This window comes from Methanoregula sp., assembly GCF_041645475.1.
Taxonomy (GTDB): Archaea; Halobacteriota; Methanomicrobia; order Methanomicrobiales; family Methanospirillaceae; genus Methanoregula.
This window is the reverse complement of the sequence record NZ_JBAZQA010000019.1, coordinates 1-57671: the sequence shown is the minus strand read 5'-3', so window position 1 is coordinate 57671 and position 57671 is coordinate 1. Positions and strand designations below refer to the sequence as shown.

General features: G+C 55.6%; 57 protein-coding genes, 1 tRNA gene and 1 pseudogene (1 of these 59 running past the window's edge). 39 read left to right on the top strand and 20 right to left on the bottom strand.

Annotated features, from left to right (window positions below):
* From WC598_RS13400 to WC598_RS13390, 3 genes are all read left to right on the top strand, one after another.
* Positions 1–153: the final stretch of a substrate-binding domain-containing protein gene (locus tag WC598_RS13400; RefSeq protein WP_372962009.1), read on the top strand. It extends 918 nt beyond the left edge of the window; the window shows 153 of its 1071 coding nt (coding positions 919–1071); the start codon falls outside the window, past its left edge; its stop codon occupies positions 151–153.
* A gap of 197 nt (positions 154–350) precedes the next feature.
* Positions 351–1079: an ABC transporter permease gene (locus tag WC598_RS13395; protein WP_372962008.1), complete on the top strand. Its 729-nt coding sequence runs from the start codon at positions 351–353 to the stop codon at positions 1077–1079.
* Complete coding sequence (locus WC598_RS13390; RefSeq protein WP_372962007.1) at positions 1076–2176, top strand: ABC transporter ATP-binding protein; 1101 nt, start codon at positions 1076–1078, stop codon at positions 2174–2176. Before WC598_RS13395 ends, WC598_RS13390 begins: the two co-directional genes overlap by 4 nt.
* A 59-nt stretch (positions 2177–2235) precedes the next feature.
* Here the strand turns inward: WC598_RS13390 and WC598_RS13385 are convergent, their stop codons facing one another.
* Positions 2236–2883 (bottom strand): hypothetical protein, encoded by a 648-nt coding sequence (locus tag WC598_RS13385; RefSeq protein ID WP_372962006.1) that lies wholly within the window; start codon positions 2881–2883, stop codon positions 2236–2238.
* Between the two features lie 199 nt (positions 2884–3082).
* Here WC598_RS13385 and fdhF point away from each other — a divergent pair, with 199 nt between their 5' ends.
* The gene (fdhF, locus tag WC598_RS13380; RefSeq protein ID WP_372962005.1) at positions 3083–5143 is read left to right on the top strand and encodes a formate dehydrogenase subunit alpha; all 2061 of its coding nucleotides are present in this window, start codon (positions 3083–3085) and stop codon (positions 5141–5143) included.
* 1 nt (position 5144) lies between these two features.
* Positions 5145–6398, top strand: a complete 1254-nt coding sequence (locus tag WC598_RS13375; RefSeq protein ID WP_372962004.1) for a Coenzyme F420 hydrogenase/dehydrogenase, beta subunit C-terminal domain — start codon at positions 5145–5147, stop codon at positions 6396–6398.
* Between the two features lie 296 nt (positions 6399–6694).
* Here the strand turns inward: WC598_RS13375 and WC598_RS13370 are convergent, their stop codons facing one another.
* Both WC598_RS13370 and WC598_RS13365 read right to left on the bottom strand, forming a co-directional pair.
* On the bottom strand, positions 6695–6880 hold the full coding sequence (locus tag WC598_RS13370; protein ID WP_372962003.1) for a hypothetical protein: 186 nt from the start codon (positions 6878–6880) through the stop codon (positions 6695–6697).
* Positions 6881–6965: 85 nt separating this feature from the next.
* Positions 6966–7136, bottom strand: coding sequence for a hypothetical protein (locus tag WC598_RS13365; protein WP_372962002.1), 171 nt, complete (start codon positions 7134–7136; stop codon positions 6966–6968).
* A 305-nt stretch (positions 7137–7441) separates the two neighbouring features.
* Here WC598_RS13365 and WC598_RS13360 point away from each other — a divergent pair, with 305 nt between their 5' ends.
* The 6 genes from WC598_RS13360 to WC598_RS13335 all read left to right on the top strand — a co-directional run bounded on the left by WC598_RS13360 (position 7442) and on the right by WC598_RS13335 (position 14232).
* A complete protein-coding gene (locus WC598_RS13360; protein WP_372962001.1) occupies positions 7442–9295 on the top strand; it encodes a molybdopterin biosynthesis protein in 1854 nt (617 codons plus the stop codon).
* A gap of 403 nt (positions 9296–9698) precedes the next feature.
* The gene (locus WC598_RS13355; RefSeq protein ID WP_372962000.1) at positions 9699–9959 is read left to right on the top strand and encodes a 4Fe-4S binding protein; all 261 of its coding nucleotides are present in this window, start codon (positions 9699–9701) and stop codon (positions 9957–9959) included.
* Positions 9960–9988: 29 nt separating this feature from the next.
* Positions 9989–10396, top strand: coding sequence for a molybdopterin dinucleotide binding domain-containing protein (locus WC598_RS13350; RefSeq protein ID WP_372961999.1), 408 nt, complete (start codon positions 9989–9991; stop codon positions 10394–10396).
* Positions 10393–11709: a formylmethanofuran dehydrogenase subunit B gene (locus WC598_RS13345; RefSeq protein ID WP_372961998.1), complete on the top strand. Its 1317-nt coding sequence runs from the start codon at positions 10393–10395 to the stop codon at positions 11707–11709. The genes WC598_RS13350 and WC598_RS13345 overlap by 4 nt, the downstream gene beginning before the upstream one ends.
* Position 11710: 1 nt before the next feature.
* Positions 11711–13420, top strand: coding sequence for a formylmethanofuran dehydrogenase subunit A (locus WC598_RS13340; RefSeq protein ID WP_372961997.1), 1710 nt, complete (start codon positions 11711–11713; stop codon positions 13418–13420).
* An 11-nt stretch (positions 13421–13431) separates the two neighbouring features.
* Positions 13432–14232 (top strand): formylmethanofuran dehydrogenase subunit C, encoded by an 801-nt coding sequence (locus tag WC598_RS13335; protein ID WP_372961996.1) that lies wholly within the window; start codon positions 13432–13434, stop codon positions 14230–14232.
* A gap of 459 nt (positions 14233–14691) precedes the next feature.
* Here the strand turns inward: WC598_RS13335 and WC598_RS13330 are convergent, their stop codons facing one another.
* Complete coding sequence (locus WC598_RS13330) at positions 14692–15606, bottom strand: 4Fe-4S binding protein (RefSeq protein WP_372961995.1); 915 nt, start codon at positions 15604–15606, stop codon at positions 14692–14694.
* Between the two features lie 69 nt (positions 15607–15675).
* Positions 15676–16812, bottom strand: a complete 1137-nt coding sequence (locus tag WC598_RS13325) for a putative sulfate/molybdate transporter (protein WP_372961994.1) — start codon at positions 16810–16812, stop codon at positions 15676–15678.
* Positions 16813–17090: 278 nt separating this feature from the next.
* Here WC598_RS13325 and WC598_RS13320 point away from each other — a divergent pair, with 278 nt between their 5' ends.
* The 4 genes from WC598_RS13320 to WC598_RS13305 all read left to right on the top strand — a co-directional run bounded on the left by WC598_RS13320 (position 17091) and on the right by WC598_RS13305 (position 20167).
* The gene (locus WC598_RS13320) at positions 17091–17279 is read left to right on the top strand and encodes a hypothetical protein (protein WP_372961993.1); all 189 of its coding nucleotides are present in this window, start codon (positions 17091–17093) and stop codon (positions 17277–17279) included.
* 15 nt (positions 17280–17294) lie between these two features.
* Positions 17295–17480: a hypothetical protein gene (locus WC598_RS13315; RefSeq protein ID WP_372961992.1), complete on the top strand. Its 186-nt coding sequence runs from the start codon at positions 17295–17297 to the stop codon at positions 17478–17480.
* A 123-nt stretch (positions 17481–17603) separates the two neighbouring features.
* Positions 17604–18392 (top strand): MBL fold metallo-hydrolase, encoded by a 789-nt coding sequence (locus WC598_RS13310; protein ID WP_372961991.1) that lies wholly within the window; start codon positions 17604–17606, stop codon positions 18390–18392.
* A gap of 122 nt (positions 18393–18514) precedes the next feature.
* Positions 18515–20167, top strand: coding sequence for an ATP-dependent DNA ligase (locus tag WC598_RS13305; RefSeq protein WP_372962017.1), 1653 nt, complete (start codon positions 18515–18517; stop codon positions 20165–20167).
* Here WC598_RS13305 and WC598_RS13300 read toward each other — a convergent pair.
* The 4 genes from WC598_RS13300 to WC598_RS13285 form a co-directional block, all read right to left on the bottom strand.
* Entirely contained in the window at positions 20158–21303 is a 1146-nt protein-coding gene (locus tag WC598_RS13300; RefSeq protein ID WP_372961990.1) for a hypothetical protein, read from the bottom strand. The genes WC598_RS13305 and WC598_RS13300 overlap by 10 nt on opposite strands.
* 55 nt (positions 21304–21358) lie before the next feature.
* Complete coding sequence (locus WC598_RS13295; protein ID WP_372961989.1) at positions 21359–21628, bottom strand: hypothetical protein; 270 nt, start codon at positions 21626–21628, stop codon at positions 21359–21361.
* 43 nt (positions 21629–21671) lie between these two features.
* Positions 21672–22772: a glycosyltransferase family protein gene (locus WC598_RS13290; RefSeq protein ID WP_372961988.1), complete on the bottom strand. Its 1101-nt coding sequence runs from the start codon at positions 22770–22772 to the stop codon at positions 21672–21674.
* A gap of 63 nt (positions 22773–22835) precedes the next feature.
* Positions 22836–23042 carry a PspC domain-containing protein gene (locus tag WC598_RS13285; RefSeq protein ID WP_372961987.1) on the bottom strand — a complete coding sequence of 69 codons (207 nt, stop codon included), beginning with the start codon at positions 23040–23042 and terminating at the stop codon, positions 22836–22838.
* Positions 23043–23146: 104 nt separating this feature from the next.
* Here WC598_RS13285 and msrA point away from each other — a divergent pair, with 104 nt between their 5' ends.
* Positions 23147–23635 carry a peptide-methionine (S)-S-oxide reductase MsrA gene (msrA, locus tag WC598_RS13280; protein WP_372961986.1) on the top strand — a complete coding sequence of 163 codons (489 nt, stop codon included), beginning with the start codon at positions 23147–23149 and terminating at the stop codon, positions 23633–23635.
* Between the two features lie 63 nt (positions 23636–23698).
* A complete protein-coding gene (locus WC598_RS13275) occupies positions 23699–23962 on the top strand; it encodes a hypothetical protein (RefSeq protein WP_372961985.1) in 264 nt (87 codons plus the stop codon).
* A 68-nt stretch (positions 23963–24030) separates the two neighbouring features.
* Here WC598_RS13275 and WC598_RS13270 read toward each other — a convergent pair whose 3' ends face one another.
* Both WC598_RS13270 and WC598_RS13265 read right to left on the bottom strand, forming a co-directional pair.
* Entirely contained in the window at positions 24031–24660 is a 630-nt protein-coding gene (locus WC598_RS13270; protein WP_372961984.1) for a small multi-drug export protein, read from the bottom strand.
* A 51-nt stretch (positions 24661–24711) separates the two neighbouring features.
* Positions 24712–26526 (bottom strand): KUP/HAK/KT family potassium transporter, encoded by a 1815-nt coding sequence (locus WC598_RS13265; protein ID WP_372961983.1) that lies wholly within the window; start codon positions 26524–26526, stop codon positions 24712–24714.
* Positions 26527–26871: 345 nt separating this feature from the next.
* Between WC598_RS13265 and WC598_RS13260 the strand changes: the two genes are divergently transcribed.
* Entirely contained in the window at positions 26872–27822 is a 951-nt protein-coding gene (locus WC598_RS13260; RefSeq protein ID WP_372961982.1) for a magnesium transporter CorA family protein, read from the top strand.
* 230 nt (positions 27823–28052) lie between these two features.
* On the opposite strand, the gene WC598_RS13255 is transcribed toward WC598_RS13260, so the two are convergent.
* Positions 28053–28126, bottom strand: a tRNA-Val gene (locus WC598_RS13255).
* 152 nt (positions 28127–28278) lie between these two features.
* Between WC598_RS13255 and WC598_RS13250 the strand changes: the two genes are divergently transcribed.
* Positions 28279–28593, top strand: coding sequence for a DUF4389 domain-containing protein (locus tag WC598_RS13250; RefSeq protein WP_372961981.1), 315 nt, complete (start codon positions 28279–28281; stop codon positions 28591–28593).
* 76 nt (positions 28594–28669) lie between these two features.
* On the opposite strand, the gene WC598_RS13245 is transcribed toward WC598_RS13250, so the two are convergent.
* On the bottom strand, positions 28670–28897 hold the full coding sequence (locus WC598_RS13245; RefSeq protein WP_372961980.1) for a ferredoxin: 228 nt from the start codon (positions 28895–28897) through the stop codon (positions 28670–28672).
* A gap of 512 nt (positions 28898–29409) precedes the next feature.
* Positions 29410–31014: a phosphoglycerate dehydrogenase gene (serA, locus tag WC598_RS13240; protein WP_372961979.1), complete on the bottom strand. Its 1605-nt coding sequence runs from the start codon at positions 31012–31014 to the stop codon at positions 29410–29412.
* A gap of 175 nt (positions 31015–31189) precedes the next feature.
* Between serA and ppsA the strand changes: the two genes are divergently transcribed.
* Genes ppsA through WC598_RS13205 form a run of 7 tightly spaced genes read left to right on the top strand, consistent with a single transcriptional unit; the run spans position 31190 to position 38075 of the window.
* Entirely contained in the window at positions 31190–33481 is a 2292-nt protein-coding gene (ppsA, locus tag WC598_RS13235; protein WP_372962016.1) for a phosphoenolpyruvate synthase, read from the top strand.
* Positions 33471–34577, top strand: a complete 1107-nt coding sequence (gene mfnA, locus WC598_RS13230; protein ID WP_372961978.1) for a tyrosine decarboxylase MfnA — start codon at positions 33471–33473, stop codon at positions 34575–34577. Before ppsA ends, mfnA begins: the two co-directional genes overlap by 11 nt.
* Positions 34570–35118, top strand: coding sequence for a hypoxanthine/guanine phosphoribosyltransferase (gene hpt, locus WC598_RS13225; protein ID WP_372961977.1), 549 nt, complete (start codon positions 34570–34572; stop codon positions 35116–35118). The genes mfnA and hpt overlap by 8 nt, the downstream gene beginning before the upstream one ends.
* On the top strand, positions 35084–36043 hold the full coding sequence (gene dph2, locus WC598_RS13220; RefSeq protein ID WP_372961976.1) for a diphthamide biosynthesis enzyme Dph2: 960 nt from the start codon (positions 35084–35086) through the stop codon (positions 36041–36043). The genes hpt and dph2 overlap by 35 nt, the downstream gene beginning before the upstream one ends.
* Entirely contained in the window at positions 36040–36654 is a 615-nt protein-coding gene (locus WC598_RS13215) for an METTL5 family protein (protein ID WP_372961975.1), read from the top strand. The genes dph2 and WC598_RS13215 overlap by 4 nt, the downstream gene beginning before the upstream one ends.
* Positions 36655–36671: 17 nt before the next feature.
* A complete protein-coding gene (locus WC598_RS13210) occupies positions 36672–37844 on the top strand; it encodes an MFS transporter (RefSeq protein WP_372961974.1) in 1173 nt (390 codons plus the stop codon).
* A 51-nt stretch (positions 37845–37895) separates the two neighbouring features.
* Positions 37896–38075 (top strand): hypothetical protein, encoded by a 180-nt coding sequence (locus tag WC598_RS13205; protein WP_372961973.1) that lies wholly within the window; start codon positions 37896–37898, stop codon positions 38073–38075.
* Between the two features lie 45 nt (positions 38076–38120).
* Here WC598_RS13205 and WC598_RS13200 read toward each other — a convergent pair whose 3' ends face one another.
* From WC598_RS13200 to WC598_RS13180, 5 genes are all read right to left on the bottom strand, one after another.
* Positions 38121–38864, bottom strand: a complete 744-nt coding sequence (locus WC598_RS13200) for a TylF/MycF/NovP-related O-methyltransferase (RefSeq protein ID WP_372961972.1) — start codon at positions 38862–38864, stop codon at positions 38121–38123.
* A gap of 68 nt (positions 38865–38932) precedes the next feature.
* The gene (locus tag WC598_RS13195; protein WP_372961971.1) at positions 38933–39373 is read right to left on the bottom strand and encodes a hypothetical protein; all 441 of its coding nucleotides are present in this window, start codon (positions 39371–39373) and stop codon (positions 38933–38935) included.
* A gap of 327 nt (positions 39374–39700) precedes the next feature.
* Positions 39701–40552, bottom strand: a complete 852-nt coding sequence (locus tag WC598_RS13190) for a DUF6159 family protein (RefSeq protein WP_372961970.1) — start codon at positions 40550–40552, stop codon at positions 39701–39703.
* Between the two features lie 88 nt (positions 40553–40640).
* Positions 40641–41279: a hypothetical protein gene (locus WC598_RS13185; RefSeq protein ID WP_372961969.1), complete on the bottom strand. Its 639-nt coding sequence runs from the start codon at positions 41277–41279 to the stop codon at positions 40641–40643.
* 59 nt (positions 41280–41338) lie between these two features.
* Positions 41339–42244, bottom strand: coding sequence for an alpha/beta hydrolase (locus WC598_RS13180; protein ID WP_372961968.1), 906 nt, complete (start codon positions 42242–42244; stop codon positions 41339–41341).
* Between the two features lie 231 nt (positions 42245–42475).
* Between WC598_RS13180 and WC598_RS13175 the strand changes: the two genes are divergently transcribed.
* The 10 genes and pseudogenes from WC598_RS13175 (at position 42476) to WC598_RS13130 (ending at position 52988) form a co-directional block, all read left to right on the top strand.
* Positions 42476–43117: a hypothetical protein gene (locus WC598_RS13175; RefSeq protein ID WP_372961967.1), complete on the top strand. Its 642-nt coding sequence runs from the start codon at positions 42476–42478 to the stop codon at positions 43115–43117.
* Positions 43114–43893, top strand: a complete 780-nt coding sequence (locus WC598_RS13170) for an SdpI family protein (RefSeq protein WP_372961966.1) — start codon at positions 43114–43116, stop codon at positions 43891–43893. Before WC598_RS13175 ends, WC598_RS13170 begins: the two co-directional genes overlap by 4 nt.
* A 102-nt stretch (positions 43894–43995) precedes the next feature.
* On the top strand, positions 43996–44445 hold the full coding sequence (locus WC598_RS13165; RefSeq protein WP_372961965.1) for a hypothetical protein: 450 nt from the start codon (positions 43996–43998) through the stop codon (positions 44443–44445).
* Positions 44442–45575 (top strand): hypothetical protein, encoded by a 1134-nt coding sequence (locus tag WC598_RS13160; RefSeq protein ID WP_372961964.1) that lies wholly within the window; start codon positions 44442–44444, stop codon positions 45573–45575. Before WC598_RS13165 ends, WC598_RS13160 begins: the two co-directional genes overlap by 4 nt.
* Positions 45575–46639: a hypothetical protein gene (locus WC598_RS13155; protein ID WP_372961963.1), complete on the top strand. Its 1065-nt coding sequence runs from the start codon at positions 45575–45577 to the stop codon at positions 46637–46639. Before WC598_RS13160 ends, WC598_RS13155 begins: the two co-directional genes overlap by 1 nt.
* Positions 46639–48069, top strand: a complete 1431-nt coding sequence (locus WC598_RS13150) for a hypothetical protein (protein ID WP_372961962.1) — start codon at positions 46639–46641, stop codon at positions 48067–48069. The genes WC598_RS13155 and WC598_RS13150 overlap by 1 nt, the downstream gene beginning before the upstream one ends.
* Positions 48070–48399: 330 nt before the next feature.
* Complete coding sequence (locus WC598_RS13145) at positions 48400–50217, top strand: hypothetical protein (RefSeq protein ID WP_372961961.1); 1818 nt, start codon at positions 48400–48402, stop codon at positions 50215–50217.
* 794 nt (positions 50218–51011) lie between these two features.
* A pseudogene (locus WC598_RS13140) lies at positions 51012–51296 on the top strand (PQQ-binding-like beta-propeller repeat protein); the annotation flags it as partial.
* Between the two features lie 289 nt (positions 51297–51585).
* Positions 51586–52680, top strand: coding sequence for a hypothetical protein (locus WC598_RS13135; RefSeq protein ID WP_372961960.1), 1095 nt, complete (start codon positions 51586–51588; stop codon positions 52678–52680).
* 50 nt (positions 52681–52730) lie between these two features.
* On the top strand, positions 52731–52988 hold the full coding sequence (locus WC598_RS13130) for a hypothetical protein (RefSeq protein WP_372961959.1): 258 nt from the start codon (positions 52731–52733) through the stop codon (positions 52986–52988).
* Positions 52989–53058: 70 nt separating this feature from the next.
* Here WC598_RS13130 and WC598_RS13125 read toward each other — a convergent pair whose 3' ends face one another.
* Positions 53059–53739, bottom strand: a complete 681-nt coding sequence (locus WC598_RS13125) for a dihydrofolate reductase family protein (protein WP_372961958.1) — start codon at positions 53737–53739, stop codon at positions 53059–53061.
* A gap of 460 nt (positions 53740–54199) precedes the next feature.
* Between WC598_RS13125 and WC598_RS13120 the strand changes: the two genes are divergently transcribed.
* The 3 genes from WC598_RS13120 to WC598_RS13110 all read left to right on the top strand — a co-directional run.
* The gene (locus WC598_RS13120; protein ID WP_372961957.1) at positions 54200–55630 is read left to right on the top strand and encodes a PAS domain S-box protein; all 1431 of its coding nucleotides are present in this window, start codon (positions 54200–54202) and stop codon (positions 55628–55630) included.
* A 424-nt stretch (positions 55631–56054) separates the two neighbouring features.
* The gene (locus tag WC598_RS13115) at positions 56055–56897 is read left to right on the top strand and encodes an alpha/beta fold hydrolase (RefSeq protein ID WP_372961956.1); all 843 of its coding nucleotides are present in this window, start codon (positions 56055–56057) and stop codon (positions 56895–56897) included.
* A 55-nt stretch (positions 56898–56952) separates the two neighbouring features.
* A partial coding sequence (locus WC598_RS13110; protein ID WP_372961955.1) for a radical SAM protein occupies positions 56953–57671 on the top strand: 719 nt, incomplete at its 3' end.

The window sequence follows — 57671 nt, the reverse complement described above, 5'->3', positions numbered from 1 at the left end:
TTCATCCCGATGAGTGTCACCGTCCCGACTGCACCGGCAGGCTATGTAGGGGACCACACAACCCCGGCAACCGCTGTAGCTCCTGTACCGGCAGCAACAGCCACCGTTGCAGCCACGTCTGCAACCACTGCCGCAGCAGCCAGTACAAAGTAAATTTTCCTTCTTTTTTTCGGGCTGATCGTAAAAAGAGAGAGACGTATCAGGGATCTGTGTTTCTCTTAAGGGTACAGGAATTCTGCCCGGAGCATCCCATTAACTATCAGGAAAAGAAAGAAAAGGTAACTGAAGAACCAGATCTTGTGATCATCCGGAAATACCATGGGATGTAGTTTGTTCAGGAGTGAGCAGCAGTGAGCGACATTTCAGCGGGCATTGTTCAGGCAATCGACCTCATCGTCACCCTCAACCCCGAGGTCATGCAGATAGCCGCACTCTCCCTGTATATCTCCCTCTCGGCAACGATCCTTGCTGCCCTCATTGCCATCCCGCTCGGGAGCCTCATCCATTTCAATGAATTCCGGGGAAAACGGGCGCTCATTGTCCTGATCCAGACCCTCTATTCCGTTCCTACCGTAGTAGTTGGTCTCGTGATCTACCTGCTCATCTCGCGGAGCGGCCCGCTGGGTTTTCTCGGGCTCCTCTTCACACCGGGCGGTATGATCCTCGGGCAGACGATCCTTATCATCCCCATCGTGACGGGACTCGTCATCGCCGCACTTGGCGGGATCGACAAAAGCCTCAGCGATACGCTTGTCGCTCTCGGGGCTGACAGCGTCCAGAAGATCTGGGAGATCCTCAAGGAAGCAAGGTATGCCATCCTGAGTGCGGTGGTCTTTGGATTCGGGCGGGCAATCGCCGAGGTGGGGGTCGCCATGATGATCGGCGGCAATATCCGCGGCCATACCCGGGTCCTGACCACGGCTATCGCCCTTGATGTCGGGATGGGAGAGTTCCCGCTCTCCATTGCCCTTGGGATCATCCTCCTCCTCGTTGCCCTGATCGTGGTTGTGGCATTGAACCTGATCACGGCAGGGATGTCTGCGGATATGCAGAAAATCGCCGGAGGTCCCCGCGGATGATCCGGATCGAGCACCTTGGAAGAAAGATCGGGGGAACCATAATTCTCCAGGATATCAGCATTGGGATTAAGCAGGGGGAGATCTTCACGTTCATCGGGCCGAGCGGCAGCGGCAAGACATCCCTCATCCGGCTCATCGACCTCCTCGATCTCCCGACATCCGGTACAATCTTCTTTGACGGAGAGGACACTGCCACCAATGAGGCCGCCAGGCTGGCAATCCGTCGGCGCATGGGCATGGTCTTCCAGAAGCCGGCGGTGCTCAATACCACCGTTGCAAAAAACGTTGCCTTCGGCCTGAAGTTCCGCGGGGAGGACAAGAGTAAAATTTCGGGAAAAATTACGTCTGCTCTGGATCTTGTCGGCCTTGAGGGATTTGAGGAGCGCAGTGCGATCACCCTCTCCGGGGGCGAGATGCAGAGGGTGGCCCTTGCCCGTGCCATGGTGACGGAGCCTGAAGTGCTCCTGCTGGACGAACCGACGGCAAACCTCGACCCGGTCTCATCGGAGCTGATCGAGGATCTCATTGTCCGGATAAGGAATGAATTTAAAACAACGATCATCCTCTCCACCCACGACATGATCCAGGGCCAGCGGCTCGCGGACCGGATTGGCGTGATCATGGAGGGGCGGCTGGTACAGTCCGGGACGGCAACGGATATTTTTTACCAGCCAAAAGGGAGGGAGATTGCACGATTTGTCGGGATCGAGGCAATACAGGGAGGCGTTATTACGGAGAACACGGGCGGGCATGCATTCATACGGGTCGGGGATATCCTCTTCGAGGCATTGACCGATCTTCCGGTGGGCAGGAATGTGGCAATGTATATCCGGCCGGAGGAAATCTCCTTAACGCCCGCTGCAGCAGGGCCGGCCAGGTCCAGTATGCGCAATCAGATCCATGGACGGATCACAAAGATGATACCGTACGGGCCGTTCGTCCGGGTCAGCGTTGACTGCGGGTTTGTGCTCACAGCCCTCATCACCCGGAGATCCTGCAGTGAGCTCGGCCTCAATTGCGGGACATCTGTTATGGCTGGCGTCAAGGCCACGGCAATTCATGTGTTGCCGGAGAAGGGAGGAAAAACAACGGGATAATCATTCCGGCAATCCTCTTTTTAAAAAAAATGCCGACCGACCCGTAATCACAGAATGAACTACCTGCGGTCTGCCTGTTCTTTCTTAATGTCCCAGGGTTCCCATGGTTTTGAGGGCACCCCATGTGTCATCGCGGTCCGTTGTGCGGAGGGAAAACTACAGACCGCAAGTATGTCTGACCCCTTGATGCACTCCCCTTCAAGAGATCTGGCCGCAAGTGAGGAGAGGGATAGGATTGAGTGGGGAAGGTGAAGACCAAACAGGTTGTTTGTCTCTACATAGTGAACATTGGTCCGCACATAGTAACTGCTGTTGTTCTGCACATAGAGACGACAACTGGAGCGGGTCACATGAATCCCCATTGCGGCCAGGTATGCCGGCACCCGGTTCACCGGTATCGTTAAGGATAATGCAATACAGAGATCAATGATGACGGAGCCTATCCGGGTATCGGGATAGAACGGTTCATCGGCATAACAGATCCTCTGGCAGGAGCGACACTGAAATCGTTTGACGTTGACATACAGGGTTTTTTTGGCGTCCTCTGCCAGCAGGTGGGCGAACTGTTTCTTTTTTATGTCATAGCCGGAAAGGGAGCCACCGCAGGCAGGGCATGAGGGGAGTTCTGCAAACGTAAATCCGTCACAAACCGAGATCCCGGCCTGGACAATATCGCTTAAAAGCGGGGGGATTTTAGGTGGTTTCATGACGTGCGCGCTCCCCACGATCCCGCAATTTCCGGATAAACGGGGGTCAATTGATTTGCTGCAATAATTGATGGAACCATTTTACCCATACCAGCCAGTACTTCTCTTTCACCCACCATTATTAATCATTTTTTGCAGTTTTTTCAACATGCTTAAATAGCCTTCAGTCCGACTCATTTTTTATCACGAGGTGTGATGTATGGAATTCAAATATGTACCAACAACGTGTCCGTATTGCGGGACCGGGTGTGGCTTCAATCTTGTTGTCAAGGACAAGAAGGTTGTCGGCGTCCAGCCCTGGCAGCGCAATCCGGTGAATGAAGGAAAGCTCTGTCCCAAGGGCAACTATGCCTGGGAATTTGTAAATAACCCGGAGCGGCTGACAAAACCCCTCATCAAGAAGGATGGAAAATTTGTCGAGGCCAGCTGGGACGAAGCTTACAAGCTGATTGCCCAGAAGTTCAAGTCCTACAAGGGTGAGGAAATGGCCTGCCTTGCATCAGCCCGCGTCTCCAATGAAGAGAACTACTTGATGCAGAAGTTTGCCCGTGCAGTCTTAAAGACCCCCAACATCGACCATTGCGCCCGGCTCTGCCACGCTTCAACGGTCGTTGGTCTTGCCGGAGCATTCGGATCCGGTGCAATGACCCAGTCAATTGCAGACATTGCCCAGTCAAAGTGCCTCCTTGTTATCGGCACCAACACATTCGAGCAGCACCCGCTCATCGGACGCCGCATCATGCAGGCGAAGATGAATGGCGCAAAGATCATTTACGCCGACCCGCGGCTCACGCCAACCGGGAAGCAGGCGGACCTGTTCTTACAATTCTACTCCGGTACCGATGTAGCATTACTGAACTGCTTCATGCAGCTGATCCTCAAGAACGGCTGGGAGAACAAGGACTTCGTCAAGAACCGGACCAAGGATTTCGAGAAGGTCAAAGAGGTTGTGATGAAGGATGCCTACAGCCCGGAGAACGTCTCGAAGATCACCGGTATTCCCGCAGCGGATATCATCACCGCCGCAGAGTGGTTTGGCAAATCCGGCCAGTCCGCGATCCTCTACTCGATGGGTATCACCCAGCACACAACCGGTGTCGACAACGTCAAGTCGGTTGCAAACCTCCAGATGCTGACCGGGAACCTCGGAAGGCCCGGAACAGGTATCTGCGCACTGCGTGGCCAGAACAATGTGCAGGGCGCCTGCGACATGGGAGCCCTTGCTAATGTGTACTCAGGGTACCAGTCAGTGCTTGTCCCCGAGATGAAGAAGAAGATGGAAGATGCCTGGGGCTGCGAGATTGCCGAAGGAAAAGTCGGCCTGACGGTTACCACGCTCATCAATGTCCTTGCGGATGAGCCCGGCAAGGTCAAGTGCGTCTACATTATGGGTGAGAACCCGATGCTCTCCGACCCGGACCTCCACCACGTTGAAAAAGGTCTGAAAAATGCCGAGTTCATGGTTGTGCAGGATATCTTCTTGACCGAGACCGCACAGCTGGCGGACGTTGTGCTTCCGGCAGCCTGTTTCGCCGAGAAGGACGGCACCCAGACCAACACCGAACGCCGCGTCCAGAAGTGGAGAAAGGCCCAGGACCCGCCCGGCGAGGCAAAGGCAGACTGGCAGATCTTCTGCGAGCTTGCCAAACACATGGGATTCGAGAAACAGTTCCCGTATAAGAGTGCCGAAGAAGTCTTCACCGAGATCTCAAAGGTCACCCCATCCTACGGCGGAATGGATTATGCCCGTCTCGAGAAGCCCGAAGCCCTCCACTGGCCCTGCCCGACCAAGGAGCACCCGGGAACCCCCATTCTCCACAAGGAGAAATTCTCCCACCCGGATGGTCTTGGTATCTTTACCCCGATCGAGTGGAAACCCCCGGCAGAAGTTCCGGACAAGGAGTACCCGCTCCTGTTAACCACCGGCCGCTGCATCTGGCACTGGCACACCGGCTCAATGACCCGCCGCTCCCCAAGCCTGGAGCGCGAAGAGCCCACTGGCTGGTTCGAGATCAACCCGGAGGACGCAAAAGAACTGGGTGTCAAGGACAAGGAAATGGTCAAGGCGATCTCCCGCCGTGGCGAGATCACGATCGGTCTCCGCGTAACAAAGGACATCAAGAAGGGTGTCGTCTTCATACCGTTCCATTACATTGAGTGTGCAGCGAACATCCTGACACACAATGCGCTCGACCCTGTTGCAAAGATCCCCGAGTTCAAGGCCTGTGCCTGTAAAATAGAGAAGATCAAGGAGGCCTAAAATGGCAAAGAAAGGTGATATGCTCTATGCGTGGACCAATGACGCAGACATCAAGAAGAAGGCCGAACTCGGTGGCGCAGTTACCGCAATCTGGAAGTACGCCCTTGAGTCCAAGGCAGTCGATGCAGTCCTCGTCATTACCAAGGGAACGGACCTGTACGATGCACAGCCGGTCCTGATCAAGGACCCCAAGGACCTGGCAAAGACCGCCGGTTCGCTCCACTGCGGTACCCTGCTCCTTCCAAAACTCATCAAGAAGTACATGGACGGCGCCGCGAACATGAAGATCGGTGTCACCGTCAAGGGCTGCGATGCAATGGCCTTCTACGAGCTTGCAAAGCGCAAGCAGATCAACCTTGACAACATCGTCATGATCGGTGTCAACTGCGGAGGATCGGTCAGCCCTGTCCTTGCCCGCAGGATGATCGCCGAGAAGTACGGCGTTGACCCGAACATTGTCCACAAGGAAGAGATCGACAAGGGCCAGTTCATCATCGAGTACGAGGGAGGACACAAGGGTATCTCCGTTGACGAGCTCGAAGAGGCCGGCTACGGGCGGCGCAGCAACTGCCGCCGCTGCAAGATGAAGATCCCAAGGCAGGCAGACCTTGCCTGCGGGAACTGGGGTGTCATCGGCGAGAAGGCCGGAAAAGCGACCTTTGTCGAAGTCTGCTCCGAGAAGGGTGCAAACCTTGTCTCCGGCGCAGTCAAGAACGGGATCCTCGCAACCGAGGCAGCCAACCCCAAGGGTCTTGAGATCCGCGGGAAAGTCGAAGGCGCGATGCTCAAGCTCGGCGATAAGTGGCGCAAGCACGACTTCGAGGCACTTGGCGAAGGAAAGGACCGCTTAAAGAAGATCATGAGCGAGACCTCCCGCTGTATCAAGTGTTATTCCTGTATCGAGGCCTGCCCGATCTGCTACTGCGTTGACTGCACGACAAAGAACCCGGCCTATGTCAAGCCCGGCGAACTTCCGCCGAACTTCATGTTCCACCTGATCCGCTTTGCCCACATCGCAGACTCCTGCGTGAACTGCGGCCAGTGCCAGGAACTCTGCCCGTCGGAGATTCCGAACGCGCTCTTCATGCATGCCCAGCAGGTTGAACTCGAGAAGATGTTCGGCCACACCCCGGGTCTTGACATGGAACTGCCAATCCTCGCATACGCAGAAGAGAGGACGGAGCGCGAACGGCTCCACAACACCGGCAGCGATATGATCTACCTGAACGTGTTCAACCCTGTCAAGGGACACTAATTTTTTTTTCAACCGATTCCGGGTAATCTCTCAGGGGAACGCCTCTCCCTGTATTTTCCGGATGCCGGACAATCCGGATCCTCCGGAATCGATCTTTTTTACAGGAGGGTTATGTTAGCCGGGGGAGTCTGAAAAAACAGGAGAACGTCGCCTTTCGTTTTCGGAGGACCCGGAACCCCAGGTTACGATTACCGCCGGCGGATTCTCCGTTAACCGTAAGGAGCATACAACCGGATACTCCAGGGAAAAAAGGTCAGGAGGGGGCTGATGTACAATCCATTATCGTTCAGAAAAGGTCAGGGATCTGCGGTATCGAACCGTTCAAGATAACAATCCCCGTATGCCTGCGTCTCCCCGGGTTTGAGGGCAAGAAGGGCACTGTCGGCATGATCCTCGCAGACAAAGGCGACACAGCATCCCAATGACTGGCGCCCTATCGCACCCTTTCCGCAGCGTTCACACGTGGGTTTTTCCGTCATCATTATGGTATCTTTGAGCCTTTTTGCAGATACATCTTTGTGGTCCTGCAGGCCTGCTGCATCCCAAAGCATCCAAATTGAGCATGTATCAGCGGTATCGTTCGAGGACACAAACACCGTAGACCTTCTTTTCACCGGGCTTGAGGGCAAGGAGGAGACTGTCGGCATGGTCCAAACAGACATATTCAAAACTACCCTCCAGGGACTGGAACCCGATCGCATCCTTCCCGCAGCGCTCACACGTTGGTTTTTTTTCCATGATATTCACATTTTCGTCTTTTCATTAATACCCTTTTTTATTTTCACGGGGATCACCGTTACTCCCTTCGTACGCACAGGTTTCCGGGATATATGCCGGATATCTTCGGGATCTCAGAGTGCCGGATCCATTCCCGGCCTTTGTTTCACATAATTTGTTGCGGTCCTTAGGGATTCACTGATCCATAAGTGGTATACGTGATAAGGAAAAATACAGAACGATAAACTCATGAGAAAAGACCGGAATAAAAAAAGCCCTGCAGGATATGCGGGGCCTGAATCGGGAGATGCTGCTGAGGTGATCGTATGGTAAAACGATACCTCCAGGTGATTTCACTTGATGATGCACACTCTCTTCTTTCCCGCGAGTTTTCCTGCACGCCATCGGTCCTGCAGGTTCCCCTGGAGCGGGCAGCCGGCCGGATCACGGCCGGACCTATATTTGCACGATACTCGGTGCCGGAGATCCACCTTGCAGCAATGGACGGCATTGCGGTCGTGAGCAGTGAGACAAAAGGGGCCTCAGAGCAGCACCCGGTCATCCTGCCCCGGGCAGCCAGGGTGAACACCGGCAATGTTGTCCCGCAGGAATTTGACGCCGTGATCATGATCGAGGATGTCTGGGAAAGCGGCGGAAACTATACAATACGAAAAGCCGCAGGCCCGTGGCAGCACGTCCGCCCGGCGGGGGAAGACCTTGCCGAGTCCGAGATGGTGATGCCCTCGCGGCACCGCATCCGGCCCCATGAGATAGGCGCCCTTGCAACGTACGGCATCACCCTGCTCGACACGATAACCGTCAGGGTCGGGCTCGTCCCCACGGGCAGCGAACTCGTCCCGGCCGGGACCCGCCCGGCACCGGGGCAGGTTGTGGAGAGCAACACCGTGATGGCAAAGGCGATGCTCGAAGACGCCGGCGCAGCGTGCACGCGGTATCCCTTTGTGGAAGACCAGCCGGATCTCATCAGGGATGCCATCAAAGCGGCCGTCAGGGAAAACGACATGGTCATCGTCTCGGCAGGTTCCTCGGCAGGGACCAAGGATTTTACCGCCGAGGTCATCGCGGGGCTGGGCACCGTGCTCGTCCACGGCGTTGCCACCAAGCCGGGTAAACCGGTCATCATCGGCTCGATTGAGGGAAAACCGGTCATCGGCCTTCCCGGCTACCCCCTCTCGGCCCTGACCATCATCCGCGAACTGGTCCTCCCGTTCCTCAAAAACTACGGGCTCCAGGTTCCCGAGCCGGTCGTGATCCGGGCCGGCATCACATCCGCATTGCCAAAAGAGATCGGATCGGACGAGTTTGTCCTCTGCACGCTCGGAAAAATAGGGGACCGCTGGATGGTCTCCCCGCAGTCCAAGGGTGCCGGCGTCCAGATGAGTGCCGTACGGGCGAACGCGTATATCCGGGTTCCCCGGAATTCAGAGGGATACAACCCGGGTGATACGGTTGATGCCCGGCTGATGGTGCCGGTGCAGGACGCGGAAAATGCCCTCCTTGTCACGGGCAGCCACGACCCGGTGCTCGATTACCTGGCCGACATCCTCCGGCCTGCCGGTATCACCCTCATCTCCACCCATGTGGGGAGCATGGGCGGGATCCTTTCCTTAAAAAAGGACGACTGTCATGCCGCCCCGGCGCACCTGCTCGCAGATGACGGGAGTTACAACACGGTTTTCCTCAAAAAATACCTGCCGCAGATACCGATTGACCTCATCTGTGTTGCCGGCCGCCAGCAGGGGGTCGTATCCCGGGACGGTCTCTCGTTTGCCGACCTGCCGGGCCGGGCATTCATCAACCGCCAGAAAGGCTCCGGTACCCGGATGCTCCTGGATTACGAGTTGAAGAGGGCAGGGATCAGCCCGGACACCATCCCGGGGTACGAGCGCGAAGCAACCACCCACATTGCAGTAGCCCTTGCAGTGAAGAGCGGGGAAGCGGAGGCCGGTCTCTGCGTGTACAGTGCAGCAAAAGCGCTCAGACTTCCGTTTGTGCCGGTGTCACAGGAGCGGTACGAGATTGCGATCCGCCATGAACATGCGGAGGATCCAAGGGTCAGGGCGCTCATCAGTGCGATCAGGTCTGAGCGGTTTAAGGAGATCCTCACCATGCTTGGCGGGTACGACACCTCCGAGACCGGCACCATCCGGACGGTCTGACAGAACGTTCTGATTATCCAATCCTGCTTTTTTTTCGGAATTCCTTGTGGAGAAGTTCTCCCTGGTTTCCATTTTTAATGCGGGTATACTACGCAAACGTCACGGGACAATTACGCGCACATTGCCAGCCCAGCAAAACCGGTCATCCCAATGTCAGGGTGCAAATGATTATATATTGATCTCGTCCAATCTGGACGCGATTATGATGTTGGAACCCGGATATTACCGGATTTATTACGAAAACTGCGTGGACCGGTACGGGAAATCAACAATAAGTATACAGTTTCTTTCTAACTAATCGCCATAAGTTAACTATTTTTAATTACCGCGTTGTAAATTTAGATATCTTTAATTAACTTGTTCAACAACATTGGATCTATCGACGACAATGTGTGTGATGTGCATGGCGTTTTCAGTACATGTAAACATGGAGCGGTGTACCGGTTGTGGCAACTGTGTCATCGCATGTCCGGTTGATGCACTCGAACTGTATACAGTCGAACCGGCAACCAAGGAAAAGATCTATGCTGTGAAGAACGGGAAGTCGATTCACCTCGATGTAAAGGCAGAACTTTGTGCAGGCTGTGGTGTCTGTATCAATGCCTGCCCGTACGATGTGATCCGCCTTTCCGGAAGAGGGGAGATGATCCGGACCGAGGCCTGATCTCTATTCTGACAAACCAGAGGATTACCATGACCAAAAATATCAGCGTAAACCTGATCTCGGGACGCACCATCCAGCAGGGTGTTGCCATCGAGAGCGGTAAAGAAAAGCCCTCGTACCGCACTGCCTGCGGGATCATCGAGATGGACAAATCCGACTTCAAGAAACTCGGGGCATGGAAGAGCACCAATGTCCGGGTTACGAGCGAATACGGCAGCGTTGTCGTCAAGGCCATTGAGGCCACCCAGGGACCCCACCCGGGCGTTGCATTTATCCCGATGGGACCGTGGGCCAACTCGATCATCAACCCAAATACCTACTCCACCGGCATGCCAACCTTCAAGGGAACTCCGGTTACCGTTGAGGTGGCGATCGATGAGCCGGTGCTTCTCGGCATCGAACTCGTCCAGAAACAGTGCGGGGTGATTGTAGGATGACCAAGAATATTACCGATGTCATCTGTCCGTTCTGCGGAACGCTCTGCGACGATCTCGAAGTCGTTGTCTCGGACGACGGCAAGAAACTCCTCGAAGTTTACAATGCCTGCGTTATCGGGACCGAGAAGTTCCTCCACTCCCAGTCCGCCGACCGGGTAACCAGACCCCGGCTGCGCCAGGCTGACGGCAGCTGGAAGGACCTCACCTATGACGAGGCGGCCGAATACACCGCCCAGATGCTCGCAAAGGCCAAAAAGCCCCTGATGTACGGCTGGTCCTCAACCAACTGCGAGGCCCAGAGCGTAGGCAACGAGATCGCCGAGATCTCCAAGGCCTGCTGTGACAATACCGCAGCAGTCTGCCACGGCACCACCCTTATCGCCGTTCAGGACATCGGGCTTCCGACCTGTACGCTCGGCGAGGTCAAGAACCGTGCCGACCGCGTCATCTTCTGGGGCTGTAACCCGGCTCACGCCCACCCCCGCCACATGTCCCGGTACTCCATCTTCCCCCGCGGTTTCTTTACCGGCAAAGGACAGATGAGCCGCAAGCTGGTGGTTGTTGACCCGCGCTGTACCGACACCGCCAAGATGGCCGATGTCCACCTGCAGGTTGAACAGGGCCGAGACTACGAACTCCTCAATGCACTCCGCGTTGCCCTCAAGGGCGAGTGGCTCCCCGACGTTGTTGCCGGTATCCCGGCAGCGAAGATCCGCGAGGTTGCGGATGTCTTAAAGAGCGGCCGGTTCGGCATCATCTTCTTTGGCATGGGTGTCACCCAGTCCCTTTCAAAGAACCACAACATCGACGAGGCCATTGCCCTGACAAAGGACCTCAACGAGTACACGAAATACTCGATCATGCCGATGCGGGGCCACTACAACGTGACCGGCTCCGGAGAAGTCTTTGCCTGGCAGTTCGGGTTCCCGTACTCCGTTGACCTCACCCGCGGCTTTGCCCGCTACAACCCGGGCGACTCGAGCTCGATCGACCTCCTCAACCGCGGTGAGATCGATGCCATGTTCACTATCGGCAGCGACCCGGGGGCACACTTCCCGATCAGTGCCGTCAAGCACATTGCCCAGGTTCCCTCGGTCTGTATCGACCCGCACCTGACCCCGACCTCCGGTGTCTCCAAGCTCCATATCCCCGTTGCATTCAACGGTGTCGAATGCGGCGGCAACTGCTACCGTATGGACAATGTCCCGATCGACTGCCGCAAGGTTGTCGAACCGCCCGAGGGCATGCTTACTGACGAGCAGTTCCTCATCAAAGTCCGTGACCGCTTAAAGACGCTCAAGGGGGTTGCATAACATGTCTGAATATATCATCAAGAACGGCCACGTCTTTGACCCGGTCCAGGGCATCAAGGGCGACAAGAAAGATATCGCAATAAAAGACGGCAAGATTGTCGACAAGGTCGGAAGCGGTGCAAAAGTTATCGACGCTGCCGGAAAGACCGTCATGGCAGGCGCCGTGGAGATCCACTCCCATATTGCCGGGCCCAAGGTCAACCTCGGCCGCATCTACCGGCCCGAGGACAAGCTCTTCAGCTGCACGCCCACAAAGGGCATGGAGCGGATGGGCGGCGGGGCTTCGATCCCGACCACGTTCAAGACCGGCTACGAGTATGCCAAGATGGGCTACACCACCGCAATGGAGGCAGCCATGCCCCCGCTCTTCGCCCGCCACGTGCACGAGGAGATCCGCGACACCCCCATCATCGACGAGGGCGCATTCCCGGTCTTCGGCAACAACTGGTTCGTTCTCGAATATCTCAAGAACCAGGAAGTCGAGAACACCGCGGCCTACATTGCCTGGCTCCTCCGCGTGACGAAGGGTTATGCCGTCAAGGTCGTCAACCCCGGCGGCACGGAAGCCTGGGCCTGGGGACTGAACTGTCTCTCGGTCAACGACCCTGTCCCGTACTTCGACATCACTCCTGCAGAGATCGTCAAGGGCCTCATCGAGGCAAACGAGTACCTCGGTCTCCCGCACTCCGTACACATCCACCCGAACAACCTCGGGAACCCAGGATGCTACCAGACAACCCTCGACACCCTGAAGATCGCAGAAGGTCACAAGGCCAAGAACAACTTCGGTCGCGAGCAGGTCCTGCACCTCACCCACTCCCAGTTCCACTCCTACAAGGGAACCAACTGGGGCGACTTTGAATCGGGCGCAAAAGAGATCACCGACTACGTCAACAAGAACAAGAACATCACCATCGACACCGGTAACGTCACCCTTGACGAGACCACCACGATGACTGCTGACGGCCCGTTCGAGCACCACCTCACCGGCCTCAACCACTTAAAGTGGGCAAACTGCGATGTCGAACTCGAGACCGCAGCCGGTGTCGTGCCGTACATCTACAGCCCGTCAATCTCGGTCTGCGCCATCCAGTGGGCAATCGGTCTTGAGATCCCGTTGATGATGAAGGACCCGATGCGCTGTTACATCACCACCGACCACCCGAACGCAGGACCGTTCACAAGGTACCCCCGCGTCATCAAGTGGCTCATGAGCACAAAGGCACGGGAAACCCAGATCAATGCCTTCAAGCACAAGGACAAGGTCCTCTCCCAGACCAGCATCGGCAGCCTGGACAAGGAAATCTCGCTCTACGAGCTTGCCCAGATGACCCGGGCCGGACCCGCAAAGTCCCTTGGTCTCTCCACAATCTGCGGCGGCCTGAAACCCGGCATGGATGCGGATGTTGCAGTGTATAACTTCAACCCCGACAAGCCGGTGGCGAACCCCGACGACATCGAGACGGCATTCAGCCGTTGCGCAGCCGTCTTCAAGAGCGGTGTGCAGGTAGTCAGCAATGGCGAGATTGTCAGTAACGGCCACAAGCGCACGCTCTGGGTCAATGTCAAGGCCAAGGAGAACCCGCAGGTTATGCGCGACATTGCCGAGAAGTTCGTCAAGTACTACAGCATGACGCAGAACAACTACGAGGCGCTCGGGCACCACTTTGTCCCGAATCCGTTCGCCCTCGAGGTGGATGCAACCAACTGAGGTGGAGAGAAATGGAAACCGTTACCATTACCATGAAAAATGCGCCTGCACTGTATCTTGAGGCAGACACCATCTCCCCCGATGCATTCGCCGGCAAGAGCGCGGCCCAGATTGCAGAACTTCCCGTGTTCGAGGGCAATGTGCCCTCGACTCTCGGCAAGTACTTCGCGATCAGCGGCAATGCAGGAGCAACCGCAGAGGACACGAAGATCGTTGTCAAAGGCGATGTGAAGAGAGTCAAGTACCTCGGGTTCAAGATGACTGCCGGCGAGCTGGTCATCGAGGGTTCAACTGACCAGTATGTCGGCGCCTGGATGAAGGGAGGAAAACTCCTTGCAAAGGGCGATGTTGCAGCCTTTGCCGCAACGGCCATGAAGGGCGGGGAACTGACGATTGAAGGCAATGCCGGCAACTATCTCGGCGCTGCCTACCGTGGCGACTGGAGAGGCATGTCCGGCGGGAAGATCCTGGTCAAGGGCAATGCCGGCTCGGATATTGGTATGTACATGCTCGGCGGCGAGATCGTTGTTGGCGGTAATGTCGATGTCCACGCCATGACCCATGCCGAGGGCGGCAAGCTCGTTGTCAAGGGCAATGCAAAGAGCAAGCTCGGCGGCCAGATGGTCGAGGGAACGATCTTTGTCTTTGGCACCATCGAGGTTATGATGCCCGGCTTCAAGCCAGACGGCGAAGTCGAGCTCGAAGTCGAGGGCAGGAAGGCAACCTTTGCCCACTTCATCGGCGACCTGGGCGAGCGCCACAAGAAGAAGAAGGGCGTTGTCGTGTACGGCAACCTGTACAAGAAACTCTGATCTTTCCAGCCCCCTTTTTTTCAGAGATCTTTCGGACATGAAAAGCCCCCGGGAACAAACTCTTCTTAAAACGCCCCGTTTGCCAATCGGAGCCCGATTTGTAAAACCGGTTTTTTGAGAGTCGCATTTTTAAGCGAATTACACGACACCGTTTTTGAAAGGGGGCTGCATTGCCCCCCTTTTGCTCATCCGGGGGACATTCCGGGCTTTAAAAACGGTCAATACAGACCCTTTTGGTTGAGAACGGAGGTGTTATTTCGGAAGGGAGATCGACCGGAGAACCGGCGGGGGTTCCGGAAATCAGATCACACCAGATAATCAGAGATTCTTCGGTTTTTTACAGGGATCATCATCACGATTGCGGGTACGGGCAGGATTTTGCAGGTCATGAAAAAAGCGTTATAGTGGATGAAGAGGGGGGGATTCGGACGGGTCCCCCGGGCTTTTAAAAAAACCGGGTTATTCCTGCCCTTCTGCCAGCGCCGTATGCCTTCCATCCGTCACCGGCTTTGCTTCCGGTACCTGCTTAAGAATATCATCCCTGAACTTCTCGAAATGAAGTTCGTCCAGCTGTTCTGATAGGAGCCGCCCGCTCCAGGCCCGACGGTAAACCCAGTCAACTATCTTGTCGATCACAAAGAGGACCTGCTCTTCGGTCTCGACCGTCAGGAATTCCCTTCCTATCTTCGGGTGCCGCCCGCGCCTGCCGCCAATCGTGATCAGGAAATGAAGGGGTTCGGCTTTTACCAGATCATAGTGGCATGACCGGACACAGACACCGCACTGGACGCACTTATCATCGTTCAGAACCGACATGCCGTTTTTAATCCGGATCGCGTTCTCCTTGCAGTAATAGACACAGTTCCCGCAACCGGTGCAGAGCCGTTCTGCGGTCCGGACCGGTTTTACCCTGCCGATGATCCCGATCTCGTTGAGCATTGGGCTGGTGCAGGCATTCGGGCAGCCGGATATTGCAATCCGCATCTTGACCGGCATGACCTTCCCGAACAGTTTTGTATCGATCTTCTTTGCAAGGCCGGGGGAGTCGATATTGGCAAACTTGCACCGCGTTGTGCCCGGGCAGGCAATGATATTGACGATCTCGTCCTTCTCAGAACCGACCGGCGTCCCGTTCTTCTCAAGGCCTTTCGCAAGTTTTTTCAGATCGGCCCCTTTGACATGCGGGATCTCGAGCGTCTGGCGGGTTGTGGCGTGCACCTGACCGCCACCGTACCTTTTCGCAAGGGTGGCAATCCCCCGGATCTGGTCTACCGTAAAGACACCGGCCGGTGCCCGGAGACGGACGGTGCAGAAATCGGCGTCCCGCTCGGTTATGACACCACCTTTCATGTGAATGCCTAGTTCGCGCTGCATTGATCAGCTGTGGGAAACGCCGGGTAATCAATGCTGGTATTGTGCCAGCAAGGACCGGAACAACCGCACTCAGGGAAAGCAGGCAAAGGGGAAGCCCGGATTTATCCGTTTGCGGATATATGGGATCAGGTAGGCGATGACCATTCCCACGACAAACGCAAGCGTCATGGAACTGATGAGCGAAAGGATCCCGATGATCCCCGTAACCAGGAGGGAATCGGTCCTTAAGCTGTGCCGGCTCATCTCGATTCCGACAAAGACGAGGAGTGCCCCGAGGACGCCCACGGCAATGATCGAGAGGACCTGCGGCGACGTGAAGAAGAGGGCGAGGATGATGAAGATCAGGCCCGCGTACACATTTGCTCCCCCGGTCCGGGCCCCGTACCGGTACTGCCCCGCAAGCCCTCCTGCACCGTGACACATCGGGAACCCGCCAAACGGCACGGAGGTTAAGTTCATGAGGCCGATTGTTGTCGAGAACTTTTTCGGGGGGATATCGTGGGCAAAGAGGTCTTTGGTCAGGAGCGAGGTTGCAAGGATCGCGTTCGTTATGGTCAGGACCACCTGCGGCAGGACAAGGGTGGAGAACGCGGTGGAGAAATCGGTTGGCAGAGGAATAACCAGCTGGGGGGCCGGAATCAGGCTGAGCGGAGGCCAGCCGGAGACAGCGATTCCGGCCACAAGCCCGACCGCGATGACAACGATTGCCGAGAGGTCGGGAACCTTCCGGTAGCGGGTGAGGACGAGGAATGCCCCGATGATGGCTACCCCGACGATAAAGAATGCCGGGTCTTGAACAACAAAACCCACCGAGGATTTGAAGAGAAGCAGGGCGAGCCCCAGCTGGATGCCCCGGACAACGCTCTGCGGCACCCACTTCTCGATGACCCCGAAGAAACGGCCGTACCCGAGCACCAGAAAGATAACACCGAGGATGAGACCGGCTGCCGCAATCTCCCCGCTCCCAATCGTTCCGGCAATGACTATCACGGCAACGGCTTTCATGGGTTCGAGCGGGATGGGAAGCCGGTAATAGAGGCCGGTTACAATGAACCAGATCCCAAAGAAGAGGAGGATGTAGCGGGCGTTCACATCCGACACAAGTGCGACTGCGAGGATGAGAGGGATGATCGTGCCAAAATCCCCAAGCGATCCCGCCAGCTCCGAGAGGCTGAAGCCGATTTTCGGGAGGGGGTGGTCTGACACGATACCAGGTGCTGCCCCGGAACGAGACTGGCTCTGGCCACGCCGGCCGGCTCGTTTCGTTTGATTACTGTAAATTAGCGGTAATCAAAGGGATTAACCTTTTCAGGCATGCAGCCTTGGGCCGGAAGCCGCGGGTGCAGGAATTTGAGGCATATCGACAACGATCCGTTGCCGGGACAGCCCGGTTTCCCCATTTCCCTTCATGAACCTTCCAAAAAGAGAATATCCAGTCAATAAATTTATCAGGTTGTCTAAAGTAACAGTCATTGAGATGCGCTATGCCTGACCTTTTCACGGATATTCTGATTTACATTGGTATCGGGATCATTACGTTCACCATCGGCCTGATCCTCGGATACCAGCTCCTGATCATGCATTACACCCGGCGGTTCATGATTGTCGCAAAGGAGTGTTCCGATGCAGACTCGGTTGTCCCGATTGTTGACGAACTCCAGCGGGAGACATAAGAGGAGGAAAAAAACATGGTTGATTTTGTCAGTTATTCCCTGGTCATCGTGACCTGTTTCTGTTTCGGGCTCATTGTCAGCTTCCAGATAGCCCATATTCACTACTGCCGTAAGCTCACCACCCTTGTGCGGCGTTCCGTATCCACCAAGACCATAGCCCCGGTCCTTGCCGAGTACGAGGCGCTCAAGCCAAAGAAGTGATCATCCCCATACCTTTTTTAAGGCATTTCTTGGCCCGGAATATCCCGTTCCCGGTGTGAGCGGCATACCCTGTCGCATACGGGGTTACAGACTCTAATACGATCAGAACGAATAGGTGAGACAATGCGCTGCACGATTCTTGCAAGCGGGAGTAAGGGAAACTCGGTTGTCATAGAGAAGGATGGGGGAAGCATCCTCATCGATGCCGGCCTGAGTGCAAAGGAGACACTCCTCCGCATGGTAAGGGCTGAGCTTGACCCGGAACACCTGCAGGCAATTCTTGTTACCCACGAGCATGGGGACCATGTCCGGGGTCTTGACGTGCTCTCCCGCAAACTGGATCTTCCGGTCTATGCAACGGAAGGAACGCTCGCCGATTTCCTCAACCACCGGCGCACCTCAGTAAAACCGCTGGAGAGCCGGGTCTGCCGGTATCATGAACCGTTCACAATCGGGGATTTCACGGTCGAACCGTTTGCCACGTCCCACGATGCAGCCGAGCCGTGCGGTTTCATCATCACCGGAGGGGACTGCCGGATAGGGTACTGCACCGATACCGGCATCTTAACGCCCCGCATGCTGGAACTCCTCCGGCCCTGCGACGGGATCGTTCTCGAAAGCAACCACTGCCCCGATATGCTCCAGAATGGTCCGTACCCCGAATCCCTCAAGCGCCGTATCCGGTCCAAGCGGGGTCACCTCTCGAACCCGGCTGCCGCGGCCGGCCTCCAGGCGTTCGGGAAAGACATTCCCGAAGTCATCCTCGCCCACCTGAGCGAGATGAACAATACGCCCGAGAAAGCAAAGGGGAGCGCCCGGGACGGGCTTGGGCTCTTTTACGAGGAGAGACGCGTGATCGTGGCCACCCAGGACGGGACATCCCCTTCGTGTCCGCAGGAACTCAGATTATAACCCGGAACGTATCACCTTTTTTTGTTTCCCGCAGCAAGGCCGTTTGAACGCTGCGGTCACCGGGCCGGGAAAACACAATGTTAATCCCCGACCCAAAGCAACATCTCAAGCAAGTTTACGCCATGCTCTTTATGGATTTTTCCCGGTGCTGCGAACGGCTCGAAGGCACAGCCGGCCGGCTTGACATGATTGCGATCATCAGCGAAGTCCTGCCCGGGCTCGCTGATGAGGAACTGCCGGTCTTCGTCCGCTTTGTGATGGGCCGGATCTTCCCGGACTGGTCCTCGCAGAAACTCGGCATAGGCCCAAACCTCCTCTACGAGGCGATCGGGTACGTGGCGGGAATTAAAAAGGAAGAGGTCATCGAGCGGATCAACAAAACCGGCGATGTCGGACAGGCGGTCGAGGACCTGCTTGCGGCAAAGTCCCAGATGACCTTCTTCCACGAGGAGCTGGACCTGGTCCGGGTCTACAGCGCCCTCATCAGCATTGCCGGGCAGGAAGGGAAGAAATCCCAGCGGGAGAAACTGCTCGAAGTCCGAAGGCTCCTTGCAAACGCTCACCCGCTTGAGGGGAGGTACCTTGCCCGGATCATGCTCGAAGAGCTCCGGATCGGGGTAGGGGAAGGCAGTGTGCGGGAGGCGATTGCAAAAGCCTTTGTCGTGGATTCGGCACTCGTGGAGCATGCCATGCAGGCGCTCAACGACATGGGCGAAGTTGCACGGCTCGCAAAGATCGGGCCGGATGCCTTGAGCGTTGTCCGCATCACCCCGTTCCACCCGCTCCGGATGATGCTTGCCCAGCAGGGCACCATTCCCAGTATGATAGAGGAGCACGGGGAGATTGCCGCCGAGTTCAAGTACGATGGTTCCCGGTTCCAGTTCCACAAGAAAGGCAACTGGGCACGGCTCTACTCCCGCAGGCTCGAAGACGTGACAGCGGCCCTGCCGGATGTGATAGAGCAGCTGATAGCAGCCACCGATCACGATGTCATCCTCGATGGCGAGGTCATTGCCATCAAGGACGGCAAACCCATGCCGTTCCAGTCGGTGCTTCGCAGGTTCCGCAGGAGGCATGACGTGGCAGAGGCAACAGAGGCCGTAGCAATGGTCCCCAATGTCTTCGATATCCTCTGGATCGATGGCGAGACGCTCATCGACATGCCGCTCCGGGAACGGCGGAAACGGCTGGAGGAAACCGTCCGCCAGTATGTTGCCCCGCAGGTTGTCAGCAGCGACCCTGTGGTCATTGAGAAGACCTACACCGATGCCCTTGCCGCCGGGCACGAGGGGATCATGATCAAGGTGCCCTCGTCCCCCTACACGCCGGGCCAGCGGGGCAAGAACTGGATCAAGATCAAGCCGCAGGTGGACACCCTTGACCTTGCGGTCATCGGCGCCGAGTGGGGCGAAGGGAAACGGGCGCATGTCTTCGGCTCGTTCCTTGTTGCCTGCCAGGATAGCGGGAAACTCGTCCCGCTCAGCCGGGTTGCCACCGGGTTCTCGGACGAGCAGCTGGCCGAGGTCTACGAGATCCTGAAGGAGAGCGTTATTGCAAAGTCGGGAAAAGAGGTGACCTTCGAGCCCTCGCTGGTCTTTGAAGTCGGGTACGCCGAGCTCCAGGCGAGCCAGAACTACGGGGGCGGTTTTGCCCTGAGGTTCCCGCGCTTCATCCGCATCCGGGATGACAAGGATATCCCCGATATCGAGACCATCGAAAGTATCCGCGAGCGCTACCTGCGGCAGGCCAACTCGGCACAGGCCTATCAGAACTGAAAGAGCGTGCGCTGGGCCCGCATCTCCGGAATAAGGGTGCTGTGGGCAAGCCACGTGTCCGAGCCGGTGGCTGCACACGCCTGCCGGACACCTTCGTCGAGCGTGGCGCAGCTTAAGGGAAGGTTTTCCATTGCCTTGCGGGTTGCCTCCCGGATAACCCAGGTCCCGAGCGGGGCCCAGTACTCATTCGAGATGCTCCGGATAACCACGATCCGGGCGGACCTGCGGATCTTCACGAGGTATTCGCAGACAGCGAGCCTGGCTGAATAGTACGCACCGGAGATCGGGGAGTACCCGCTCTTCTTCTTACCTTCGCGGTCCTGGACTATCACTTCCTCATCACCGGCCCACAGCGTCTTCTTCCCCCAGATCTCGATCATCTCGTACCGGTAGTCGCCCGGCACCAGGAGGCAGACGATCCGGTTGCCGTAGATCTCCGCGGAAAAAACCGAGATCCCGCTTATCGGGGGAAACCGGGCAATCTCGTTCTTGAGACTTTTAGAAAGGGTATCGTCAACTGCGGTGATAGCCCAGCGGGTGGGAACAAACGTACGCCGCTTCCCGAGGAGCCCGGCCGTCATCAGTTTTGCAATCTGGTACACATCGATATCCGACTCCATGAGGGAGACCGCCGCGTCGGTGGCCGGCAGGTCCGTATCCGACGTGATCCGGTCAACGGCCCGCTCCACCCGGGCACTCCCGATAACGTCCATGGACCGGACGGGACCGGAGAACCCGACCGGGGCAACCGTTCCGTCAAAACTGAGGCTGAAGGCAACCGGTTTCTCGAATGCAACATCGACATCCAGCGGCAGGCTCGAGATCGCTATCTCCTGGAGGTCACCGGTAGCCGCATGCAGGTTCGAGTTGCCGCGGATAGTCCGGGCACGGACCGCTACGATCTCTTCGATCCCGAGCCCATTCTTTATCCAGTCCTGAGGGTTGTCGGAATCGTTGATCATAAGGGGGCCGCCGGTCACATCCGGGTAACCGTAACTCCCGATAAAAACAGAGGGGGCGATTCCCTGGTAACTGCTCACGGGTTTGATCTGCGCCTGGGTATGGAACCGGCTCACAATAGGGCAGCGGGGCAGACCGCACCGGCCCTTGCCCTTGCATTCAGCGCACTGCATCATGGCCCGGCACACCGGCCCGGAGGGGATGGGCATTCTCCATGAGAAAGATACAGGCTCATGGCTTTTTGAAGGGTACGATCACGGTCTTCACAAACCGGTCCTCGGGTTCAACAAACGAGACCCTCCACCCGACATCGTACCGTGCCCCGCACTCCGGGCAGATGAGAACCACCCGGAACACTTCCCGGGTTGACTTGATGGGATTATCCTTGATCGAATTCACGTTGAGAAACGACGTGTGGAACCCGCGTTCATATCCGCACGACGGGCAGGTATGGAGTTCTTCGGTGACTTTGAGGGGGGCGATCTTTTCCGGTTCCGTCATGCTGGCTGGTCTCTCCTGATCGTGGTTTTTGCCGTCTCTGCACTTAAGGCTGCCGGGGCCTGCACAATCCAAGAATGATCGCCGTTGCAATCTTTCTCCCGTGGATACTGGCATGGGTATCCCGGAAAGGCCGGGGGATGATACGCATAGTCTCGGCGATCTTCTCCTCAAGCACCTCTTTTGTCACGTCCCTGCCATCGATCGCAATACCCGCACCCAAGTCCACTACCTTCCGGGCATTGTTCTGCTGCTCGGGGTGGTTCGGGTCCATGATGATCAGTACGGGTTTCTCGAACAGCATGGCTTCGTGGAGGGTGGTGAGGCCGCCATGGACAATGGCAATCTTTGCCTGCGCAAGGTGCTCGTACAGATTGGGCACATACCCGTGGGAGGCGAAGTTGTCGGAGGATTCGGGGATCTGCGGGCCGGTATAAAAGACATCGAAGAACTCCTCCTTGTGCTGGTCTGCAATCTCCTTGAGCATCAGGTACATGGGGAGTTTGTAGGGCTCGCCGCCAAAGCTGGTGAAGATGGTCTTCTTGTCGTAGAGGTACTTCGACGGATCGAATTCATAGAACGGGCCGGTGAAGGTGAAACGGTGACTCTGGCTGCGGGGAACCTTGACATTGTATTCGCTCAGCGTATCCGGCGGGGGATAATCCGGGACAATGATGTGTTTTGCGAGGCCCAGGTACCACTGGGTCAAGAGATTGAGGACCCGCCAGACCGGGTTGGTGCCCTTGTGGCCGTTGAAATAATTCTGGTTGGTGATAAAGACCACCGGGATCCTGCGGAACCACGCGGAGATGACCCCGCCGTACATCGTGTCGCAGACAACGCAGTCATAACGGTATTTCAGGATGAGGCGGCGGACCGCGGCAGCGGACTTGAGCAGGTCGAGGGGGATGGATTTGGAGCACCAGAGGGTCTTTTTCAGATTAAAAAAGCCATCTGTTCCCTCAAGGCAGACCTCGCGAGGGATGACGTGCAGGTTCGAACACCCGTGCTGCTTCATGAAATCATAGGATTTGCCATAGCCGGCGAAATGGATGGTATGGCCCTGCTGCTGTATGTAATGTCCGAGGTGGAGACAGCGGGATGCATGCCCAAGCCCCTCGCCACAGACAACAAAGAGGATCTTCATGAAGTGCCTGCCTACAGGTTTGATCTGGTAAATGATGAATTGCTCGTGCAGGATATGCCGCAGTCAGGATTCCAGCGGGGGGTTCTGTGGAGCTTCCGGTATCAGAAGCCAGGCAATGATATAGACGATCAGGCCGGTACCCAGGGAGAGGAGGGTAAACGCTGCCCACACCAGCCGGACAACGGTCGGGTCGATATTGAGGTGTTCCCCGATCCCCGCGCATACACCGGCAAGAATCCGGCCGGTGGTGGGCCGGGTCAGTGTTCTCATGATCAGATCTGGGTTTTCCCCCCTAAAAAGGAATCCGCCGGGCGGGAGGGGGAAACGGTGACTCTTATTATTCCCGGGTTCCATGATCATACAGGAGGAGACGAGTGAAAGATACGGGACAGGAAGAAACGGCCACGTTCGGGGCCGGCTGCTTCTGGGGGGTGGAGGAAGCGTTCCGGAAGCAAGACGGCGTTACCGAAACTGCAGCCGGGTATATGGGGGGATTCAAAAAGAACCCCACGTACGAAGAGGTCTGTACCGGTGAGACCGGTCATGCAGAGGTCGTACAGGTGACATTCGACCCGGCCAGGATCACCTACCGGCAGCTGCTCGACGTGTTCTGGTCGATCCATGACCCCACGCAGCTCAACCGTCAGGGGCCGGATGTCGGAGCCAACTACCGGTCCGTGATCTTTTATCATAATCCCGGACAGGCAAAAACTGCGCGGGCATCCAAGCTGGACCAGGAAGTCTCCGGAAGGTTCGGGTTTGGCAAGATCGTAACAGTCATCCAGCCGGCAGCGGTATTTTACCAGGCCGAGGAGTACCACCAGCAGTATTTCCTGAAGCACGGCGGGAATTGCCAGATCTGACACCTGCCGGCAAAAACACGATCACAGCAAGGAATAAAGAATCCAAAGAGGAGGACCCCACTCATGCAGATCGCCGAATCAGTCCAGCTTGCAGCCACCTTTGTTGAGGTGGTGATAGCATTCCTTGCCCTGTTCATAGCATGGCAGAAAAAGAAGAGGTACTGCGGATTTATCGCAATAACGTTCGCCCTGTTTGTCATCTTCGACATTGACCGGATCTTTTCCCTGAACAGTTCCCCGGACCTGCACGCAGTACTCTTCCTTGTTGCATGCCTTTCCATGCTCTACGCGGTCACTCTGATCTGGAACGAGAAGACACTGACCTGAAAGCGGAAGCCATTATGGTCCGGACGAACGGCAGGGAGCGGGGCCGGGCAATTCCCCCTCCCCGCCGTTCACACGTTCCCGCACACCTGCGCCCCAATCTCCGCAGGGAATGCATGGTTCGCACAGAGACTGGACAGGATCGCTTCCGATCCAAGCGCCATGCCAAAACAGCCGATGAATGCGCCGGTAAGGATCGCGAGGAAGACTAACCAGGTGTTCATGCCGAGCAGTTTTCCAGCTATGGAGCCCCGCACACCCCCGCTCCCCAAGACCGGCACCATCACCATCAGGACAATCGAAAAGAACCAGAGGCCGGCAAGCCAGTGGTGATCCGCGATAAACTGTCCGGTAGTCTTCGTGAGACCCGAGAGCACAGGGCCGATTACCGGGATCCGGTACGCAAGATCGAAGTTCAGCGACATGAAGAGGCTGGTCTCGACATCGATCATGACAACCGAGAGTGCCATATACCACCAGGGGATGCCAAGGGCAATGCCGATAGGAATGACCGTCTCTTTTCCCGCAGGAGGCAGGAGATACGCAACCATGAGCCCCAGCATGATGAGAAACTGGGCAGACGGAAGCGTTGCAGCCATAATCAGGATATGGCTCGCTGCGACAAGGAAGGGGACGCCAAGGAGAATAATCCGCCGGTAAATGCCCGTTTCAGGGAGAAGAGAAGAGGGGAGAACGGCCATAGCGGATCCACGCGATATCTATCACCGGATCTGATATAATGGTCGGGCGGATCACATCACAACCCTCATGATAACCCCGTGCATCTTCTCAGAGGGGAGAGTATAGAACTGGACAAAGGGGGGCGAGACCTTCTTGATAAGGCTGTAGATCTTCCAGAAGAATTTGTCACTGACAATGGTTTCAATGCCGTAAAAGATTGTTTTCTCGTCAATGCCCCGGGTCTCCAGCAGGGAGACGACATCGATAACTTCCATGTACCCGGTTGTTATCGTAAAGGACTCAAGGCCGGGGGCAAGGTCCTGGTCGAGACGGGTTGTAACCCCGAAGGGTTTCTCCGTGCTCCGGATGCAGACCAGGACATTCTTCTCGTACATAATCTCGTTCTGGAAGAAGACCTGCCCGAGATACGGCGATATGTTCTGGACATCGCTTATGAAGTAGAGCGCGGTTCCCCGGATCTTGGGGAGCGTGGCATAACTCTCCTGGTACCGGGGCAAAAACTCGTTGATCGGGAGGGGTTTTATCAGCTCGTGGAGCCGGTCCTGCCCGCGGATGTAGGCGATGATGAGGATGAGCGGAATTGCGGCTAGGATGAAGGAGAAATACGCCCCGTGCGGGATCTTCAGCAGGGTTGCAACAAAGAAGAAGAAGTCGATCACGATGAGGGCACCGGCACAGAACATCTGGAGCGGCTTTTTCTGTAAGAGGAAGATGAGCGCCATCATGATGGCCGAGATCATCATCGATCCCGATACGGCAAGCCCGTACGCAGCAGAGAGATTCTCGGATGACCCGAACTCGAACATGACAACGAGGACGGCGACAAGCAGCATCCAGTTCACGGCATCGATATAGATCTGGGACCGGAGTTCCGGAGAGGTGTATTCGATCTTCATCTTGGGGAAGATCCGGGTCGACATTCCCTGGTACACAATCGAGAACATACCTGAGATCATTGCCTGCGAGGCAATGATCGTTGCACAGAGGCTCAGGGCAAGGAAGGGGACGTAGATGAGCGGGCTGATGTGGTTGATCATCGAGAAGAGGACGTTGTGGGTGTTGTCGGTCATCAGCACGTACGCACCCTGGCCCAGGTAGCTGAGCACGAGCGCGGGAAAGACCACCACCCACCCTTTGACGATTGGTTCCCTCCCCAGGTGGCCCATATCGGCATAGAGCGCTTCTCCCCCGGTAACACAGAGAATCACTGCCGACATCACCACCAGCGAGGCCCACCCGTTTTCAAGAATAAAACCCACCGCGTAGATGGGGCTTAAGGCATAGAGCACCTGCGGGGCGCCGATGATGGCAACAACACCGGTTATGGCAAGGGTTGCAAACCAGACAACCATGATGGGGCCAAACGCCCACGCAACCTTGTCGCTCCCCCGCCTCTGGAAAAGGAAAAGGCAGATGGCGATGGCGGCTGCAATCAGGATGAGGGTTATCCCGTTCGTCTCTTCGAACCCCGGGATCAGCAGGATCCCCTCCACGGCCGAGAGGATACTGATTGCCGGGGTAATAATACCATCGCCGATGAAGAGAGCGATGCCAACGATCGTAAGAACGGATACTACGGACGCAGCAATCCCGGGTTTTAAGAGCGGGTCCAGGATTGTCCGGAGAACGATCGTACCCCCCTCGCCCTTGTCGGAGAGCGACATGGCGAGCCAGATGTACTGGACCGTTATGATGATAAAGAGGGTCCAGGTGATGAGCGAGAGGAGGCCAAAGACGTTCTGAACCGTTGGCAGCAGGAAGAGCAGGATGGCGCCGACAGTGTAGATGGGGCTTGTCCCGATATCCCCGAACACAAGGCCAAGGGATTTGACGATCTTTCTTAAGGGACTGCCCGTTTCGCCCATTCCTTATAGTCTGTTTTCAAAACAGAGTAAACCTTTTGGATTTTTTGGGGCGGATCCCTCCAGCCTGCGGACCCGGATGCACCCGGAACACATGAATGCAGTGCAGGACTCGATCCCCCGCAGAACAAAGGGGACGAACATACGAGCCGGGCACTCCCGCACGATCTGGGAGGGATTTCCGGAGATCTGGTTTTAGGATAAACGTTCTTTGCAGACCCGGCGCGCACCCGGAAAATTTTCTATATATAGAATAAGAATGAAAACACAACTACTCAGCACACATCCCGCTGCCCGCCGTGCCGGTGCGGCATGGTATCTGTGCGGAACCGTTCGAGGTTTGGAACCATGATGCAGGTCTACAGGACAAAGAAAGACACTGAGCCCACGGTCATTGAGACCGTGGACGCTCCGGGGGAGGGCACATGGGTACGGATGACAAGCCCGACCGAGGCCGAACTGGTCCGGATGGCCGAGACCTGCCAGGTTCCCCTGGATTTCCTGAAGGCCGCTCTCGATGAGGAGGAGCGTCCGCGTATCGATGCCGAGGACAACGTGGTCCTCGTGGTCCTTGACGTCCCGATGATAACGGACAACGAAGGAATCAGGACACTCTCCACGCTTCCGCTCGGCATCATCATCAACGGGACCATTGTTATTACGGTCTGCAGCCGGGTGTCCCCGATCCTGGACGATTTCATGGCGGGAAAGGTTAAGCATTTCCACACGGCAAAGAAGACCCGCTTCCTCTTCCAGATCTTCCACCGCAATGCATCCTCGTACCTCCACCACCTCAGGCAGATCGAGCGAACGATCTCAAGGATTGAGGTTGAACTGCACCGCTCGATGAAGAACGAGGAACTGTTCCAGATGATGGAGCTGGAAAAGAGCCTCATCTACTTCTCGACCTCGCTCAAGTCAAACGAGGCGGTGCTGGAGCGCATCCTGCGCACCAAGCCGCTGAAGATGTACGACGACGATGCCGAGTTCCTCGAAGACGTCATCATCGAGAACAAGCAGGCAATGGAGATGTCGCAGATCTACCTGCACATCTTAAACGGCATGACGCAGGCTTTTGCAACCATCATTTCGAACAACCTCAACATCGTGATGAAGTTCCTTGCTTCCATCACCATCATCATCGCCATCCCGACAATGATTGCCAGTTTTTACGGGATGAATGTCGAGGGCGGGGGTCCCCTCTCCCAGTCACCCTTGGGGTTCGAGATCATCTTCGGGATCTCCTTCATAGTCTCGGCTCTGCTCGGCCTCTTCATGTGGCGGAAGAGATTTTTCTGATCAGTTTTTATTCCGGCATTTTCGTGGATCCGGGCCAATTGATTTTTCCGGGCGGATCACACCCGCCAGATTCTGCCCGTTTGGTATTCTGACACTACGGTCCCCCTCATGGAAATCCGATAATTTTCCAGGAGCCGGAGGGGGTTCTGACGGGGGAGGTATCTTCAGAAACAGGGAGTGCGGGCGCATCCGCTCGCAGGAAAAATCACGCAGAATGAGAGATTGTTGTATGGGCCCGCTGAGATTCGAACTCAGGACCTCCGCCATGTCAAGGCGACGTCATAGCCAACTAGACCACGAGCCCTCGTGTGCCTGATGCTCTATAACTTCTGTCTTGGTATTATTAAAAATTAGTGGAGACGCATCCGTCCGACCCGACTTGTTCCGGATATGAATCCGGGCGATAAATACGCCCATTTTATTACGGGAAGGCCCAAATGCCTGAATTGATATACCATGACACAAGGTTCACCTTCACTTGGCCAGCTCTTCACATTTGAGCAAGACGCGGGCCGTCTCGAACTGCTCATACGGATCGTCTACTGGATCCTGATAGGGATCGTTCTCTGGGTTTACGGGATCATCGCCTTCATCTGCCTCTTCATCCAGTGGTTCCACATCCTGATCCTCGGGCGCCGCAACGAGACGCTCTCCAGTCTTGCCAAGGGGTACCTGGAATACCTGGTCCATGTGATGCCCTACATGTACTTCATGACCGACACGCGACCGGATATCCTGCCGGGGTCCGTGAGAATCTACGAAGAGGCATAACGCGCAGAACACCGGCAGTTCACATTGCCGGCATCCGTTTTTTAAGAACAGACTTCCCACCCGGGCGCGGCCCCGGTCAATTCTCTTCAATCGTGATAATCTGCATGGGACAGAGATCCACGGCATCCCGGGCGCATGCGATCGAATCGTCCGCGGGGGTGCCCCGCCCGGTCTCCCCATTGAGCCGGAATCGTTCGATCACCTGGCTGAACGTATCTTCGGGGTTCTGTTCGAAAAAGCCCGGGCAGGCATCCCAGCAGGACCCGCAGCTCACACAGGTTGAACGGTCGATAGTAACGATCATTTTCAATCACCCGATACCGTAAGCCCCGTGGATCACAACAGGAGCAGCCCGGTACACCATTCAGGATACCTGTGCATCGGCACCCGGATACCTTAAAGCTGATCCAGCCCGGCTCCGTTCCCAGGCCCGGCAGGGATCGGCAGGCGCCAATTCCTGATGAGGAACCTGTTGATCACTTTAACCCCATCCGACCCCCAATGACAGCCACGGCTAAAACAAACGGAAAATTCTCGTCATAAAACAGGTGATTTTTTACCCGCAGTCTTATGGGTTAATTGGGGGGGTCGGATTAGGTAAAAGTGAAAAATACGGTACCGGATACCCGGATAAAAAACGATTTTTCTGAAGACATTTTCTGCAATCAGCCGTTACGGTATGAAGACAAAATACCGTGCCCGACCCCCATTTGCCATTGCTCGGAGGGAGGTACCCTGCAACCGGGCGGGGACATCGCAAGACAGCGCTGTCGTACACAGCCAGACGGGAAAAACATGCATTAAAAAAAGAATATTTCAGATCTTCTCATCGGAAATTTTGGCAAACATCATCGTAGAGATGCCGGGCAGACCGCGGATCTCGTCGATCACGCCCGCCGGCACATCGCTGTCCACGTTCAGGACCATCAGGGCCGGTTCCTCAGGCCTGAACCGGCCCACCTGCATGCCGGCAATATTGATATTATTCTTCCCGAGGATGGTTGCTGCCCGCCCGATCACGCCGGGCTGGTCCAGATGCTTGGAGACCAGCACGTGACCTTCGGGGATCATGTCCATCGTGTAGCCGCCAACTGCAACGATCCGGCTCCGGCCCTTGAAAAAGACCGTGCCGCTGACCGACTCTTCGCCATTGTCAGTCCTGATCCGGATCGTGATTAAATTCTTGAACCCACGGGCTTCCTGTGTCACGGTCTCGCTGATCGAGATGCCGCGCTCCTTTGCCACGAACTCCGCGTTCACGATATTGACCGGCTGCTGGAGGATCGGGTCGAGAAGACCTTTCAGGGCAAGGCGGGTCACGAACTTCATGCTTCCCGCATATGCGGAAAGTTCCCCGCCATAGATGCACTCAACGGAGGAGAGCCTGCCGCCCGCGATCTGGATGGCAAACCTGCCCATCTTCTCGGCGAGCTGGGCATAGGGGGCGAGCACTTCCGCGTGCTCCGGGGGAACCATCGGCGCGTTCACAACGTATTTCGCAGAACCGCCGTTTAAGACCTCGATGCACTGCTTTGCAACGGAGACCGCCACGTTCAGCTGGGCCTCGACCGTGCTTGCCCCGAGATGCGGGGTGACAATGACCTGGTCAAGGGTCAGGAGCGGGGACTCGGTCGGGGGTTCTACCTCGAAGACATCGAGTGCGGCACCTGCCACCTTGCCGCTCTTGATTGCATCGTAGAGCGCCTTCTCGTCAATGATACCACCGCGGGCGCAGTTGATGATCCGGACGCCGTCTTTCATCGTGGCAATGCTTTTTTCATTGATGACATGCCGTGTCTCGGGAATCAGGGGGGTGTGGACCGTGATGACATCGGCGACTTTGAAGAGATCCGCCATCGACATCATCTGGACACCAAGCTGGGAGGCACGTTCCTGAGTGATGAACGGATCGTAGGCAACGCACTTCATGTCCATTGCATTGGCCCGCTTTGCCACCTCGCGCCCGATCCGGCCGAATCCTACGATCCCGAGCGTCTTCTCGTTGAGCTCGACACCCATGAACTTGGAGCGCTTCCACTCCTTCTTCTTGAGGCTCGCGCTCGCCTGGGGAATGTTCCGTGCAAGCGACTGCATCATCGCCATGGTGTGCTCGGTTGCCGCGAGCGTGTTGCCCTCGGGAGCGTTTGCAACAATGATACCCCTGCGGGTTGCTGCGTCCATATCCACGTTGTCCACACCGACACCGGCCCGTCCGATGAACCGGAGCTTCTTCCCGGCCTCGATCACCTTTGCGGTCACTTCAGTGCCGCTCCGGACCAGCAGGGCATCGTAATCCCCGATAATCTTGCAGAGCTCGTCCTCGGGAAGCCCTGTCCTGACATCGACATCGCAGGCTGCCCTGAGGATTACAAGCCCTTCTTCCGCCAGCGGATCGCTGACGAGCACTCTTGCGTTTGCCATAAAAACCCATATATTATCGGCACCGGACTTAAAGAGGGTTTTTCTTCTTGTGCCGAAGCGCTCCCCCGCGGACCGGTCGCCAAAAGCCGCCATTCACGGGAGGATTCCCAGGTAGGAGAGACACGTCATGGTAATGATTAAAGTGGCGGGCGATGAGATCATATGTGGTGCGAGCATGAAAGAAGTGCCCAACATTCTATGGCTCGAAGAGATCAGGAAGGAGGATATCATATCGGTAGGGGGCAAGGGGGCATCTCTTGGAGAGATGGCATCCATCGGCCTTCCCGTACCGAAAGCCTTCGTGGTAACGGCTCAGGCCTTCCGCAGGTTTTTAGTCGAGACCAGTCTGGAAAAGAAGATTTTTGCATCGTTCGAACGGCTCGACGTCGAGGATAACGAGGCACTTGAAAAGGCGGCCGAACAGGCAAAGGCGCTGGTGATCAAGGCAAAGATGCCGGCTGCCATCCGGGACGAGATCAAGAAGGCCTACAAGCGGATGGACAACGGCAACCTCATCGTTGCGGTGCGGTCAAGCGCCACTGCCGAGGATTTGCCCGATGCCAGTTTTGCCGGCCAGCAGGAAACCTATCTCAATATCAAGGGGGACGCGAACCTTCTTTTGTCAGTCCAGCAATGCTGGGCATCGCTCTATGGGGCGCGGGCACTCTATTACCGGGCCAGGCAGGGATTCGACGACAGTACCGTGAATATCGCCGTTGTCGTCCAGCAGCTCGTCCATTCCGAAAAGGCCGGGGTCATGTTCACGTCCCACCCGATATCGGGCGAACCCTTAACGATCATTGAGGGGTCCTGGGGACTTGGTGAAGCCGTTGTCTCGGGCTCGGTCTCCCCGGATAAATACGTGTTTGACCAGCGGACCGAGAAAGTCGTGGACACGCTCATCTCGAACAAGAAAGTGGAGATCATTGCAAACGGCGACCATGGAACGAAACTTGCGGATGTTCCAAAGGACCGCCAGGACAAGCAGGTGCTCTCGGACGCGGAGATCGAGAAACTTGCCATGTATGGCAAGATCGCGGAGAACCATTACGGCGTGCCGCAGGACGTTGAATGGGGTATTGTCAGCGGAACAACCTATATTCTCCAGTCCCGGCCTATCACAACCATCGGGAGCAAGAAGGGGGCAAAAGGCATGTCAGGAAATACGTCAGGCGCGAATATTCTGATCAAGGGGCAGGGGGCTGCACCCGGCATAGCTTCAGGGAAGGTTGTCATCATCCGGGACGTCAAGGACACCGGTTCAGTAAAGGAGGGCGACATCCTTGTCACCAGGATGACCAACCCGGACATGGTTCCGGCAATGCGCAAGGTTGCGGCTATCGTAACCGATGAAGGCGGTATGACCTGCCATGCGGCAATCGTGAGCCGGGAACTGGGCACTCCGGCAGTTGTCGGCACCAAGACCGCGACAGCAGTCTTAAAGAACGGGCAGGTTGTCACAGTTGACGGCGAACTGGGCCTCATCTACGAGGGCGCAGTAGCACCCCCGGCGGCCGTATCGGCACCCGGGCCTGCCCAGCAGGCAGTTGTCGCCCATGCACCCATCATCACCGCAACGAGCGTCAAGGTGAATGTATCCATTCCCGAGGCAGCAGCGCGGGCGGCAGCAACCGGCGCCGACGGGGTCGGACTTCTCAGGATCGAGCACCTGATCCTCGGCCTGAACAAGACTCCCGGCTGGTTTATCCAGAACCACAAGGAGGAAGAGTTCGTCAAGGAACTCCACGACGGCATCAAGATCGTGCTCGATGCCTTCCCGGGAAAGCCGGTATGGGTTCGTACACTCGATGCCCCGACCGATGAGTTCCGGAACATGAAGGGTGGCGAGAACGAGCCGCACGAGCACAACCCGATGCTCGGCTGGAGAGGAATCCGCCGCGACCTTGAAAGCCCCGACCAGTTCCGGCTCCAGGTAGAGTCGTTCAAGCGCCTCTGGAGCGAGGGTTACGAGAACCTCGGCATCATGTTCCCGATGGTCTCCCACCCCGACCAGTTCATTAAAGCTCGGGAAATGATGCGGGGCTGGGGTGTTGACGTTGAGAACGTCACCCTCGGCATCATGATCGAGATCCCGTCGAGCGCGATCATGATCGAGGACTTTATCCAGGCAGGGATAAAATTCGCCTCGTTCGGGACCAACGACCTGATCCAGTACACCCTCGCCATTGACCGGAACAACGAGAACGTTGCCACCATGTACAATCCCCAGCACCCGGCCGTTCTTCACCTGATTCACAACGCGATCCAGGTGTGCCGCTCCTATGATGTCGAGTGCTCGATCTGCGGGCAGGCCGGGTCTGACCCGAAGATGGCAAAATGGCTCGTGGAGCACGGCATCACCAGCCTCTCGGCGAACATCGATGCCATTGCCAAGATCCGCGAGGCGGTGGCAAAGACAGAAAAACGCATCATCCTCGAAGCCGCGAGATCAAAAGATGCTGAATAAGGGTCAGTCCGAAGAAGAACTCTTCAGATTCCTCCTGGAGAAAAAACAGGAGGATCTTGACCACGACTTTATTTTGAGCTCCATGTGCACGCTCCCCCACCCGGTCGCAGCGCGGGCCCACTGCATGTTCATGGAGACGAACCTCGGGGACCCCGGGCTCTTTCCCGGGACGTTCTCTCTTGAGAAACTCCTTGTGCAGCGCTTTGGCGATCTCTTCCACTGCCCGGACGCGGGCGGGTATGCCACGAGCGGAGGTACCGAGTCCAACATCCAGGCCCTCCGGCTGGCAAAAACCCACTGCCACGAAATAACTACCCCCAACATAATCGTACCCGGATCCGCCCACTTCTCGTTCAAGAAAGCCTGCGACATCCTCGGTCTCGAAATGCGCAGGGCACCGCTCCTCGATGACCATCGTATGGACGCGGATGCGGCAGCCGGGCTTGTGGATAAGAACACGGTAGGGCTCGTGGGCGTTGCGGGAACAACCGAATACGGGATGGTGGACCCGATACCGGCGCTTGGGAAAATCGCCGTGCAGGATGACATCTTCTTCCATGTCGATGCGGCATTCGGGGGAATGGTTATCCCGTTCCTTCCCGATCCTATGCCGTTTGATTTTGCCGTGCCCGGCGTGACGACAATTGCCGTCGACCCGCACAAGATGGGTATGAGCACAATTCCTGCAGGCTGCCTCCTTACCCGGGAGCCGGACCTGCTCAATACCCTCAACATCGATACCCCGTACCTGACCGTGAAGCAGGAGTACACCCTTGGCGGCACCCGCCCGGGTGCTCCCGTTGCCGGGGCAATCGCAGTCCTTGATTACCTTGGGCGGGAGGGAATGACAGCAGTCGTTGCCGGGTGCATGAAGAATACCCGGCGCCTTATTGCCGGCATGGAAACCCGGGGCTTCTCGCGGGCAGCCACTCCGGACGTGAACGTGGCAACCTTCACCTGTGGAAAAGAGCAGGTGCCAGAGCCCTGGAGAGTATCGTGGACCTGCCAGGGCCACCTCCGCATTGTCTGCATGCCCCATGTGCATCTCGACAGAATAGAAATGTTCTTAGAAGAAATTGGTGAGAACCATGCTTGACCGACTCGTAGAATCCCTTGAAACCTGCCCGATGGTGAAACGCGGGGAGTACAATTACTTCATCCACCCGATCACCGACGGGGTACCGATTGTCGATCCCGCTCTCCTCCGCGACGTGGCAGCCGCCATGGTCAAAGTGCTGGACCTAAACAACGTGGACAAGATCGTTGTTGTGGAGGCGATGGGCATCCATATCGGATCAGTCCTCTCGACAATGACCGACATCCCGATGACCGTGATGCGAAAGCGGGAGTACAAACTCCCATTCGAGGTTCCGGTCCACCAGACAACGGGGTACTCGAAAGGCGAACTGTACTTGAACGGGGTCTACAAAGGCGACCGGGTTGTGATCATCGACGACGTGGTGAGCACGGGCGGGACCATGATTGCTCTCTTAAAAGCCCTGGAAATTGCCGGCGCAGAAGTAGTTGATGTCTGTATCGCAATCCAGCGGGGCAATCCCGACATCGGGAGACCCTACAAGTCCCTCGTGAAGATCGAGGTTGATGACCGGGTCCATGTCATCGAGCGGTTCATCTGAGCTGATCGACAGGCTCACTGCCCGCGGGGCAAAGACGGTTGCCCTCCAGTTCCCGGAGGGGCTGAAGCGGAAGGCCGGGGAGTATGCCCGGGCGCTCCGTGAAGCCGGTTTTTCCGTCATTGTGAGCGGCGATCCCTGCTATGGGGCCTGCGACCTCGCGCTCGACACCCTTGCATTTGCCGACGTGCTCGTCCACTTCGGCCACGCGCCGGTCAATGACCAGCCGGACGTGATCTTCGAGCCGTACCATGTGGACTTCGATCCCGCGGTGCTCGAAAAAGCCCTGCCGCTCCTTTCCGGAAAGACCATCGGTCTTGTCACAACGGTCCAGCATGTCCACCGGATCCCCGCAATGGAAACATTCCTCCATGCCCGGGGTTTCGAGGCACGGGTTGCACCGGGCAGCGGACGGACCCCCCACCCGGGACAGGTGCTCGGCTGTTGTTTTACCGCTGCACGGATCCCGGGCGTGGAAGCGATCCTTTTTGTCGGGACGGGTGTCTTCCACCCGGTCGGCATGGCCTTAACCACCGGCCTTAAGGTTATAGCCCTCGACCCCCTCACCGGAACGGCACAGGAGGTGAGCGGCGAAGCGCTCCAGCGCAGGCGGTTTGCGGTCATGGAGAAGGCCCGGGGTGCCGGGTCTTTTGGTATCATCGTCTCCACCAAGCAGGGCCAGGAGCGGATGGAACTCGCAAAATATCTTGCCGGGCTCTCGCCCCATGCGGTGATTGTCACAATGCGGGAAGTGAGCCCGGACGAGCTCCTGAACATCGGGCTTGCCGCGTACGTGAACACGGCCTGCCCCCGGCTTGCCTACGACGACCAGGTGCGATTCCCCGTACCGGTCCTCTCCCCGCAGGAGTTCGAGATCCTCTGCGGGAAGCGGACCTGGGACGAGTACGAGATCGACGAGATCCCATGAAACTCAAAAACCTGGAGATGATGCTCCAGCGCCTTTCGGGCTTTTCAAAACCACGGGCAGCCCTCGAACAGTACCAGACCCCGGCACCGCTTGCCGCCCGCCTCCTCTTCCACGCCCTGATGAAACACGATATTGAGGACAGGTCTGTCTGCGATCTCGGCAGCGGTACCGGGGTGCTTGCCATAGGAGCGGCCCTGCTTGGCGCCGGGCGGGTCACGGGGATAGAGATGGACGAGGGGGCCGTGCGGGTGGCAGAAACAAACGCCCGGCTTCTCGATGCGGAAGTGACCTTTGTGGTGGCGGATGTCCGGGATTCGGACTTCCTGGCCCGGGCCGGGCGTTGTGACACCGTGATCATGAACCCCCCGTTCGGGGCCCAGAAAGCCCATGCCGACCGGCCGTTTATCGACGCAGCCCTTGCCCTTGCACCGGTTACCTACAGCATCTTTAATGCAGGATCTGCCCCATTTGTAAAAGCCTACACGGAAGGGAGAGCGGAGATCGCTGAAAAAGTCGGCGGGGCATTCCCGATAAAACGCACTTTTGCCTTCCATACCAAAGACGTGCAGGAGATCGAGGTCGAGATCTTACGACTGATACGGAACCAGTAACCCAGCCCCGCAGCGTCATGCAGTCCATAACGGGCCTTGCTGCGGCCCACATGGTCACTGACATCTACATGCCGGTACTCCCGGCGATCCTGCCGCTCCTGATCGCAACCAACGGGTATTCCTACCTTGCAGCAGGGCTCCTCGTCACCGCCTACAACATCACCTCCTCCTTCACCCAGCCGGTTGTCGGCTGGCTCTCGGACAGCCGGGGCCTGACAATCAGCGTGGGCGTAAGCCTGATCGTCAGCGCAGTCTTTGTTGCCCTCATGGGCATTGCAGGGAATTATTACCTGATCATGGCCTGTGCCATCCTCGCGGCACTGGGTCATGCCTGTTTCCACCCGACTGCGCTCACCCGGGTCAGCCAGCTCTGCACGAGCGGGAACCGGGGGAGGATCACCTCCTATTTCGTTGTTGGCGGAAATCTCGGGTACGCCATCGGGCCGGTCCTTGCCGCCGTCGTTGTCTGGGCGTTCGGCCTGCCCGGACTCCTGCTCCTTGTCATCCCGGCCATCATCATGTTCTTTCTCCTCAAAACCATCCTCCCGGAGGGGATTGCCGGGGCATCCGGATACCCATCAAAACCTGCAACGGCTCATGGCGACTCTCCCTCGAAATTACCGTTTGCCATCCTTATGGCAGCCTCGGTCCTCCGGGCCTGGGCGGTCTTTGCCGCCATCACGTTCCTCCCGATGTACCTGGTCTCGCAGGGCTATGATCTGGTTGCGGCAAGCGCAGTGATGACCCTGATGCTCCTTGCCGGTGTGGCCGGCCAGATCGCAGGAGGACGCATATCGGACGCCATTGGCAGGAAAGAGTTCATGGTCTTCGGGCTTGTCGGCGCAATCCCGTTCTTCTACCTCTTCTTTATGACAACTGGGATTCTTGCGATTATTGCGATCCTCATCTTCGGGTTCTTTCTCTGGTCCACCTTTGCCGTTGCCGTTGCCATGTCCCACGAGCTTTTGCCCCAGAATGTGGGCCTCGCATCAGGAATGATGCTCGGGCTTGCCATAGGCTTTGGCGGTCTCGGGGTTGCCGTCAACGGGCTGATAGCCGATCACGTCTCGCTTGCCGCGGCTCTCGGAACCATCCCGGTCCCCATTGCTCTTGCCGTTATCCTGATGGCGGTGCTGCCCTACCCGTGGAAATCGCTCAGCAGGCAAAAACCCGGGACGGGCGCACCATAAATCCCATACCCTTATATTTTTTCGGTGGAATAGTATCACTGGAGATTTACTATGGATAAAACAGGAATTATTACGCTGATCGTTGGTCTGGTATTGTGTGCAGTAGGGGTCTACGCTATCTGGACGTTCCTTCCGCAGGTCATCATTGCAGTCCAGGGACTCATCGGAATCGCCGTAGTGTTGTTCGGCCTGCTGCTGGTTGTCTTCGGTGTCCTGATCATCAGGGATTGAACATACGGCCAGGCCAAAAAAAATTAAAAAATCTTTTTTCGCGGTTCAGACTTTTACGACAAGGCACTGGGAGCCTGCGGTTTCCAGCACCGGCTCGGACTTAACTTCGAAGAAATCGTCGAACGCCTTCTTCACGCCGGGAGCCGTGATGTAGTCGTGAGAGATGATGATACCACCTGAGTTCATCCGGGGGTAGAAGAACTCGAGGCACTGTTTGGTGCTCTCGTAGCAGTCCACGTCGAGATTCACGAGCGAGAAGGTCTTGTCCTTGACCGGGTCCGAGGTTGCCGGGAAGATCCCCTTGTAGAAATGGACATTCGGGTTATCCTCCAGGTATGCCTTTACCGAATCATACGATGCCGCGAATTTGCCCTCGTAAAACGGCCAGACCATATCGATCTCGTCAACCCTTGGCAGGCCTTCGAAGGTATCGAAGAGGTGGAGAGGACGATCACCTTTCGAGAGGCAGATGATCTTGGCTGAACCACCCTTGTACACGCCAACTTCGGCGATATCGCCGGGAACCTTCTGGGTGCGCTTGACGGCCATGTGGATATGGTACGCCTCGATATCTTCAAGGAGGAGATCGGATTCGGCCCGGATCTTCTTGAGAGCCTTTGCAAAGTCCTTGCGCTCTGCGCAGCCATAGTGGGAAAGGCGGCCCCGGTTGGCAATATCGTGCCCCATCGTGGGCTCAAAAAAGATGAATTTCCGGAACTTGAGGAGGTATCTGCTCGGGACAAGGGTGTCGAAAGCCGAGTAAAAACGCTTCTTGGGAAACAGGCTCATGCCTTACTGTATACGTTTTCCACGGATTTATATATACGGCCCCCCATGTTCCCGCTCTTTTTTCCCCATCAGGCATTCGGGACCGGCAGCGGTGCATCCACGTCCAGCTCATCGAGAAACGGCATAAGGCCGGTGGCGAAGAGGACGGGGCGCTTATCCGGCCCGGCAAGGCGTTCTCCGGCGGAAACGATCTCGATCATGAGCGGAAACTCGTGCATGGTCTGTTCAAACGAGGGGTCATTCTCACGGGTGAATGTCAGGAAACTGCCAACACCGATATAGGGTCGCTCGAACTCGGAGACCGCACGGTATTCCTCAATAACGGAATCAAGGGTGCGGGTGCGGGCAAGTTCCTCCTCAAAAAAGAGAGTAACTTCAAGAGCATAGGTGTTGGCCAGGGCACCGAGCGATCGGACATCGATCTGCTTTCCGGGCACGAGTCCCAGCAGTCCCAGTTTCTCTTCCGGCGTAGATCCCGGGAGGGTTTTTGGGGCGTTCTTTGTATCCATAGAAATTATGGGCCCCGGTTTTTTGTAAACCTATGGATTGGAGAACAGGGAGGGGTAATTATTCCCGCCCGAACCGGTTGAACAGGGTAAAACCCACGCCGAAGAAGATGTGGGTCATGAACGGACAGAGCAATCAGGTGGCCCCTGCAGTTCTGATAAAAAAACATGCCGGGGAAGAAGACATGGATCATAATCATGACAGCAATACCATATCACCCGTTATCAGGCGTTTTAACCCGGAACCCTCGCGCATCCAACGTATGAAATGCGGGCGATACCTGATGGCTGAAAAAAAGAGGGATGGACGGGGAGACTGACGGGCCCGGATCAGATATTCCCCTGGTGTGATCCCGGCTTTGCCACGAATGCGTTGGCAATAAGGTCGCGGTCGAACGCCGAGGGAACCGTACCGGTCTTGGCAAACTGGTACAGGGCCGTGAGGAAGATCCCCTGCATGGCCGATGCAACAACGCCAAGAACAATGACAAGGATGATGAAGAGGAAGATGGCGGCCCAGAAGACCATCGCATTGCCAAGGAACATCGTGGCAAGGACGCCGAGGAACGCAACGAGTCCGATAGCCAAAAAGATGAGCATGATCGAACCGGAACCGACAATACTCTCGCCCCAGGTCTTTTTTACGAGCGCAACGGATTCCTTCATCGAATCCACCACGCCCTTTTCTTCAAGCATGAGGACCGGTACCACAAAGAAGGTGACAAGTCCCCACGCACCTCCGATGAGGCCTGCTGCGATCTCTCCGATGAAGCCTGCTTTTTCCGCAAGGACCTGAAGCAGGAGGCCAACGGTTGCCGAGATGAGCGCCCAGGCAAGGATCGAGGGGAAGTGCCGCAGGGATGCCGAGAGAGCCTCCCCGACACCCATCTCCCTGCCATTCAGCCGGGCATTCACACACAGGATGAGCGCGGTGTTGAAGAAGATCACGACAAAGTAACTGACGAGATAGAAGAGGAATAATCCAACATAGAAAACAAGCGATCCCCCTGGGACTGCGTCATCCAGGCTCCCTGCCATGAACAGGGGGAGGAGGAAGGTTGCAAGCACGATTAAGGAGATAATCCCCGACATAACCGGAAATGCGAGCAGTTTCTTGTCCTGCATAAGGATGCTCCAGCTCGTCTTGACGAGCGAGAAGCTCCTGCCAATACTCTCAAACATAGTACCGGCGTACGATGTATAACGAGATGAAGGTTTGCCGGTCACCTCCATAGAATCGGAGTCACAAACCGGAAAACCGGTTTACACATCAGGGATTGCGCAGCCGGGCCATGAGAAGGGCCCCCATCCCTGCCGCAAGGACCACGCATACTGCCGGAAGGGGAGTCTGCGGGGTAGCCTGCGATGACGGGGGCACCTCGGGGGTCCGGACCGGGAGCTGGGTCGTGGCAGGGGTATCCGGAAGCTGGCCTGCAACCGGCTGGGTGAGTGTAAGGGTGCTTCCCGGGACAACCGTACCGGCATTGTCCAGTTCCACTACCTGGAGGACCATCACCTGCGGACCGGCCCCTGCGGGAACCGTCCCGGTAATCGTGACCGTAAATGAGACATCCTGGGTTGTGGAATACGAGAGGAGAGCGCCGTTCAGGAAGGCCACGCTGCCCGATGCGGTCTGCCGGGCGGCATTGTGCCCGTCAACGATCACCTGGATAACCCACTGGGCATTCGAAAGCCCGGTCTGCATCTGGAGATCGTGATTCGGGGAGAACGTTGTGGCCCCGGAAGGGATGACAACATAGGTAGCAGTCACCTTCTGCTGACCCCCCGCAGCAAGCGGGGGATTGGGGGAGAACGAGACTGCGGACTGGACAACGGTAGCAGTTACCGGGACACTCATGAGGAGCAGCACGGCAAAGACAAGGGGGAGAACAACAGGAAGCCTGACCATGGATTTCAACGAAAACAGGTTTGCCGGGGAAATGATAGAGCTGTCGGTCGGGGCTCCCGTTAGCGGGAGAGGATGCTCTGGATGAAGGCACCGGCCTGGTCGACTGCTTCCTTTCCTTCGGGGATCTGGCCCGCGAAGATCTGCCAGCAGTGGAACATGCCTTCCCAGATCTCGGCCTGGACCGGGACCCCGGCCCAACGGGCCTTGTCCACAAACTTCCCGATATCCGAGAGGAGGAGCTCGTGGGTTCCCATCTGGATATAGAGGCGCGGAAGCCCCTTCATCAGGGCATGAACAGGAGAGGCGAGAGGATCACGCGGATCGTGACCCGCAAGGTAGGTCTTCTGGATGGACTGGAGATGGGCCGGGGTGATCCAGTCCCGGCCGCTGTTCCGGGTTACCGATTCTCCCGGAAACAACATATCCACGAGGGGAGACATGCAGACACCGGCGAGCGGGAGGGGCTTCTCCGCGTCACGGATCTGCTGGAGGAGGGCTAGGACAAGCGTCCCCCCGGATGAGATCCCGACCGGGAGGATCCGGTGCGGGGTGAAACCTTTGGAGAGCAGGTACTGGTACGCGGCAACAGCATCCTCAACGGGAGCCGGAAAAACCTGTTCCGGGGCGAGCCGGTAATCCACGGAAAGGACCGGGGCGTTTGCAGCCCTGGCGAGCCGGATGCAGAGCCCGAGATGATCTTCAGGGGAGCCTAGAGTGAACCCGCCGCTGTGGAAGAAGAGGATCACCCGGTCCATACGGGAATCCTGCAGGGTGATCCAGAGGCCGGAAACGGCATCCGTTATCCGGATATTCACGGCCGAATGACTACCCTCGCTGACAATATCAGCCTGCATCTCCTGGTAGAATGCGGAGAATTCCTCCCGAAGTACGGGGACGGGCATCTTTGGATCGGCGGAGTGGTCCCGTATGATGGCGAGAAGTTCCTCGGACGATTCCTGAATCATTACCTCTGTTTTTGCGACAGGAGATAATAAAGGAGGTGTACACACCGGCTGTAACCGGTTCCCTTACCGGGTACTGCCGCATTGTTCCTCACAATAGGGAGGATGGATCAACCGTATCACGCGAAACGCAGGCAAAGATCTCATCGGAACAACGAATATTATTAAACTGTCAGGGCCAACTAAGTCAACACGTTAGTGTTGACGTCCGCAATCATACGGGAAGTAACGCAAATGACAGGAACAAGCATTTCTGAGATTATTCACAAATGGACGGGCTGGTGCCCACACGGGCTTGCAGTAAAAACAAAAATGACGGCAGATGTGCGGTCCGCCGTTCCTGCGATGAACCCTGTAACGAAAAGTCCCGGGCCATCGGGTTCTGACGGATCCGGGATACCGGGCGGCAGGGTATACGAACACACCCAGCCGGGGTACCTGCTGGCAGGAACTCTCGGGGCAGCCTGCCTGTTCCTGCTCGGGACAATGCTCTTCCTGGGTCCCCAGCTGGTCACCATCCTTGTCCTGTGCATACTTGTTGCAGTCCTTGCCATCATGGCCCGGCTGACCGTCTCCGTTACCCCGGCAAACCTCCGGATCCGGTTTGGACCTTTGGGTATTATCCGGAAGCAGTGGCCGGTTGCCGAGATCGTATCGGCGACGCCGGTCACAAACCCATGGTACTACGGGTATGGTATCCACTACACGCCGCGCGGAACCCTGTATAACGTCTCCGGGCGTTATGCGGTTGAAGTCCTGCTCTTCTCCGGGCAGGCATTCAGGATCGGTACCGATGAGCCGGAAGCGCTCTGCCTTGCAATCGGACAGGCAGGGGCAGAGGCACAACACACTCCCGCAGGACGGGAATCTCCATGACATCGGCGATTCCGAACAGGATCAGGGCATATCTCGGCTGGTGCCCGATGACCGGGGCCGCGCAGCACCCGGCACCGGACCAGCCAGCCGGTGCAAAAACCGGGGATCTTGCTGACAGTGGCGGCAGCGTGACAGGCCGGGCAGACCGGTTCATGCACCTGACAATCGCAGTCGTAGTGCTCTCCTATGTGGTGGCAATCCTCATCCTGCCATTCCTGCCGGAAGTAATCCCGGTCCACTGGAACCTACAGGGAAAGGCAGACGGATTTGCCGCAAGCATCCCGGGCGCCTTCGGCCTGCCGGTCATCATCACCCTGGTAACGCTCCTCTTTATCCTGCTGCCGAAATTCGACAGCAGGTATGCAGGTTTTGCGCTGGCAAAGGACATCTATGCCATCATCCTCTTTGCCACAACGGGCATGCTCCTCGTCATGGAAGTCATCTTTCTCCTGATTGCCGCGGGATATGATCTCCCGGTAATCACCATTATCCCCGTTCTTATCGGGTTTCTCTTCATCATCCTCGGGAGCCTGATGCCGTACATCCACCGGAACACAACGATGGGTATCCGCCTGCCCTGGACAATGAAGAGCGATGACATCTGGAAGAAGACACATGAACACGGTGGCCCGCTCTTCATGGCGGGCGGCATCCTCACCGTGATCGGGAGCCTTGTTTCCGGGATCTGGGCAATGGCCCTGATGCTTGTGATCATCATCGGTGTCACCATCTATATCTCGGTCTGGTCGTACCGGTATGCAAAGACGGCCGGATGAAGGAGTCATAGAACGGTTCCTTGAGAGGGGAGCGGGTCGTCATCTTCCAAACCTGGGCCGGGCTCCGACACTTTTATATTGTAAATGTCCATACATTTACATATGTTCCTACCTACGAATGAGAAACAGTTCGGGTTCTGGAAGATGCGTCGCAGCGGGATGCAAAATGTCTCTATTGCCAACGAGCTGGGCATTACACGACAGGGGGTATCGCAGGCACTCCTCGTTATGGACAGGAAGATCGATGCCTCGCTGCGGGAGATGGCGCAGGCAAACCGGATCCAGATTGAGAAGATCGATGTGGAGAGAGGTGTTTTATTCGGGCGGTCCATCCCGTTCCAGACAAATGCCTACATCTTCGTCTCGGAGAAGCACGGCATGCAGGTCTGGTACGAGCATGACGGGGACTGTAAGGCCTGCGATGAATTCACCCAGTGTATCGAATTCATCTGGGATTTCGCTTCAGAACTCGGGATCAAAATTGAGAAAACTGCCGACCCGACAAAAATGGCGGACGAACTGCTCACAAAAATCCGGGAGAGTGTAACATGACAAGGCTCTCCGAAATTGCTGAACACTGGTCCGGCCTGTGCCGGAAATCGCCGTTGGTCCGTGCCTCGCAGGCAGGTATCAGCATCCCACCGGCATGCGCCTTTGAGGGGCAGCCAGACGGTGGGGGTAGCGGATCGGGTTCTATTCGCCGGGGAATCGGATCTGCCCTGTCGGGCATGATGACCCTGAACCGGAACCGGCAGCTCCTCTGGTTTACCCTCCTTGCCGGGCTTGTGCTGGCGGGAACCACCATTGCCCAGGGGGCACTCGGCTACATAACCTGGGCCATGCAGCCGTATTTAGGGGAAACCGAATGGCTGGTCCTGACTTTTATCATCGAGTTCGCAACGGTGCTTTGCCTGGTGTTCCTGCTGGGGGGCCTTGTCCTGAGTATCCCGTCAAAGAAAGACGGATCCGCCTCGTTCTTTGAGGGACTTGCAGGAGCAAAAAAATACACAAAAGCCATCTTCGGATGGTCTCTTGTTCTGGCATTCGCAGGCATGCTGCTTTTCAGTATTTACTTTTATTCGCCAGGTTGGTTCCCGCGTAATGACCCGGTCCTCGCGATCATTGGAACCCTCCATGGACCCGTCAACGTGCTTTATGAGTTCCCTTTCAACCCGGCTCTCACCCCGTACAGCTCGTTCGACCTCTACCGTGACGGGGGGGTCTCGCTGACAACGTGGATATATCCATCCGGGATCCTGCAGGCCCTGACGTTTACTGTGATCAATCTGCTCCTGTTCATCCTGACCGCATTTGTTGTGCCCTTACTCGTACTCGAACAGAAGACCCTCAAAGAGGCAGTCGTGGGATCCTTTGCCCTGGTGAAAAAGACCTGGGCGGAGGTAGCGGCCTGCGCAGTCTTCCTTTTCGTTGTTGCATTGGGTGTGCTCCTTACGTACCTGCTCATCCAGGCTGCATCCGGGATGGGCACACCGGACTGGGCTGGCTCGATGCGTCCGGAAAATACCTGGATTGCTCTTGCTCTCGTGTATGATTGTGCATTGTTCTGTTTTGCGGTTATAATGGCAACGGTTGGAGGGATTGCCGCTCTGAACCTCTACACCTCGGCAAAAAGCAGGCAGATCGCCGCCGAAGCCACAGATCCAACAGGAGTTGTGATCTGATGCGCCTCTTTCTCGGAATCGTTAACCCGTGGCTGGGCCTGTGCCGGAAACCACCGGCAGTACATGCACTTCAGACAGGGTTCGCAATGCCGCCGGAATCCACTCATGAGGGACTCCCGGATGGCGGTACCGGCGGATCGGGAGCAGTCCGCCGGGGAATCGGATCCGCCCTGTCAGGTATGATGACCCTGAACCGGAACCGGCAGCTCCTCTGGTTTGCACTCCTTGCCGGGCTTGTGCTGGCAGGAAACATCATTGCCCAGGGGGCACTCTGCTACATCACCTGGATCCTGTCTGATGAAATCATACCTGTTATCCTGGCCTTTTTCATCGAGTTTACAACAGTATTCTGTATGGTGTTCCTGCTGGCGGGCCTTGTTGTGAGCATTGCGTCTAAAAAAGAAGGCTCTGCCTCCTTTTCTAAAGGGGTTGCCGGGGCAAAAAAATCCATACGAGCGATCTTTGTGTGGTCTTTTATCCTGGCATTTGCAGGACTGCTGCTCTACAGGGTCTTCTTACATTCCGACGGGTTCTTCTGGCCATACAGTGCTTCCCTTACTGGCACGCTCACCCAGTTCCCTTTCACCCTGAATCTCAATCCGAGCTCCTTTGCCGAGATTCCTGGCTATGGAGGACGATCGCCGCTGTTCTGGACATATCCGTACGGGTTCGAGAACGCCCTGACCTTTTCTGCGATCAACCTGCTCCTGTTCATCCTGACCGCATTCGTCGTGCCCTCACTCGTTCTCGGGCAAAAGTCCATTCAAGAGGCGGTCGCGGGATCGTTTGCCCTGCTGAAAAAGACCTGGGCCGAGATAGCGGCCTGCGCTCTCTTCCTCGGAGTCATCGTATACGGTGTCTTCCTTACGTACCTGCTCATCCAGGCAGCGCACAGGATGGTCACACCACCGAATCTCCTCTACGCCATTCCCACCGGCACGTGGATTGCTCTTGGCATCCTCTATTATCTCGCACTGTTCAGCGTTGCGTTTGTAGTGGTAACGGTTGCAGGAATCGCAGCGCTGGATCTTTACTCCTCTGCAAAAAACCGGAAGATTGCATAATGACCCGGGTATCTGAAATTGCTGAACACTGGCTTGGCCTCTGCCGGAAACCCCCGGTGGTCCATGCCTCGCAGATATGTATTGGTGATCCGACAGGACCAGAACTTGCGGGGAGCCCGGATGGCGGAGCCGGTGGATCGGGAATGATCCGGCGGGGAACCGGAGCCGCCATATCAGGAATGAAAACCCTTCTCCGTAACCCGCAACTCCTCTGGTTCTCGCTCCTGATTGGCCTCGTGCTGGCCGTAAACTCCATCGCCCAGTGCTGGCTCGTCGTATTCCCCTCATCATCAGAGTGGCGATTCTTCTTTGATACCGACTCTGTCCGGTTACTCCCGCCACTTGCCCTCACATTTATGATCGGGCTTGTGCTGGTCTTCTGCCTGGGTTTTCTCATGGCGGGCCTTACATTAAGCATCTCGTCAAAAAAAGACCGTTCTGTCTCATTCATGCAGGGACTCAGGCAGGCAAAAAAATACCTTGTACCTCTTACTGGTTTGTCTGTGGTCGCGGCACTCGCGGGGATCTGGCTCTTCGTTTATCCCTTTATTGTCCAGGGGGCGCTCTTCGTTCGCAACCCCCGGTGGCTGCTCTACGTTCATCCCTACATTGATCTCTCCATTGCCCGTTTACTCACATCGTTTACCCTGATCTTTGTGATCGAGTTCGCAACAGTGTTTTGCCTGGTATTCTTACTGGCGGGCCTTCTCCTGAGCATCGTTTCAAGGGACAGTGGATCGGTCTCATTCTTTCAGGGACTCAAAACGGCAAAAAAATACTCAAAACCGCTCACCGGGTGGTCCGTTGTTGTGGCACTTGCAGGTAGTCTGCTCTTTACCACGGGCCAATATTCCAATCTGCTGAGTTCGGCCATCTGGCAACCCTTGAGTTATATGCTCAACCAGTTCCCCATCAACTTTATCTTAAACTACCTACTCCCACCGACCCCTTTCATTATCCTCCTGCCCCCGGACTGGGGACTTGGCAGTGTGCTTGTGGATACCCTGATCCTTTCAGCAATCAACGTACTCCTGTTCGTCCTGACCCTGTTTGTAGTACCCCTGCTCGTACTTGAGAAGAAGAGTCTGAAGAAGGCGGTTGTGGGATCATTTGCCCTGATGAGAAAAACCTGGGCGGAGGTAGCGGCCTGCGTTCTCAGCCTTGGGCTGATAGTATTCGCAGCCTCGCTCATGTTCCTGCTCTTCCAGTTTTCCGGGGTGGATCATGTGTGGTGGGATGCCGGCCAAATGTACACATCGTATTCGCCTCCCAGTGATGTGTGGATCGCTCTCGGCCTCCTGTATATCCTCGTCCTTTCCAGCCTTGTGCTGGTCGTGGCAACGGTTGGGGGGATTGCAACACTGGACCTGTACACATCAGCAAAGAACAGGCAGTTACCTGGATCCGCTGAAACGGAACCTCATACATAATTCTTTTTAATTCCCTGATTCCTGCTGGCAGATATCCCGATTAAAAAATGGCGCCTGAAAATAGTATCTAACAAAAAACCCAAAAACCGAGTGGATGTGCACAAACGATAAGAGAACCTGTACCGGGATTCGGTTTTATTTCTTATGTGAGTTTCCCCACGCTCTTCCTTCCCTGCAGAAGGGAGACGGTATAATACGGAGAATGGAGAACGAACCGTTCCTGGGAAACCAGTGAGGAAAATCCCGGGAAATTGCAAAACTTTTATATTGTAAATATTCATACATTTACATATGTTATTACAAAGCAACAACAACCCACGCGGGTTGAGGATGTTGATCCTGCTGCTTATCATAGCGGGTGCAGCAGCACTGTTGGTTTCTGCCGTATCAGCAGAGAAGCCGTTCGTTACTATCGTAGCGAAAGGGAGTCAGTCTTATTATCATGGGGAAGAAGTGATCTTCAGCGGGATGAATACGGATTCCGATTCCACGTACCTCTTCATCACCGGACCCAACCTTCCGGATGGTGGGGGAAAACTGTCTTCCCCTCTTCAAAATCCGGTCAGCGGAGATCCCGGTTCATTCACCATCGCGAAAACAAATCCGGATAAAACCTGGGAATATACCCTGTATACATCTGCTCTTAATCTGGATGCCGGATCGTATACCATTTATGCAGTAACCACGCCGAAAACAAAAGACCATTTCAACGATTTAACAACCTATGGAACAACCAGTATAATACACAAAAAGCCATTCATAACGGGAGAGATCTCTCCATCATCCGTTTCAAAAGGACTGCCTTTCACGGTCAAGGGAATTGCGGAAGGAATACCACCAGAAGTCCAGATATGGATTCTTGGCAATAACTTTGTGTTTAAAACTACAACTCCGGTAAATTCCAATGCATCATTTACGTTCAATGGTGATACGCAACTCTCAGAAAAACTTCCAAAAGGACAATGTTTTCTCATTCTCCAGCACCCGATGGCAGACAATCAGTCCGACTTTGTTGTCAGCGGGGATTACGTCCGCAACCTGAAACTCAACAATGGTACGAATCTCTTCAGGCTCACCGGCCCGGGTAGCCTGCAGGGACGCGATGCGGCAGATGCACTCAGCGCTGCAATCAGCGATCAGGAAGCACACGATCAAACACTTACCAATGACACGTATACCATAATCCCGTTCCAGGTCACGGATGCTGGGTCTTCTTCCACCGCAGGTTCGGGAGTCACTATTTCCGCAGTCGGAGATAAGTCATATTATCTCGGGGAAAAAGTGGTTTTCAGGGGCAAGAACGCCGATTCGGATTCCACATACCTTTTCATGATCGGCCCCGACCTTCCCGCTGCGGGTGTCGAACTAACCTCGCCCAACAATGCAGTGGTCAGTGGAAATCCGGACACATTCACGGTTGTGAAAACAAATCCGGATAAGTCCTGGGAATACACATATTACACGATAAATCTTCCATTCCTTGCCGGTACGTACAGTGTGTATGCCGCAAGCCAGCCAAAATCTGCGGACACGCCGGGCCCGGGTGCCGCCAATGTCGGGATTGCCCTGAAAAAGCCGTTTATAACCGCAAATATCTCTTCTTCAAAGGTTGTAAAAGGGCAGCCGTTCACGGTAACCGGGATTGCGGAAGGAATTCCTCCGGGGGTCCAGATATGGATTATTGGAGATGCTTATGCCTATACGACAAAAACGCCGGTAAATTCCAATGCATTGTTTACCTTTAACGCCGATGCGGCATTGTCTGAAAAACTCATAACAGGGCAGAACTATCTCATCGTGCAACACCCAATGGCAGACAATCAGTTCGACTTCGTTGTCAGCGGGGATTACGTCCGCAACCTGAAACTGAATAACGGCACGAATGTCTTCAGGCTCACCGGTCCGGGTAGCCTGCAGGGCAGCGATGCGGCAGACGCACTCAGCGCTGCAATCAGCGATCAGGAAGCACACGATCAAACACTTACCAATGACACGTATACCCTGATCCCCTTCCAGGTCACGGGTACGGGAAGCCCGACATCCCGGGCAACAGCGGCTACAACCGCTCCAGCCCAGCGGACTTCCCGGGACGCTCCGCTTGAGAACGCTCTGCAGACGCTGAAAGAGGCATTCCAATCATTTTTTTAATTTTTCGGTTTTGTTGAAACGCTAAGAAAGACCTAAGAACAAAGAACCAGGTGAAAATTATGGCATCTCAAAACATACACCACTCCTGGAGACGATCCAGTAATTCTTGTTCAAAACTTTTTTTTTAATACTATTCCTGATTGTTCCTCATTTCTTGTTTTCCGTTGTTCCCGTTTCAGCTGAAGATGCAATGTTCCGGGCCCAGTACTTCACTAATCTACCTGTCAAAAATCTGAAGTGAATAGCTACACCATTATCAGCATCGCAATATTAGCATCGCAATCGATCTCCGGCAAAAAAAATTTCAACCACCCCCTCCCCCCTGCTCACATTTTTTCAGGCAGGGTCCGGTTGATCTGCCGGATCGCTCAGGCCGGAGAAAACTGGTTTCTGTTAGATAAATATCCAACAGTTGGATAATTATCCAACTGTTAGCAAGGTTACTGACACCCAAAGATCGCGATTGAAAATTTTCAGGCAGGGCCTGCTTGAAAAAAAATGCTCTGGAGAATACCTTAATCCAAACAAATCGTACGAACCCGGTGCGTCTCTAAATTTCCTCTGCGCATAATGGATAGTCAGCAGGTACAGGATCGCAACGTTTCTGGATGAGGTCTTAGTATTCAGCTGACTCTTTGCCGTATAGTGACCATATCCGGCGCCCGCTGTCTTGTTAGATCTTGCACTTTTTTTTAGTCCGGGCTAAAAATTAGTGAAGTACTGGGGCCAATCCGGAACATACCGGAGTTTATGATAACGGGAGTAGTGAACCGGGGAATGCTGAACTATGGCAGTTCACTACCGGGGGTATCGTGTATTCATCCCCGACGGTGACAAACGGATTTGTCTATGTCGGGAGTGAAGATAAGAACCTGTATACGATTGGGGCGAACTCATCATCTCTGACAGCGGTTCCGACAATGATCCGGGTCACGGATTCTGATAGTCCGACGCCTCGGGCAACAGCTGTTTCAACCGCGCCGGTCCTGCGGACTACCCAGCATTCTCCGCTTCAGTATCCTCCGATCGGGGCAATCGTTCTTATTGGAGTCATTACCCTGTGGGGCCGGCGTTCATAACCTTTTATCCCGAATTCCCGCGGGCAGATATCCGGAAAAATATGCTCCCCATAAACGCAAAAGTGAGAGTTCGGTCGTGCCAGTTTACAAGAGGATCAACGGGGTTACCTGATCGCGCAGGGTTTTTTATCAGTCACTGATTCCCCGCGTTCTGAAGTGATTTCGATCCAATCCCAGAAAATATATATAGTCAACATTCATATGTTGACTTACACTTCTGTTTTGCGATTCAGAAGCCAACAACCAATGAGTCAGGACAGGTGTGTCAGAAATAACAGAGGACTCGTGTATGAGACTTGCACAATTATCAGAAATAATCCAGAGACGGATGGGGTGGTGTCCGAATACCGGGATGGTCCGGGCGGCACCGTCCGTACTCTCGATGCCGCTAGGGGTGATGCTCCCCCTCGAACCTGACGGTAGCGCCGGGGGATCAGGACGGATAGGCCGTGGAATCGAAGTATTATCGGGAAGCATCAAAACCCTGAATAAGGAGAAACGTCTGCTCTGGTTCTCCGTTCTCACGGGTCTTGTCATAGCATTCATGTTCATGGCGCAATATGCACTCCATGTTCTGGGATCCTACCCGTATGAGATGATCAGTTCTACCCTCGGGGTTGTCCTGACATTCTGCATTGAACTCATCAGTGTCTTTTGCATCTGCCTCATTCTGGCCGGACTATTCCTCAGCCGCCCGGCGGATCCCGTGGACGCGGGTGTGTCGATCCGGCTAGGGTTATCGAAAGCGACAACTCATGCAAGGGCTTTTGTCTGCTGGTCGGGAATCATGGCAGTTCTCGGAACATCGGTATATCTTCTGATCGTTTCCACCGGAGATCTCACAATACAGTCTTTGATCACCCGATTCCCATTTGGTTACATCGTGACTCCGGAGATCTACGGCTCGGGCCCTATCGCCGGGTTATTCCATATACAATATGCCTCCCTTGCAACGATCCAGATGATGATAATCAATGTCGCCTTGTTCATCCTGACAGCATTCGTGATACCGGTGCTTGTCCTGGAGAAAAAGCCGCTGTGGGCCGCAATTGGTGAATCAACCCGTCTGATGAAAAAGATCTGGGGCGAGATGCTGGTCTGCATCCTCCTGTTAGGAATGGTTATTACCGGGTTTTCTCTTATTTCAGGTATATTCCAGGTTATTTTCAGTGCAGTTCTGCTTGACAGCCCGTTCTGGTATGAATTCTATTACAAAGGCGGGTGGAGTGCCGTTGCAGCCTTGTATATGGCGGCATGGTTCACACTTATACTCATCATTACCACGATTTCGGGAATCGTTATCCGGAACATTTACACCTGTACCACATCCGGCCGGATGCCTGGAGTTCCTGAGGGTTACGGGAGAAAAGAGACATCCGGATAATCACACTTTTTGAACGGTTTATTTTCAGACAGATGCGGGGACCGTTTCGTATGGCAGGGAGATTTCAGCAACAGGCGAGCTGCTATAAAAAAACGGGATCGGGAGACATGCCACGGCATGTCCGGGGATTACAGGCAGACACACTCCTTGCAGACAGGTATGCCCCTGTACCACTGGGAGCCGCGGTGGTCCTTCTCATTATTACGCCGTTTCTGGGGTCCGATACCGGCTGGCCGATCCTTGCTTCCGGTTTCATTACAGCAGGAGTTGCGATCCCGGTTATCCTGAACAGAAAAAATGGTGCATAAATTCCTGTGCAGCGGGAAAATGAGTGACAAGAAAAAGATCATATACGGATAGACACGGAAAAACGGTTTTTTATATTTCTCTCATATCGGGCGTATAGCGCACCCAGACTATCCCGTTTCCGAGCATCTCGGTGGTGAGATGCCGGAGCGGAACCTGAAGACCCGGAATACCGGCGCGGTCCGGGTCAAACATCGTGGGATCCGAAGTTCCCCCGGCAAGAAATGGGTGGATAAGTACGCTCACTTCGGTAACAAGCCCGGTCCGGAGAAGCACGCTGTTCAGGGTTCCCCCGCAGTCGGCCCGGACAACGTTGACACCGTAACTCCGGTGCAGCTCTTCAAGGGCCGCACGCATATCCACCTGATCGTTGCCGGTAATGATGGTGCCGATCCGCTTTTCTTTCAGGTACTCCAGGTATTCAACAGGAGTTGTCGTGGAACAGAGCGCCACGAGATCACGCATATACGGCCAGGACTTTAAAGTATCCCAGCAACGAATCTTTCCCCTGCTGTCGGCTACAACCATCAGGGGGCGGGGATCGTGTTTTAGTTTTTCTTTTGGTTCAAATCGGTCCCGGTGTTCATCCGGGACTTCCAGCGAGGGGGCGGCAAGGATCGTGGAACTGCCGAGCAGGACAGCATCCGGATTCCACCGGGCCGCAAGGGCATAGTAGAGTTCGAGATCAGCAGGAAAGTTCGTGATACGGCCATCGAGGCTTGTCGCAGTATGGAGGATAACATGGGGTACCATAATCCGGCTCCTGAAAGGAGGTTCAATGCCGGGATGTAAAAAGGAAAGGTGCGAGGGGTGAAACTGACGAATAGGCACCCGGTGCAAATATTGGTGGGCAGAAAAAGAATACCGACATTCTGCGGTTGTCAATTACAGATACCTTCGGTCATTTTAATGAGAAGGCGGGTTTTTATCTCGGGTTAGTTGTCGGATTTCTCATAATCATGGCGTCCGGGGCTGTCGGGCTCTGGATAACCAGGGCACCATACCATTGATCTGCTGGAGTGTATTGCGGCGGAGAGCGCGGAAATACAGAATGGTATTTGGACAACCGAATCCAAAGAACGCAAACGTCACCCGGCGGTCATGCGTTTTCGGGGGTTTTAATAGAGGCCCAGTCGCAAGTACATAACTACCATGTCCCAAAGCATCTGTTATTCAGTGGAAACAAGTTGGGATCGTTCACGGGGGAGCATGGATGGTTGATGATCCGGAACTGTTCAAGGCTTTTTCCGACCGGGCATCCGATGCGATATTCCTGCTGGATGCTGACGGTACCATCCACTACGTGAACGATGCAGGCTCGCGTAAAACCGGCTATTCCCGCGGGGAACTCCTTGCCATGAAGATCTCTGCATTAGTTCCGGAGATCAATCCGGAAACCTGGCAGGATATAATCAATACCATAAGAAAAAACGGGTCCATGATTCACGAATCACATCAGCGGGTCAGGAACGGGAAGATCCTGGACATCGAGATTGCCCTGACCGGTGTCACGAGAGACGCCCGAGAGTATGTCTTCGCCGTTGTCCGCGACATCACCGGCCGCAAGCGTGCAGAACGGGATCTCCTCAAAAATTGCGAGAGCCGGTTCCGGGATCTGGCCGACCTCCTTCCCCAGATCGTATTCGAACTTGATGAAAATCTGATGTTCACGTTCTACAACTGGAATACCATCGAAATAACAGGATATGCGTATGACGACCTGGCACAGAAGAGGACCGGCATATCGGATATCATACGGGAGGCTGATCGGATGGAGGTTGCGCGGTTTTTTGCCCGCCTCCAGCGGGACATCACCAGCGACCATACCGTATGCTGCATTGTTACCCATGATGGAAGGGAAATTCCCGCGGTCATCTATGCCTCCCCGATTATCGGGGAGAAACGCGTTGCAGGAATCCACGGGGTCATCGTTGATATCACGGAACAGGTCCGTCTCGAGAAAGCGCTTGAGGTAACGAACCAGAAACTGAATATGATGAACAGCATAACACGCCATGATGTCCTGAACAATATCACCGGACTCCTCGGCCTCTGCGATATGCTGAGTGCAACAACAGCGGACCGCAGTGCACAGGAACTCATTTCAGAGATCCACACCCAGGTCATCAAGATAAAAGACCAGATCATCTTCACCAGGGAATACCAGGATGTCGGGGTGAAAGCTCCGCAGTGGCATGGCCTATTTCAGAGTATCGGGAGTGCAGCATCAGCAATCGGGCGGGATATGACGGAGGTACAATTAACTCTTCCCGGAACCGAGACTGAAATCTATGCAGACTCACTCCTCTGCAGGGTATTCTACAACCTGATCGATAACAGTTTCCGGCATGGCGGATCGGTCCGGAATATCACAATTGAGACAGAGTTTGTACCGGATGGAGATCTTGTTATCCGTTACCGTGACGACGGGATCGGGATTTCTGCGGAAGAGAAGCAGCGGATCTTTGAACAGGGATATGGAAAAAATACCGGCTTTGGTCTCTATATCATCCGGGAGATCCTGGGAATAACCGGCCTTTCCATACGGGAGACCGGGATCGCCGGGTGCGGGGTTCTGTTCGAGATCACGGTCCCGAAGACGGCCTGGAGACCGTGTGCAGGGAACCATGTCTCGGGGACATGAATAATTCCCACTCTATTCAGGGATTATGTTTATCCGGGGAAATCAGTAAGGAGATTGTTCTTTTTCCATATGGCAACAGAAGGCTCTGACATAGCAGGTGCCTCAAAAAAATTTCTGATTAATATCAAAGCCTGAAGTCTTAGCAACTCATTTCTCGAAGGCACAACAGGCTCCCAAATATACTTACCACAATATCCGATTGAGAGCTGCTATCGGAGGTTGTCATCTGGCTCCTCCAGGTACGGGAAATGCAGTGTAAGGACAAATGATTTTTATTTTGAAAAAATCATGCAGATAGTAAAGGCAATATTATCCATATCAGGGATTACCGCTGAGTCAAAAACGAAAAAACCTCCAACCGGATCTCCCCCGTACACAGAACGCAGAATTATTTGGACAAGGGCTTGATTTCAGGAATGAGGACATGACAGGATTGCCGGAAACAGGTGTGAAACACCTTGACGTGAACGGGATCTCGCTCGCGTACAGGGAGATCGGGTCAGGCTATCCGCTCCTCCTGATCAACGGGTTCGCATCGGCAATGGACACGTGGAGCCCGCCATTGCTTGAGCTGCTTGCGCAAAAATTCTGCGTTATCATCTTCGATAACCGGGGTACCGGATTTTCCACCGCATCGGAGGAGCCATTCTCCATATCACTTTTTACACAGGATACAGCGGCCCTGATGTATGCCTGCGGGATCGACCGCGCCCACATCCTCGGTCTCTCAATGGGTGCATCCATTGCCCAGGAGATGATCCTTACACATCCGGAACGGGTAAACCGGCTCATTCTCGTTGCCGGAACCTGCGGAGGAGGCGAAGCCGTACGAATGCGCCCGGATACGTGGGAGACACTCACGGATAAAAGCGGGACGCCCGCTGAGCTTGCGGACAGAATGTTCTCGTTGCTCTTCACAGGAAAGTGGCTTGCAGCGCACGATCCATGGAAGTATTGTCCGGAGGTACACGAAACCACCGGTGAGGAGATGGCCGCACGACAGGCAGAGGCATTCTTCTCATGGACGGGATCCGCTCACCGGCTCGCCGGGATCCGGAACCCGACGCTGGTTATTACCGGAACTGAGGACATTGTTATCCCTCCGGCAAATGCCGATGTTCTTGCAGACCGGATCCCGAGAGCTCGGCTTGCCCGCTTCCCGGGTGCCGGGCATGGTCTCCAGTACCAGTGCCCGGAAGCATTCGCCCGTACCATCCTGAAATTCCTCTGTGAGGAAGACATCTCCAAGGGTGCATTCCAGCAATAAGCATTAAGACCTTATCAAAGGGTATTCCTGTAAGAATAAACGGTGACTTCATGCTATGATGACACAGATCCATTTCATTCTTACTTACATGTGCACCCTCACATGCGAACATTGCTTTGTCTGCAGCAGCCCCTCTGCGGAGGGAACGTTCACACCCGTCCAGATCGCACGGGTCCTCGATCAGGCATCACATATCAGAACGGTCGATACGATCTATTTCGAGGGTGGTGAACCATTCCTCTTTTATCCGGTCCTGCTCAACGGCATCCGGCAGGCGCGGAGCCGGAATTTTTCAGTAGGAATCGTTACCAACGGCTACTTTGCTACATCAGAGGAGAATGCCCGGTGTTTCCTGGAACCGCTTGCTGCACTCGGCGTTGTGGACTTCAGTGTCAGCGACGACATTTTCCATTATGAGAACCGTCAGGAGAATCCAGCCCGGCGTGCTTTGGAGGTTGCCAGTAAGATGGGGCTGCCAACGCTGGTGCTGGCACTTAACCCCGGTGGATCTGGGCCGGATAACCAGGCTGCCCTTCGGGAAGAGGGAAAAGGGGTCATAACGGAGGGGGGCATCATGTTCCGGGGCCGGGCCGCTACGAGACTGAGCCAGTACGCGGAACTTCATAACTGGCGGCAGTTCACAACCTGCCCGTATGAAGATCTCCAGAATCCGTCCCGACTTCACGTGGACGCATATGGCAACGTCCAGATCTGCCAGGGGATCTGTATAGGAAACGTCTGGGAACAGCCACTTGCGGAACTGATCCGTAATTA

Coding starts and splice junctions, on each gene's coding strand:
- WC598_RS13390 (WP_372962007.1), top strand. CDS start 1,076: ATGATCCGGATCGAGCACCTTGGAAGAAAGATCGGGGGAACCATAATT.
- WC598_RS13385 (WP_372962006.1), bottom strand. CDS start 2,883: ATGAAACCACCTAAAATCCCCCCGCTTTTAAGCGATATTGTCCAGGCC.
- fdhF (WP_372962005.1), top strand. CDS start 3,083: ATGGAATTCAAATATGTACCAACAACGTGTCCGTATTGCGGGACCGGG.
- WC598_RS13375 (WP_372962004.1), top strand. CDS start 5,145: ATGGCAAAGAAAGGTGATATGCTCTATGCGTGGACCAATGACGCAGAC.
- WC598_RS13370 (WP_372962003.1), bottom strand. CDS start 6,880: ATGATGACGGAAAAACCCACGTGTGAACGCTGCGGAAAGGGTGCGATA.
- WC598_RS13365 (WP_372962002.1), bottom strand. CDS start 7,136: ATGGAAAAAAAACCAACGTGTGAGCGCTGCGGGAAGGATGCGATCGGG.
- WC598_RS13360 (WP_372962001.1), top strand. CDS start 7,442: ATGGTAAAACGATACCTCCAGGTGATTTCACTTGATGATGCACACTCT.
- WC598_RS13355 (WP_372962000.1), top strand. CDS start 9,699: ATGGCGTTTTCAGTACATGTAAACATGGAGCGGTGTACCGGTTGTGGC.
- WC598_RS13350 (WP_372961999.1), top strand. CDS start 9,989: ATGACCAAAAATATCAGCGTAAACCTGATCTCGGGACGCACCATCCAG.
- WC598_RS13345 (WP_372961998.1), top strand. CDS start 10,393: ATGACCAAGAATATTACCGATGTCATCTGTCCGTTCTGCGGAACGCTC.
- WC598_RS13340 (WP_372961997.1), top strand. CDS start 11,711: ATGTCTGAATATATCATCAAGAACGGCCACGTCTTTGACCCGGTCCAG.
- WC598_RS13335 (WP_372961996.1), top strand. CDS start 13,432: ATGGAAACCGTTACCATTACCATGAAAAATGCGCCTGCACTGTATCTT.
- WC598_RS13330 (WP_372961995.1), bottom strand. CDS start 15,606: ATGCAGCGCGAACTAGGCATTCACATGAAAGGTGGTGTCATAACCGAG.
- WC598_RS13320 (WP_372961993.1), top strand. CDS start 17,091: ATGCCTGACCTTTTCACGGATATTCTGATTTACATTGGTATCGGGATC.
- WC598_RS13315 (WP_372961992.1), top strand. CDS start 17,295: ATGGTTGATTTTGTCAGTTATTCCCTGGTCATCGTGACCTGTTTCTGT.
- WC598_RS13310 (WP_372961991.1), top strand. CDS start 17,604: ATGCGCTGCACGATTCTTGCAAGCGGGAGTAAGGGAAACTCGGTTGTC.
- WC598_RS13305 (WP_372962017.1), top strand. CDS start 18,515: ATGCTCTTTATGGATTTTTCCCGGTGCTGCGAACGGCTCGAAGGCACA.
- WC598_RS13300 (WP_372961990.1), bottom strand. CDS start 21,303: ATGATGCAGTGCGCTGAATGCAAGGGCAAGGGCCGGTGCGGTCTGCCC.
- WC598_RS13295 (WP_372961989.1), bottom strand. CDS start 21,628: ATGACGGAACCGGAAAAGATCGCCCCCCTCAAAGTCACCGAAGAACTC.
- WC598_RS13290 (WP_372961988.1), bottom strand. CDS start 22,772: ATGAAGATCCTCTTTGTTGTCTGTGGCGAGGGGCTTGGGCATGCATCC.
- WC598_RS13285 (WP_372961987.1), bottom strand. CDS start 23,042: ATGAGAACACTGACCCGGCCCACCACCGGCCGGATTCTTGCCGGTGTA.
- WC598_RS13275 (WP_372961985.1), top strand. CDS start 23,699: ATGCAGATCGCCGAATCAGTCCAGCTTGCAGCCACCTTTGTTGAGGTG.
- WC598_RS13270 (WP_372961984.1), bottom strand. CDS start 24,660: ATGGCCGTTCTCCCCTCTTCTCTTCTCCCTGAAACGGGCATTTACCGG.
- WC598_RS13265 (WP_372961983.1), bottom strand. CDS start 26,526: ATGGGCGAAACGGGCAGTCCCTTAAGAAAGATCGTCAAATCCCTTGGC.
- WC598_RS13260 (WP_372961982.1), top strand. CDS start 26,872: ATGATGCAGGTCTACAGGACAAAGAAAGACACTGAGCCCACGGTCATT.
- WC598_RS13250 (WP_372961981.1), top strand. CDS start 28,279: ATGACACAAGGTTCACCTTCACTTGGCCAGCTCTTCACATTTGAGCAA.
- WC598_RS13245 (WP_372961980.1), bottom strand. CDS start 28,897: ATGATCGTTACTATCGACCGTTCAACCTGTGTGAGCTGCGGGTCCTGC.
- serA (WP_372961979.1), bottom strand. CDS start 31,014: ATGGCAAACGCAAGAGTGCTCGTCAGCGATCCGCTGGCGGAAGAAGGG.
- ppsA (WP_372962016.1), top strand. CDS start 31,190: ATGAAAGAAGTGCCCAACATTCTATGGCTCGAAGAGATCAGGAAGGAG.
- mfnA (WP_372961978.1), top strand. CDS start 33,471: ATGCTGAATAAGGGTCAGTCCGAAGAAGAACTCTTCAGATTCCTCCTG.
- hpt (WP_372961977.1), top strand. CDS start 34,570: ATGCTTGACCGACTCGTAGAATCCCTTGAAACCTGCCCGATGGTGAAA.
- dph2 (WP_372961976.1), top strand. CDS start 35,084: ATGACCGGGTCCATGTCATCGAGCGGTTCATCTGAGCTGATCGACAGG.
- WC598_RS13215 (WP_372961975.1), top strand. CDS start 36,040: ATGAAACTCAAAAACCTGGAGATGATGCTCCAGCGCCTTTCGGGCTTT.
- WC598_RS13210 (WP_372961974.1), top strand. CDS start 36,672: ATGCAGTCCATAACGGGCCTTGCTGCGGCCCACATGGTCACTGACATC.
- WC598_RS13205 (WP_372961973.1), top strand. CDS start 37,896: ATGGATAAAACAGGAATTATTACGCTGATCGTTGGTCTGGTATTGTGT.
- WC598_RS13200 (WP_372961972.1), bottom strand. CDS start 38,864: ATGAGCCTGTTTCCCAAGAAGCGTTTTTACTCGGCTTTCGACACCCTT.
- WC598_RS13195 (WP_372961971.1), bottom strand. CDS start 39,373: ATGGATACAAAGAACGCCCCAAAAACCCTCCCGGGATCTACGCCGGAA.
- WC598_RS13190 (WP_372961970.1), bottom strand. CDS start 40,552: ATGTTTGAGAGTATTGGCAGGAGCTTCTCGCTCGTCAAGACGAGCTGG.
- WC598_RS13185 (WP_372961969.1), bottom strand. CDS start 41,279: ATGGTCAGGCTTCCTGTTGTTCTCCCCCTTGTCTTTGCCGTGCTGCTC.
- WC598_RS13180 (WP_372961968.1), bottom strand. CDS start 42,244: ATGATTCAGGAATCGTCCGAGGAACTTCTCGCCATCATACGGGACCAC.
- WC598_RS13175 (WP_372961967.1), top strand. CDS start 42,476: ATGACAGGAACAAGCATTTCTGAGATTATTCACAAATGGACGGGCTGG.
- WC598_RS13170 (WP_372961966.1), top strand. CDS start 43,114: ATGACATCGGCGATTCCGAACAGGATCAGGGCATATCTCGGCTGGTGC.
- WC598_RS13165 (WP_372961965.1), top strand. CDS start 43,996: ATGTTCCTACCTACGAATGAGAAACAGTTCGGGTTCTGGAAGATGCGT.
- WC598_RS13160 (WP_372961964.1), top strand. CDS start 44,442: ATGACAAGGCTCTCCGAAATTGCTGAACACTGGTCCGGCCTGTGCCGG.
- WC598_RS13155 (WP_372961963.1), top strand. CDS start 45,575: ATGCGCCTCTTTCTCGGAATCGTTAACCCGTGGCTGGGCCTGTGCCGG.
- WC598_RS13150 (WP_372961962.1), top strand. CDS start 46,639: ATGACCCGGGTATCTGAAATTGCTGAACACTGGCTTGGCCTCTGCCGG.
- WC598_RS13145 (WP_372961961.1), top strand. CDS start 48,400: ATGTTGATCCTGCTGCTTATCATAGCGGGTGCAGCAGCACTGTTGGTT.
- WC598_RS13135 (WP_372961960.1), top strand. CDS start 51,586: ATGAGACTTGCACAATTATCAGAAATAATCCAGAGACGGATGGGGTGG.
- WC598_RS13130 (WP_372961959.1), top strand. CDS start 52,731: ATGGCAGGGAGATTTCAGCAACAGGCGAGCTGCTATAAAAAAACGGGA.
- WC598_RS13125 (WP_372961958.1), bottom strand. CDS start 53,739: ATGGTACCCCATGTTATCCTCCATACTGCGACAAGCCTCGATGGCCGT.
- WC598_RS13120 (WP_372961957.1), top strand. CDS start 54,200: ATGGTTGATGATCCGGAACTGTTCAAGGCTTTTTCCGACCGGGCATCC.
- WC598_RS13115 (WP_372961956.1), top strand. CDS start 56,055: ATGACAGGATTGCCGGAAACAGGTGTGAAACACCTTGACGTGAACGGG.